The organism is Microvirga solisilvae (genome assembly GCF_022808595.1).
Taxonomy (GTDB): domain Bacteria; phylum Pseudomonadota; class Alphaproteobacteria; order Rhizobiales; family Beijerinckiaceae; genus Microvirga; species Microvirga solisilvae.
The window spans coordinates 1-56,598 of the sequence record NZ_JAKUCN010000008.1; the positions used below are offsets into that span (position 1 = coordinate 1).

Here is a 56,598-nt window from a genome sequence, read left to right on the forward strand (position 1 = left end):
GAAGCCCCCGCAGCGAAAGCAGCGGGGGCTTTTGTGCATCACAGCCCGCCTTACTCGCCGCGAAACGCCCGAGACGACCCATCCAACACAGGCTTGGCCAAATACGACAACACCGAACGATAACCCGTCTTGATCAAACAGGACGCTGGGTTCTACAACCTATCCCTCGTTATCTGAATGAACGAGGGAAGAGGATTGCGGCATGGGATCTGATGAAACTGTTCTTCGCAGCTATCTCCGCCTCGCCCCTGTCATTCCTGTCGTTACCATCAAGGATGCGCGGATCAGCATCGATTTGGCTCAGGCTCTTGTTCGCGCGGGATTGCCTGTCGTCGAAGTGACCTTGCGAACATCGGCAGCCTTGGATGCGATCAATGCGATTGCGAAAGCCGTCCCCGAGGCTGTGATCGCCGCCGGGACCGTGCTTACGAAAAGCCAGATCCGCGAAGTGGTGGATGCGGGAGCAAAGTTCATCGTCACACCCGGAACTCCGCTGAAGCTGGCTGAAGCCTTGAGCGAAGCGACGATTCCGGTGATGCCGGGCTGCTCGACCATTTCCGAGGCGATGACGCTGGCCGAGATGGGCTTTCATTATCTGAAGTTCTTCCCGGCGGCCGCTTCCGGTGGGACGGCTTGGCTGAAATCGATCCACGGGCCCTTGCCTAACCTTACCTTTTGCCCGACCGGAGGGATCGATCGTGCGAGCGCAGGCTCATATCTGTCGCTTCCCAATGTAGCTTGCGTGGGTGGTACATGGGTCACGCCGGCCGAGGCTATGCGCAATGCAGACTTGGCGCAGATCGAACGGCTTGCCGCTGATGCGGCTTCGTTGCGCAGTCAAACCTGAACCATTCTCCGGCGCCTCCGTTGTGTTCTTGCTGTGGCATTGAACCGGGAGGATGCAATGGTCGATTACAGAAAGCTGTTGGACACTTTCGTCGGCGCGATCGGCCGTGCCGATCAATCGCAGGGTCGGCAGGGGTCCTCTCAAACTCCTCAGCCCGGTGCGGCTCAACAGGGATTGGGTCAGCAGCTCGAAAAAAGCGTGACGCACCTTGCGGGCCAATCTCCCGAGCAATTGTTGCAGAAGGCGAAGGATCTCGCGACACAGCATCCCGGCGTGACGCAGGCGGCCCTTCTCGGTTTGGCGGGACTTATGTTCGGACGCCGCAAGAAGGGCAAGCTCACGGGTAATCTGGTAAAACTCGGGGGATTGGCGGTGATCGGAGGACTGGCCTATCGCGCTTACCAGAAGCAGCAGGCAGGGGCCTCTTCCCAGGGGCTATCGGCTATCGAGCCCGGCAACCAGAGGCGCGACGAGGACGCTATTGCCCAGGCTGCATTCGATGTACCCGAGACATCCCGCTTCCATCCGGTTTCGCAGACCGAGGATGATGCGCTGCTTTTCCTGAGAACCATGGTGGCTGCTGCTGCCTGCGATGGACACATCGATCAGACCGAGCGGTCGCGTATCGTCAGTGGATTGACTGAAGCAGGGATCGATCCCCAGGCGAGCCGTTGGCTGGAGCGCGAGATGGCCTCGCCTGCGGATGTGGAAGAACTCGCAGGCGCAGTCAACGATCCTGAGAAGGCAGCCCAGGTTTATGCCGCTGCGCGGATCGCCATCGATCCCGATACGATCCAAGAGCGTGAATTCTTGCGCCAGCTTGCCGAGGCGCTTGATCTTGATCCGGCAGCCCGCAACCAGATCGACGAGACTGCGAGTTCTCTGGGCTCAGGTGTCTAGCTGCCGATATCAGAGAGGCTTGATGCTCTGGTATTTCACGAGCGTATGCGCGCCGCCCTTTTCCGGATAGCGCTTGCCGAGAACGAAGCCGAGCACGGGAGAATACAGGTCCGTATGCTCCGACGTGGTCTTACCTTCCGCATTGATGTAGCGGTTGTGAACCGCGAATACCTCATAGGTGCATGACCCGAGCTGAAGCTCCTCCTGTCCGGAGACTGTCAATTCGAGAGAGACCAGAGCTCCGACTTTGCTGGGCGTGGCCGGTGCATAGGTGACCGCGCGGCGGGCTTTCAGGCCAAGGGGAAAGATTGTCCTCAACTCCGAGACGGGAATGGAGATGCTCTGCGTGGTATCGTCGAAGCGGCTGATCGGGAGCAGTCCCTTATAATAGACCACATCCTGCTTCTTCCCGCCGGGATAAACATTCGCCACATGGACGAAGTGATCGGAAGCCTGTCGCACCTCGGCGCGGGTGCCTTGACGCTCAAGGACGAAGCCCTGCTTGGCCGTTCGCGCATCGGGACAGGATTGGGCCATGGCGGGAGCGATAGGGAGAAAAGCGAAGAGCAGGAAAATGGCTTGTCTGAACATGCTGGCAGGCTGGTTGTTGGAGTGCTCCTAGAGCATAGCTGCCTCTTTATGATGTAACAACATAGCTGTTTAATTTGTATGATTTAATCGAAAGTCGCCTTGCATCGGGAGCTTTTTCGATTTCGAGTGCTTGCCGAAGAACAGACAGGGCAAAGGGCGGATTTTTCATTCATGCCGGTGTCTCGGCACCCGCTTCGCCCCACATAAGGCCAACGCGCCTGAAAGAATTGAAGAGGATCCAAGAATGGCTGACAGGCCCCACCGCCGCACCCCCGATCAGCTTCGCTCTCGCCTTTGGTTCGACAACCCCGACAATCCCGGCATGACGGCGCTCTATCTCGAGCGCTACCTGAATTTCGGCCTGACAGGCAAAGAACTGCAGGGCAAGAAGCCGATCATCGGCATTGCACAGACCGGCTCCGACCTCTCTCCATGCAACCGCCACCATCTCGAACTCGCCAAGCGCGTGCGTGACGGCATCACGGCCGCCGGTGGCGTGGCCTTCGAGTTTCCGTGCCACCCGATTCAGGAGACGGGCAAGCGCCCGACCGCCTGCCTCGACCGTAACTTGGCCTATCTTTCCCTCGTCGAGGTGCTTTACGGCTATCCGCTCGATGGCGTCGTTCTGCTCACCGGCTGCGACAAGACCATGCCTGCCTGTCTCATGGCGGCGGCAACCGTGAACATTCCGGCGATCTCGCTCAATGTCGGGCCCATGCTCAATGGCTGGCACCACGGCGAGCGTACGGGCTCGGGCACCATCGTATGGAAGGCCCGCGAGCGTCATGCGGCGGGCGACATCGATTACCAGCAATTCATCGACATCGTCGGTTCCTCCGCCCCGTCTGTTGGCCACTGCAACACCATGGGTACGGCTTCGACTATGAACGCGTTGGCAGAGGCGCTCGGCATGTCGTTGCCAGGTTCAGCTGCGGTGCCTGCGCCTTACCGCGAGCGCGGACAGATGGCCTATGAGACCGGCAAGCGTATCGTCGACATGGTGTGGGAGGATTTGAAGCCTTCCGACATCATGACCAGGGAAGCCTTCGAGAACGTGATCGTCGCGAATGCGGCCATCGGCGGTTCGACCAATGCGCCGATCCATATCAACGCCATCGCGAAGCATATCGGCGTGCCGCTCACCAATGATGATTGGGAGCGCATCGGCTTCGAGATTCCGCTTCTCGTAAACGTGCAGCCTGCGGGCGAATATCTTGGTGAGGAATATTTCCGCGCCGGCGGCCTGCCAGCAGTGATGGCCGAGCTGATCGGGGCTGGCAAGATCCACGAGAGCGCGATCACCTGCACGGGCACGACGATGGGTGAGAACTGCAAGGGCAAGTTTACCTGGGATCATGATGTGATCCGCTCCTACGACAATCCGCTGAAGGAGAAAGCCGGCTTCCTCAATTTGAAAGGAACGCTGTTCGATTCTGCGATCATGAAGACCAGCGTGATCAGCCAGGAATTCCAGGAGCGCTATCTTAACAATCCGAATGACCCGAACGCGTTCGAGGGACGCGTCGTGGTGTTCGATGGTCCGGAGGATTATCACCATCGCATCGACGATCCATCCCTCAACATCGACGAGCACACGATCCTGATCATGCGCGGTGCTGGCCCCATCGGTTATCCAGGCGCGGCGGAAGTGGTGAACATGCAGCCGCCGGGTTCGCTCATCAAGCGCGGCGTTCTCTCGCTGCCCTGCATCGGCGATGGACGTCAATCAGGCACGTCGGGCACGCCGTCGATCCTCAATGCCTCGCCCGAAGCTGCTGCCGGTGGCGGCCTCGCATTGCTGCAGACGGGCGATCGTGTTCGCATCGATCTCAACAAGCGCACGGCGGATATCCTGCTCTCTAAGGAAGAGCTGGAGAAGCGTCGCGCCGATCTCGAAGCGCGTGGCGGCTATGCCTATCCGGCGAGCCAGACCCCGTGGCAGGAGATCCAGCGCTCGATGGTCGACCAGCTGTCCGAAGGCATGACGCTAAAACCTGCGGTGAAATACCAGAAGGTGGCACAGACCTTCGGTGTTCCGCGCGACAATCACTGACACGCAAGAAACCCGGAGGCGTCATGACGGATCGGCTGAAGAACAAAACCGCTCTCGTCACGGCGGCCGGCCAGGGGATCGGACGCGCCATCGCGGAGGCTTTCTTTCGCGAAGGCGCACATGTCTGGGCGACTGATCTCGACGAGGCCAAGCTTGCGGGACTTGAAGGGGCAACGCGACGCAGCCTCGATGTCCGTTCGAATTCATCCATCGAGGTTCTCGTCGCCGAGGCGGGAGCCTTCGATATTCTCGTGAACGCGGCCGGCTTCGTGCATCACGGCAACGTGCTCGAATGTTCGGATGAGGATTGGGATTTCTCGTTCGACCTGAACGTGAAATCCATGCATCGTACGATCAAAGCCGCGCTGCCTGGCATGATGGAGAGGGGTAGAGGCTCCATCGTCAATATCGCCTCCGGCGCATCCTCCGTGCGGGGCATCCCGAACCGCTATGTGTATGGCGCGACGAAGGCGGCAGTGATCGGGCTCACGAAAGCGGTCGCCGCCGATTTCATCAAGCACGGCATTCGTGCCAATGCAATTTGTCCTGGCACTGTGCAATCGCCGTCGCTCGATGAGCGTATCGCGTCACTGGCTGCGAGTGCAGGTCAGAGCATCGAGATGGTGCGCCAGGCCTTCATCGACAGGCAGCCGATGGGACGTCTCGGCACGCCGGAAGAAGTGGCGGCGCTTGCCGTCTATCTCGCATCCGACGAGTCGAGCTACACGACGGGCCACATCCATATGGTCGATGGCGGTTTCGCGCTCTAAGTCTTCGTGTAAGGCGTCTCGGTCACGGGCGTCAGCGGGCCCTTGCCCTCGAACCACGCAATCAGATTGTCGGCAACGAGCTGTCCCATGGCGTTGCGGGTGTGAACGGAGCCGGAGGCGATATGAGGCAGGAGCACCACGTGCTCCATGTCGATCAGCTCTTGCGGCACGCGCGGCTCGTCATCATACACGTCGAGACCGGCGCTCAGGATCGTGCCGGATTTCAACGCCTCGATCAGCGCCTGCTCATCCACCACGCTGCCGCGCGCGACATTGATGAGAACGCCATTGGGGCCGAGGGCCTTCAGCACATCAGCATTGATCAGATGCCGCGTGCCTGCGCCGCCGGGTGTGATGACGATCAGCACGTCGCAGGCTTCGGCCATTCCGATCAGTGTCGGGTAATAGGTATAAGACACATCCTCCTGCCGGGTGCGGCCGTGATAGGCAATGCTCACATCGAAGCCCTCGAGCCGCCGCGCGATGGCCTTGCCGATGCGCCCGAGGCCGACGATGCCGACCTTTCGCGTACGCAAGGTTGCCGAAAGCGGAAAGGAGGCCTTCAGCCACTTCCCGTCACGCAGATAACGGTCGGCCTGCGGGATCTTGCGCAGGGTCGCGAGAAGAAGTCCGAGGGTAAGGTCGGCGACCTCGTCGTTGAGAACGTCCGGCGTGTTGGTGACGATCACGCCGCGCTTGGCGGCCTCTGTCACGTCCACATTGTCGTAGCCGACACCGAAGCTGGAGACGATTTCGAGATTGGGCAGCGGCTCGAACAGGTTCGCATCCATGCGCCCGAAAAGCGTGCTGGTGGCCACGCCACGAATGCGTGGGCCGACTTCGCTGAGGAAGCTCGCGCGGTCCGCCTGCTCCCAGAGACGGTGCAGGGTGAAAGCCTTGTCGAGCGCCTCGATCACCACGGGCATCATCGGGGCAGTCATCAGGATTTCAGGCTTGCTCATGAGGCTCTCTTATCAATCTTCAGCACGTGGCGCAGCGGGTGACAGGGCCGCGGCGGAAGGCTTCGTCGATGGCGCGCGCCTCCTGCTGCAGGGCCGTTTTCACATCCTGGGGCAAATCGAGCCAATGGCAACCGCGCAAAGCGGCTTCCAAAGCATAGAGGGCATTGAGGCTGACCTGACGAGGGAACGTGAACTTGAGACGGCGATAGGCCTCGACGGACCCCATAGCCCTCAATTCCAAAATCGTGCCGATGCCGGCCTCTTCAAGCCTGCCCTGCGTGACGGCGCCAATTCCGGGAAGGGTGCTGATGGGCGCATCGCTCATGGCAATCGGTCCGGCTCCTGCTGCTTCGTACGGATCACGATAGAGCAAGTTGGCGCCGGGCGCGATGGAGCGCGCAGAAGGTCTTGGATGATTTAAGCGGTTGCGGCGAGTTCGGGCTCGTCGAGGCTCATATCTTCAAGATCGTCATCTGCCTCGAAGCCGCTTTGATCGGCGCCGGTGACGCCGGCGAGGTTCTTCGCGGCCTTGCGCAGGAGCTTGCGGAGGCGCTTGCGGTCCTTGTTGTCGAAGCCTGCCAGGAGTTCGGCCTCCACCTCGTCCCAGATAGCATCGATAGCGGCGGCCTTGCGCTTGCCTTCCTTGGTGAGCTTCACACGCACCACGCGGGCATCGCCCGGCTCCGTGTGCCGCTCGACCAGCTTCAGGGTGGACAGGCGGGAAACAGTCTTGGAGGCTGTAGGCGGACGCACGCGCAGGATGGCGGCAAGATCGCCCATGGTCATGGGGCCTGAGCTCGCAAGAGCCTGCAGCACCTGCTCCTGTCCCGCGAAAAGACCGAGCTCGGAGAGCTTGTCGCCGGTGCGGCTGCGATGAAGGCGGGAGGCCTGGACCAGGGCCCAGCCGACGCTCTTCACGCCCGGATGAATGATGTCCTTGTCCGCGCCCATGTCATGTTCCTCTCGAGCCGTCATGATACCACCATGACCAGGAAGTCGTGACGGTTCGATGACAGATTGATGTCTCGTCAACAGAATGCATCATGCATCCTGGGGTAGGGCGCTCTCATGCCAATGCCGCAGCAGGAAGCGGGTCAGAAGGCTCAAGATAAGAAATAGAGTAACGCCGGTAATTGCCAATAGGACCAAAGCCGCAAAGAGCCGGGGAATGTTGAGGCGGTATTGGCTTTCGATGATGCGATAGGCCAGCCCCGAACCCGCCCCTGCCGAACCGGCCGCCATTTCGGCGACGACGGCACCGATCAGGGAGAGCCCGCCGGCAATGCGCAGGCCCGTCAGGAAAGCGGGCAGGACAGAGGGGCGGCGCAGATGCCAGAGAGCCTTCACCTGCGCTTTCAATCGGGACATGCGGCTCGGATCGGAAGGCACGCCATAGAGCCGGAACAACTCCAGCAGATTCCTGTCGATGGATTGCAGACCCAGCATCGTGTTCGACAGGATCGGGAAGAAGGCGACGAGCCAGGCGCAGGTGAGCACCGCCGCATCCTGCGGCATGTAGATGAGAAGCAGCGGCGCGATGGCAATGATCGGCGTAACCTGCAGCACGACGGCGAAAGGATAGAGCGAATATTCGACGATGCGCGAGAGGCTTAAAATGCAGGCCAGGCCTACGCCGCCGATGACAGCAAGCACGAGTGCCGTGAGCGTTGTCTTCAGCGTCACCAGGAGTGAGGCGGCAAGCAGCGGCCAGTCGGCGATCATCGTCGTCGCAATCAGGCTCGGCGCGGGCAGGATGTAGGCGGGCACGGCGGCGGTGCGCACATAGATTTCCCACGCCGCGATGGCGGCGCAGAATATGGCGAGCGGCATGATGAATTTGAGAGGATTGCGGATCATCACAGTCTCTCGTCCTTCAAGGTGCTCGTCAGTCTCTGCGACACATGTCGGCACAGATCCGCATAAGCAAGGCTCGTGCGGAAGTCGGCGCCCCTCTCTGCCGAAGAAATGCCTTCGATCTGCGTCAGCACGCGGCTGGGGCGTGGTGATAGAATGGCGATGCGTGTCGAGAGATAGGCGCTCTCATAGACCGAGTGCGTGACGAACACGATGGTGCAGCCGAGATCGTGCTGCAGCTTGAGAAGATCATCGTTCAATCTGAAGCGTGTGATCTCGTCGAGCGCCGCGAAGGGCTCGTCCATGAGAAGCAGTCGCGGCTTGACGCTGAGCGCACGTGCGATGGAGACGCGCATTCTCATGCCGCCAGAGAGTTCGCGCGGATAGGCTTTCGCGAAATCCTGCAAGCCGACCAACGCGAGACTCTCCGCGATGCGATCCTTCGCCTCATGACGAGACACGCCGCGCAGGCGCAGGGGCAGCCAAACATTGTCCGCCACATTGGCCCAGGGCATTAGCGTCGGATCCTGGAACACGAAGCCGATCTCGCTGCGGTGATCCTTCGCCAGCGAGCTCGGCCATGTGATGCTGCCGGATGTGGGATCGGCGAGCCCCGCGATGAGGCGCAGTACCGTCGACTTGCCGCAACCCGATGGGCCGAGCAGGGAGAGAAAGTCGCCCTCGCGGATGTCGAGATCGAAACAATCGAGAGCCGCCACGCCGTTGGCGAAAACCTTGCTCACCTGTTTGAGCGAAACGAGCGTGGATGCGTTCATGGAAACAGCGATGCCGATTGCCGTTACTTCTTCAGCTCAAGCCCGACGCCCTTGTTCACGAACTGGAGCGTGTAGGCCTTCTTGTAATCGAGGTCGGATTTAAAAAGACCGGCCTTCACCATCTTGTCGAAGAAGTCTTTCACGCGTGCATCCGACATGGCGCCGATGCCGAGCTCTTGCGCGTCGCCGGAATCGACGATGCCGTGTTCCTTCATCTTCGCGACGGAATAGGCGAGAAGCTCGTCCGTCATCTCCGGGTTCTCGCGCTTGATCAGCGCGTTCGCCTTGCTGTTGTCGCCGTAGAGATAATTGTACCAGCCGATGGTGGAGGCATCGACGAAGCGCTGCACGAGGTCGGCGTCCTTCTCCACGATCTCGCGGCGCGTCTCGATGGTGGTCGAATAAGTGCTGAAGCCCTGATCGGCGAGAAGGAACACGTTGGGCTTGAAGCCCGCCACCTTCTCGATCGCGAGCGGATCGGACGCCACATAGCCCTGCTGCACAGATTGCTTGTTGGCGATGAAGGGAGCCGGATTGAAGCCGTAGGGCTTCACCTGCTCGTCCTTGAATCCGAACTCCGCCTTCATCCATTGGAAGAAGGTAGCGGCGCCGCTTTTCGAGAGCAGGATGTCGTTCGATTTCTTCAGATCCGCGAAGCTGTCGAAGCCCTGGCCCGGATGGGTCATGAGGGCCTGCGGCTCCTTCTGGAAATGTGCCGCGACGATTACCGTCGGAATATCCTTCTCGACTGCCGAGAAGGCCTGGATCAGGCTGCCGCCCATGTAGAAGTCGAGCTTGCCGACGCTCATGAGCATGCGGTTATCCGCACGCGGGCCGCCGGGCACGATGGTAACCTTCAGGCCGTACTTTTCATAAGTGCCGTCGGCGAGCGCCTGGTAGTAGCCGCCGTGTTCGCCTTGAGCGAGCCAGTTGGTGCCGAAGGTCACCTCGCGCAAAGGCTGCTGTGCCATCGCGGTGCCCGAGATGAGGCCTGCCAGAAGCATCAGCGATCCTGCGATCCAAGCGTTTCGTTTCATCGTGTCGGCCTCATGCGATGGCGCAAGACATGCCTCGCGCTCGATGGCCCGGTTCTGCGCGGTTCCAGCGCGCTTGGCAAGGTCACCTGCATGGTTCTCAAGCTTGGAGAGGGAAGCGGAATGAGAAGGGTACAGATGTCAAAGAGCATGGGGGCAAAGGCATGGGGGAATGACCTCGCGAGCCTGTTGCTCCGAGGATATGAATCGAGGGAGGCGCGAGGAGGCGTCCGGCTCGTTCTAGAGTGAGTGAAGAACCAAACGGCTCCTCGCGCACGGTTCTTTTAGGCGTTCATCGTGTCTTTCAACGATGGGCCTCCTGGGCCGGCTTGCGAGACCGAACCAGGACCGTTCCCGGCTCCATCATTCACGACGCCTCGCGAGCGCGCCCCTCATCGAGCCAGGACACCAACACATATAGCCAAGGTTAGGACCATAGTCAAGAACAAAAAGAGAACACGCCTCATAGGGCGTCATCCCGGACGGCGAAAGCCGAGCCGGGATCGCGGGCAGGATCAAGCGCTGGCTCACCTCTCCCGGGCGGGAGAGGTCGACGCGCTTCAGCGCGGCGGGTGAGGGCATGCCCTTTCCGGATATGGCATTCCCTCACCCCAGCCCTCTCCCTCAGGGAGAGGGAGAACCCGCGCCATTCTCGTCCAACGATCCCAGGTTCTGCTCCGCAGCCCCGGGAGGACGCCATGCAGCACAGGAGAGTGGCTGCGTGTGAGCGACCGCAATCTCACTCCACCGCCCAGGGATAGGTCCAGGTCTCCGTCAGTGTCCGGTTCCCGGCCTTCAGGAAGGCGCGCAGGTCCGTGGACTGGCCGGGCTCCAGCTTCACGTCGATGGCGGCGCGGAAGCCGTCGATGTGGTTGTTGGGCATGATGAAGGTGTGGGTGATCTGTCCTGCGGACGTCGAGGGGACCAGATGCACCTGCTCGGGAGAGGCAAAGTAATAGGCAAGGTCGCCGCCCGCGAAATCGATGATGAAGCGGCGATGGGTGCGGTCGCTCGGCGCGTTCGATCCGCTGGCGCGGGCGGGAGCCTGGAGCGTGTTGATGACCTTGCCGCCCGGATGCATGGCGCCGATGGCGGAAACCGCGCGCAGGCGATAGGCGAACGTGACCTCCTGGCCGGGCTCGTAGGGCTTGGCCGGCTGCCAATAGGCGACGATGTTGTCGTGCGTCTCGTCGGGGGTCGGGATCTCGGCAAGCTCCACCCAGCCCTCGCCCCATTCGCCCACAGGCTCCACCCAATAGCCGGGACGCTGATGATAGAAGGCTTCCAGATCCTGATAGTTCTCGAACACGCGGTCGCGCTGCATCAGGCCGAAGCCGCGCGGATTCCTGTCGGAGAAGGATGAGATTGTCTTGGAGTTCGGATTGCGCAGCGGACGCCAGATCCACTCGCCTGCGCCCGATTGCATGAGAAGGCCGTCCGAATCATGGATCTCGAGGCGGTAATCGTCCGTCGGCTTCCGGTCGTTCTCGCCTTCGAAATACATGGAGGTGAGGGGAGCCAGGCCCACATTCTCGATGCGCTGGCGCGGGAAGAGCGTGGCGGTGACGTCGAGGGTGGTCTCCTTCGACGGATAGACCTCGAAGCGATAGGCGCCTGTCACGGAAGGGCTGTCGAGCAATGCGAAGATGGTTGCCCGGTCACTATCGGGCTTGGGTATGTCGATCCAAAACTCGCGGAAATGCGGGAACTCCTCCCGCTCGCCGCCTTCCACGTTGATGGCGAGGCCACGGGCCGAAAGGCCGTATTTATGGTCGCGGCCGAGGAAGCGGAAATAGCTCGCGCCGAGGAAGGCGATCAGCTCGTCGAACACCTTCGGATTGTTGAGCGGGTGGTGCAGGCGGAAACCGGCGAAGCCGAGATTGACCGGCAGCGGCTTCTCGATCTTGTTGCGGCCGTAATCGAACAGCTCGCGCTGGTAGGGCACCGGCGTCGGCACGCCGTCGCGGATGACGTTCACCGTCACGGGGCGCTGATAGAGGAAGCCGAGATGGAACAGCTGCATCCGGAACGGGCTGTTGCCGGAAGCGAGCAGCGCGCGGTCGGGACGGAAACGGATGTCGCGGTAATCGTCGAAGCTCAGGCGGTTGAGAGGCTCCGGCAGCTGGGCCGGCTGCGCCTCGAACGGAGCCGTGGACAGCTCGCGCGCGCGGCGCACCACATCCTCGAATCGGAACGGGTTCGGCGCGGGCACGCCGTTCTGCTGCTGCGCTTGCGCGAGACCATCACTGCTCCAGGCGGACAGGGCCGTGGCGGCGAGCAGGCTTTGCAGAAGGGCGCGGCGGGAGAGATGCGTCATGGCAGCGGGACTGTTCTTCCTGAATGGGAAAAGGGAGCGGCGGCTTCGAGCAGGGAAGCGCCACAATGTCATTTAGGTGAGCTTGAGCGGCTTAATAGGGCCTGAACGGAAGCGTTGCCATTCCCCCTGCGGCGCCAGGGTTAAAAAATTTAAGGAAAGCCCCGAAAAACTCTTGTGAAGGGGGGCGAATATGCTTATTTCACTCCTGCCCAATTTCGCACGTGCCTGTGGTCGTGTGTCGGTTGGTGGGCATCCGGACAAGAGGCCGGACAGCCGCCCGAGAGCATCCTAGCTCTCGACTACCCCTAACCGGCAGCCGGAGGCGAAAACCGGCGCACCTCGTTCTCAACGGGGGACGCGACTTAAAGCAACGACGAACGGGCTTTTTTGGTCTCGTTGGCCCTCCAAAGGTCAACACCGAAGAGGCTTGTTTATCATTGCCAGGCGTGCGGACGGGAACCCCCATCCAATCCACGGCAGCATCGTCGGGTGAAGAACCCATCCACGCTACTCGTGTCTCCATCGCACGAAGCGGGATGCATCTTCCCTCGCTGACGCCGGACAGCAGACGGTTCTGACTGTCCAGATTTCAATCCGGAGGCTTGAAGACCTCCATTGAACCTGTGGTGGGGAGAGCGCCATGACTGAGCGCATTCGTGAATTCCTGCGTAACCGACGTGAGGACGGCCCGTGCGTCGTCGTCGACCTCGATGTCGTGCGCGACAACTACTCCAAGTTTGCCCGTGCGCTTCCCGACACGCGCGTTTTCTACGCCGTGAAGGCGAATCCCGACCCGAAGGTGCTGAAGCTCCTGGCCGATCTCGGCTCGTGCTTCGACACGGCTTCCGTGGTCGAGATCCAGCTCGCGCTCGATGCAGGCGCCACGCCTGAGCGCATCTCCTTCGGCAACACGATCAAGAAGGAGCGCGACATCGCGCGCGCCCTCGAGATCGGCGTGCGCCTCTATGCGGTGGATTGCGAAGCCGAGGTCGAGAAGATCGCGCGCGCTGCTGAAACCGCTGGCGTCGATGCGTCCGAGGTGAAGGTGTTCTGCCGCATCCTGTGCGACGGCGCCGGCGCCGAGTGGCCGCTCTCCCGCAAGTTCGGCTGCGTGCCGGAAATGGCGGTGGACGTGCTCGAGCATGGCGTTCGCCTCGGCCTGGAAGCCTACGGCGTGTCGTTCCACGTGGGTTCGCAGCAGGGCAACACGGAAGCCTGGGATCAGGCTCTGGGTTCCGCCTCTGCGATCTTCCGTGAATGCGCGGACCGCGGCATTCACCTGTCGATGGTCAACCTCGGCGGCGGCTTCCCGACGAAGTACCTGAAGACGGTGCCTCAGGTGGAGGCTTACGGCGAGTCGATCTTCCGCGCGCTGTCGAAGCATTTCGGCAACCGCATTCCGGAAACGATCATCGAGCCGGGCCGCGGCATGGTCGGCAATGCAGGCATCATCGAGGCCGAGGTCGTTCTCGTCTCGAAGAAGAGCCGCGAGGAGGACGAGGTGCGCTGGGTCTATCTCGACATCGGCAAGTTCGGCGGTCTCGCCGAGACGATGGACGAGTCGATCCGCTATCCGATCCGCAGCGAGCGCGACGGCGACCGCATGGTGCCGTGCGTGCTGGCTGGTCCGACCTGCGACTCCGCCGACGTTCTCTACGAGAAGGAGCCCTACATGCTCCCCGTCTCGCTGGAGATCGGCGACAAGGTGCTGATCGAAGGCACGGGCGCCTACACGACCACCTACTCGGCGGTCGCGTTCAACGGCTTCCCGCCGCTGAAGTCTTACGTGATCTAAAACATTTTCCGCAAAAGTGGTCTTCCGGTTTTGCGAAAGAAAATGCGACTTTAGAAAGTCACGTCCCGCCTGCCTCGCTGAATGAGGCAGGCATCAACCTCAACGAAGTTGTCCCGGACGGCTTGCTCGGTTTGAGCAAGTGCGAGGGCTGTCGCTCACCCCATGAGTTTTGGGAGGCCACGGCCATGATCACGATTCGCGAAGAATCCTTCCACGATGTCGAGGCGCGGGAAGCGCTGCTCGATGCCTGCTTCGGACCGGCGCGGTTCCAGAAGACCTGCGAACGTCTGCGCGAAGGCCGCAAGGCGGCCGACGGCTTGTCGCTTGTCATCGAGCGTGATGGCGAGCTCGTTGGCACGGTGCGTCTGTGGCATGTCTCGGCCGGTCCGAACCGTCCGGCGTTGATGCTCGGCCCCATCGCCATCGATCCCGCGCTGCAGAGCCTCGGCCTCGGCGGAAAGCTGATGCGCGAAGCGTTGACGCGGGCGGCTGATCGCGGCCACAAGGCCGTGCTGCTGGTGGGCGATGCGCCGTATTACGAGCGCTTCGGATTCTCGACGCAGAAGACGAGTTCGCTGTGGCTGCCGGGTCCGTACGAGCGCAACCGCTTCCTCGCGCTCGAACTCGAGAGCGGTTCGCTTAACGGCGCGCGCGGCCTCGTTTCCGCGACGGGCGCATTCGAGAACAAGCCCGATCTCACCGCGCTTGTTGCTGCGGCTGCGCAGGGGCAGCTGCCGGGCGTGCACGCAGCCTTCTAAATTCTGAAAAACCGATCCGAGGGCTTCATGTCGAAGCTCTCGGATTGGGCAACACGAACGTGACGCCCGCCGCCGCGACGAGATAGGCGGCAAAGCCAAGCCCGATGGCGCCGAGCCCAATGCCGGCATCGAACAGCAGGCCGATGGCTCCCGGTGTCGCGGCTGATGCCACCACCATGATCGCGCCGGCGAGCGCGCGAATCTTTCCCAGATGTTGCGTGCCGAACAATTCGGCGAGCACTGCCGCGATGATCACGTTCGTGGCGCCTGCCGACAGGCCGATCAACCCGAAGAAGATCGGCGCGAGGAGAGGGCCGCTGAAGCCTGCAATCGCCACGGATGCAATGGTCAGGCCCAGAAGATAGAAGTGGCTGAGCCGCACCGCGCCGAAACGGTCGACAAGGCTTCCCGTCAGCATCGCAACCGTCACCGATACCAGCGCGAAGACAGTGATGCTCGTCGCCAACAGCTCCAGCGGCCAGCCCTTGATGTCGGCGATGAGACGTTGATGGAAGAAATAGGCGGTGACGATGGCGGGATAGCCGATCATCGTCGGCACGAGCGCGAGAAAACGCCAGTCGCGCAGGACGTCGATCCAGCGTGGCCCTGTTTCTGTTGGGCCGCTGGCGTGAACCGCGCCATCGAGTGCCGGCTCCTTCTTGCCGAGAACAAAACTTAAGCCCCAGCCGAGGCCAAGGCAGACCAGAATGAACAACGCTGCCGTGCGCCATGCATTGGTCCAGCCGAGTGCTGCGATCAGCGCGATGATGATGCCGGGCAGAATGGCTTCGCCCGCCGGGAAGCCCAAGGCCGCTACGCCTGTCGCCCTGCCGCGAATGCCGGATGACAGACGGGCCGTACTCATCACGCCTGCATGGCTCGACATGCCCTGGCCAAAGAGACGAAGGGCGAACAGGCTCAAGCCCAGCATCACAAGGTTGGGTGCGAGCGACAGGCTGAGCGCCGCCGCCGCAAGGCCTGCGAGAGCGATGCTCGCATAAAGGCGGATATTGATGCGGTCGATCACGCCGCCGACCCAGATCATCAGCAGGCCGGAGCACAGCGTGGCCGTGGAATAGATGAGCCCGAAGGCGCCGTTGGTCAGCCCGAAGGTGTCGCGGATGTTCGGTCCCGAGAGCGAGATGAAGAAGGTTTGCCCGAAGGACGACAGAAAGGTGAGGGCAAAGCCGAGGCCGATCACACGCCCATGGCGCATGAGAAGTTCATGAAATTTCATCGGGTTCGATATCAGGTCGCATGTGTCTCGAAAGCGATCATGAGACCTTGTTTCCAGATGTCGAGGCCTAAAACCATGGGAAAGGGGCTTTCATGGTCATTTTGCGGCCGTCATCCGCAGGGAAATCGTCATCAAGGCTTCACAGCAAAGCGTAGGCATTGACCCCAGGGGCTCCGCAATCCTAGATGCGCGCGGAATTGTCCAACCCGGAGACATCTCTGCCAATTGCAGGCTTCCACGAAGGAGAACTATCGATGACCACTTGGCCCATTCACGGCCGTATCACCGGCCCGATCGTCATGATTGGCTTCGGCTCGATCGGCAAAGGCATGCTGCCCCTGATCGAACGGCATTTCGAGTTCGACAAGAACCGCTTCACGGTCATCGATCCCGTCGACACCGACCGCTCCATGCTCGACGTGCGCGGCATCACGCTGGTCAACAAGGCTCTCACCCGCGAGAACTATCGCGAGATCCTCACACCCCTGCTCACCGAGGGCGGTGGCCAGGGCTTCTGCGTGAACCTGTCGGTGGACACCTCCTCGCGCGATATCATGGAACTCTCCCGTGAACTCGGCGCGCTCTACATCGACACCGTGGCCGAGCCCTGGGCCGGTTTCTATTTCGACAAGAATGCAGGCCCCGAGGCGCGCACCAACTACATGCTGCGCGAGAACATTCTCGACGCGCGCCGCCAATCGCCCGGCGGCCCCACGGCCGTGAATTGCTGCGGCGCGAACCCCGGCATGGTGTCCTGGTTCGTGAAGCAGGCGCTGCTCAACGTCGCCAAGGATACGGGCCTCAATGTCGAGGTGCCGAAGTCCCGCGAGGAATGGGCTTCTCTCATGAGCAAGGTCGGCGTGAAGGGAATCCACATCGCCGAGCGCGATACGCAGCGCGCCGAGCATCCGAAGCCCATGGGCGTGTTCGTGAACACCTGGTCCGTGGACGGCTTCGTCTCGGAAGGCCTGCAGCCGGCGGAACTCGGCTGGGGTACGCACGAGACCTGGATGCCCGAGAACGCCCGCACGCACGACAAGGGCTGCGGTGCCGCGATCTATCTGCTCCAGCCCGGCGCGAATACGCGCGTCCGCACCTGGTGCCCGACACCCGGTCCGCAATACGGCTTCCTGGTGACGCACAACGAGGCAATCTCGATCGCGGATTACTTCACGGTGCGCGAAGGCGAGAAGGTCACGTATCGTCCGACCTGCCATTACGCCTATCACCCGGCGAACGATGCCGTGCTGTCGATGCATGAGATGTTCGGCGCCGCCGGAAAATTCCAGGGCAAGCAGCACATCCTCACCGAGAACGAGATCGTCGATGGCATCGATGAACTCGGCGTGCTGCTCTACGGCCATGGCAAGAATGCCTATTGGTACGGCTCGCAGCTCTCCATCGAGGAGACCCGCAAGCTCGCGCCTTACCAGAACGCCACGGGCCTTCAGGTGAGCTCAGCCGTGCTCGCGGGCATGGTGTGGGCGCTGGAAAACCCGAATGCGGGCATCGTGGAAGCAGACGACATCGATTTCCAGCGCTGCCTCGAAGTGCAGATGCCGTATCTCGGCCCGGTGAAGGGATACTACACGGATTGGACGCCGCTCGATGATCGTCCCGGCTTCTTCCCGGAGGACATCGACACCTCCGATCCATGGCAGTTCCGGAACATTCTGGTGCGTTAATTCTCTACACATGGCCGGCCTCAAAGCCGGCCATGTTTCTTGTAAGGTTTGAGCCTGGCGTAAGGGAGTGAACGACATGCCTCATTTCGAGGAGTTCTACGCCGACAAGCTGCGCGGCGGTCTTGGGCTGGTCGATGCCGAAGCCGTGCTCGACCTGCGCGGCGCATCGCGTGAGCAGGCCTCCGCCTCATTGCAGGACATGCTGGAGCGCAGCCGCTTCGGACAGGCGAAATCCGTCGCCGTGCGTCTCGATCCGCCACCGGAAGGCGGTGGAGAAACGCTTTTCCAGCCCATTGGCAAGGCGCTGCTGGAGGCCAAGAAACGCGGCTGGATTGACCGCTTGCAGACGCTGCCCGCGAATGACGGATTGGGCTTTTACGTGGTGCTGGCCGGAAAGCCAGAGCGCGACGCTTAAAGCTGCATTTGATACACTCAGCCTCATCCTGAGGAGCCTGCGCAGCAGGCGTCTCGAAGGAGCATCCAGTGCTCTCTGGAACCTCCTTCGAGACGGTCGCTTATGCGACCTCCTCAGGATGAGGTCAGAGTTCTCTCTTTAAGAGAAATCACGCTTGGATCGCCCGACGCGGTCGCCTGAACAGACTGCGCAGAAATCCCGCGAACAGCAGGAACCCGCCCCATACGGCAACGAAGCCGATGGCGGTAGAGAGAAGGCCTTCTTCGGTCACAGGCACGGCCGGCTCGAAATCGCGGAAGGCTGCTTCCATCACATCCTTGTCGCCATCGCGCAGCATCAGGGCGACGCGCGCGAAGGGGCCCGCTTGCATCATAGCGTCGCGATGCGTTTGCAATCTGCCGAGACGTTCCACATTGCCCTGCATCGCTACGCCCTGTCGGCTGACGAGATCGTCGGGATTGGAACGCAGGCGCGCGATGGCGCCTTGTTGCGTCTCGCCATTGGCCTGAGCATCGGCATCGAACTGTGCGATCACGCGCTGCAACTCGTCGATCGCGCCGCCGAGGCGCTGGCGGTATTGCTGGGAATATTCGGGGGCCTGCGAAGCGGTGATGCCGCCGAGAATCCCCAATCCGAAAGCGATGATGCGAAAGACGCGTGACAAGGCTCAACCTCCTGCGCGCATCGTGCGGAAAAGTGGATCCGGTTTTCCGCACAAAACGATGCGCAATTTTATAAAGCCAGCATCGGACTTAAAAGTGCATTCCACTTTTGGGTCCGATGCTTAAGCGTCAAGCGCGGCGCGGATATCTTGTTCCGTTACTTCATCCAGGGTCTTCTGAACCTTCAGGGCCTTGGTCTTCTGTCCCGGCTCCATCACCAGGATGATTGTTTCGATGCCCGGGCAGCCGGGATCGTTGCAGGCAATCTCGTTCACGGCGAAGGCCGTATCAGGCGAGGATTGCAAGGCTTCCCGCGCCATATCCTTCACACGTTCCACGGCTTCCCGGTCAGGTTTCGGCAAGCCGAACGTGCCTCTTAAAAAAGCGCCGAACAGAGCCACGGGCGATCTCATGTGGGCAGGGTCAGGATGCCGCCCTGGCCGTCCTCGCAGCCGAAGGCCAAATGCTTGCCGCCTTTGTCCCAAGCCATGGCGGTGACGCCGCTGCCTTTTACGGCGGGACGCACGAAAAGCTCAGAGGCATCGGCGAGACGGATGAGCAGGATGCAGCCGTCCTCATAGGCGACCGCCAGCACATAGGTGTTGGGATGAAACGCCACGCGGCTCACCTTGGCGGGCCGCACGCCGCATTCGCGCGGGGCCTTGCCCATGGGGCCTTCCTTCGACTCGAAGGGCCAGATGATCGCCGCTTCCGCGCCGGAGGTGGCAAGCCACTTGCCGTCATGCGACCATGTGAGCGAGCGCGTTTTCGACGGATAGCCGCTCATGCGCATATGGCCCTTATCGGGAATGAGCCGCCAGCCATGCAGCGCGTTCTCTTGCATGGAGGTGACGATGAAGCGCGCATCGGGCGACCAGGTCACATCGAGATGCGAGCCCTTCCAGTCGAGCACTTCGGGCTTCGCCTCGGTATTCGGGAACCAGAGCGTCGCGCCGTTGTAATGCGCAATCGCGAGGCGGTAGCCCTTGGGCGCGAAGGCGAGGCCGCGCGCGGTCGTGGGCACTTCCAGGGTCTTTTCCTTGCCCCTGTCGTCGCGGGCGAAGACGCGCTTGCCGGCGGCATAGGCAAACGCGCCGCCGGCGCTGAGCGCCAATGAATCGATCCAGGCGCCCTTGGTTTCCGCAAGCGTCTTCGTGGAGCCGTCCTGGCCTGTCACGGCTACGCGCCCGTCGTCGCCGCCGGTCACGAAACGCTCGCCGTCGCTCGCTCCCACCAGCACGCCCGCATCGGGATGCGCTTCCACGCGATGGCTCTCGCCATTCTTCACCAGCAGCACGCCACCATCGCCGAGGCCGAAGGCGGCGGTGCCCTTCATCCAGCCGATGGCGGTCACATGCGCGCCCGCGGCAACCGGAGCCACGCTTTGGGTCAAGGACGGGGCAGTTCCAGCACTCATCGAAGCAATCCCTTTGGACGGATGTCCCTTAGCATGGTTGCGGGGATGGAAGGCAAGGCGGGTTTAGGGCGTCAGCGGCCTCGGTTCCACTTTGGCGGTAAGCCTTATGAAAGATGGCGGTCATCCGGCCGCGCTTTCATCATAGGGTGTTCGATGAATGGGAGCGCAGCATGAAGATTTGGAGCGTGATCGCCTTCGTCATGACGGCGCTCGGGTCCCTGGGTGCTTCGGCGCAGACCATGAGTGGACTTCCGGTCCAGCCCGACCCCGGTGCTGTTTCGGCCCAAAAGGCGGCGCAGAAGGCGTCCTGCGAGAGAGATGCGCGTCTGATCTATCGCAATGGCAGGACCGATCTTTCCGAGCAATGGCGGGAGCAAGTGAGGGTCACCCGCCGGGCCTATGTTCAGGATTGCATGGCGAAGGCCGGCTTCACGCCTTGAGCCGGTTTCAGGGGCGGTTTCCCGCCCCTGAAAGATTTCAGGCCGCGCAGGCGAGGAAGCCTTCGCGGATCGCCTTCTCGTTCAGATCGCGGCCGATGAAGACAACCTTGGAGGTGTGCTTCTCGCCGGGCTTCCACTCGCCCTGCACGTCGCCGTCGAGGATCATGTGCACGCCCTGGAACACGAAGCGCTTCGGCTCGTTCGGGAACGCCACGATGCCCTTGCAGCGCAGGATGTTCGGGCCCTCGACTTGGGTGAGGTTCGAGATCCACGGCATGAACTTCTCAGGATCCACTTCACCGTCGATCTTCACGGCGACGGATTGCATCTCCTCGTCGTGATGATGGTGATGGCCTTCCTCAAGGAAATCGGGCTCGAGCTCGATGATGCGGTCGAGATCGAAGGCCTTGCGGTCGAGCACTTCGGAGATCGGAATGGCCGCGTTCTGCGTGCGGTGGATCTTGGCGTAAGGGTTGATGGCGCGGATGCGGGCCTCGACCTCGTTCAGTTCGGCCTCATTCACGAGATCGATCTTGTTGAGGATGATCACATCGGCGAAGGCGATCTGGTTCTTGGCCTCGGGGGCATCTTTCAAGCGGTCGGATAGCCACTTAGCGTCGGCCACCGTCACCACCGCGTCGAGCCGCGCGGCGTCGGACACATCCTGGTCCATGAAGAAGGTCTGCGCGACGGGGGCAGGGTCGGCGAGGCCCGTGGTCTCGACGATGATCGCGTCGAACTTGCCTTTGCGCTTCATCAGGCCGTCGAGAATGCGGATCAGGTCGCCACGCACGGTGCAGCAGATGCAGCCGTTGTTCATCTCGAACACTTCCTCATCGGCGCCGACGACGAGCTCGTTGTCGATGCCGATCTCACCGAACTCGTTGACGATCACGGCATATTTCTTGCCGTGCGGCTCGGTGAGGATGCGGTTGAGCAGGGTGGTCTTGCCGGCGCCGAGATAGCCTGTGAGGACGGTAACGGGGATCTTGTCGGTCATCGGATAATCCGCAACGTTCATCCTCCCCTTGAGGGGGAGGATCGGCCGAGAGGCCGAGGTGGGGTGGAAACACCAACTCGGGTGAGGTCGCGCTGCCACCCCACCCCGAAGCGCTTACGCGCTTCGACCCTCCCCCTCAAGGGGAGGGTGGGTTTCAGCTCGACATGGCCGCGCTGAAAGCCCTTATATTGTGTCTCATCATGTCAATGTAAGTACCAGCGGGGCCGTTCGGCTCCGAGAGGGCGTCGGAATAGACCTTCTCGCCGACCTTGGCTCCGGTCTCCTGGGCGATCCGCTCCATGAGACGGACGTCGGAGACGTTCTCCACGAAGACCGCGGAGACCTTCTCGCGCTTGATCTGCTGGATGATGCGGGCCACGTCCTTGGCGGAGGCCTCAGATTCCGTCGAGACGCCCTGCGGGGAGACGAACTCGATGCCGTAGGCATCCTCGAAATAGCGGAAGGCGTCGTGTGACGTGATGATCTTGCGGCGATCATTGGGAATGCCCGCGACGAGGCTCTTCATCTCGGCTTCGAGGGCGTCGAGCTTGGCGAGATAGGAGGCAGCATTGGCCTCATAGGCGGCCTTGCCCTCGGCATCCGCCGCGATCAGGGCATCGCGGATATTGGCCACGTAGACCTTCGCGTTGCCGACGCTCTGCCAGGCATGGGGATCGGTGCCGCCATGACCGTGATCGTGGCCATGGCCGTGCCCTTCCTCTTTCAGGGTCTTGATGCCCTTGGAGGCTTCGATTCTCGCGGCCTTGGTGCCGGAGGACTTCACGAGACGGTCGATCCAGCCCTCGAATTTCAGGCCGTTGGTAAAGACGACCTTTGCTTCCGTCAGGCGGCGGGCATCGGCGGGGGTGGGGGCATAGACATGAGCATCGCCGTTCGGGCCGACGAGCGTGGTCAGCTCCACGCGGTCACCGCCCACATTGCGCACGAGATCGCCGAGGATCGAGAAGGTGGCGACGACCTTGAGCTTCTCCGGCGCTTGTGCGCTTGCGGGCATGAGTGAACAGGTGAGCGCGAGCGAGCCTGCGAGCAGCGACAGAGCGGTTCTTCTCGTCAGCATGAGGGAATCCTTATTGGTTTTAAGCTTCGAGATGCTTGCCGGGCCAGGCGAGCCACAGCACGCCGCCTTCGCGGCCGATCAGCAGCGACGCCACATAGACGATGCCGGCAGACAGAATGATCGCGGGGCCTGCGGGCAATTCCAGATGGAACGAGAGCAAAAGGCCCGCGATCCCGGAGACGATGCCGATGATGATGGAGACGATCATCATCATGGTGATGTCGCTGGTCCAGAAACGCGCGGCTGTCGCGGGCAGCATCATCATGCCGACAGCGAGCAGCGTGCCGAGCGCGTGGAAGCCGCCGACGAGATTCATCACGACGAGGCCGAGGAAGATCAGATGCGTCGGCGTGCCGGCGCCGCTCACGGAGCGCAGGAAGATCGGGTCCACGCATTCGAGAACGAGCGGGCGGTAAAGCACGGCTAATGCCAGCACCGTCAGCGTCGAGATGGAGGCGAGCAACAACATCGTGTTGTCGTCGAGCGCGAGCACGGTGCCGAAGAGCACGTGCAGCAGGTCCACGTTCGAGCCGCGCAAGGACACGATAGTGACGCCGAGCGCCAGCGACAGCAGATAGAAGGCCGCGAGCGACGCATCCTCCTTCAGTGCCGTGAAGCGCGAGACGAGGCCCGCCGCCATGGCGACGATGACGCCTGCCGCCAGTCCGCCGAAGGTCATGGCGGGCAGCGATAATCCTGCGAGAAGATAGCCCACGGCCGCACCGGGCAGGATGGCATGGGCCATCGCATCGCCCGTGAGGCTCATGCGCCGCAGCATCAGGAATACGCCGACAGGTCCGCCGCCAAGCGCAATCGCGATCACGCCCACGAGCGCGCGCTGCATGAACTCGAATTCGGAAAAGGGAGTGAGGAAGAGATCGAGCACGGGAAGCTACTTTTAAGCGGCGCCGCGCTGGCAGACATGCGCATGCGGATCATGCGCCTCGACCATGCGGCGGGCCTTGAGGAGATTGTCGGCGCTCAACACGTCGAGCGTCTCGCCCCAGGCGACAGGCTCGCGGGCGATGAGAAGCGTCTTCGGAAACACGCGCTTCACCATGTCGAGATCGTGCAGCACCGCGACGACGGTGCGCGCTTCGGTGTGCCATCGGCGCACGAGATCGAGCAGGTCGGCGGTGGTCTTGGCGTCGATGGCGGTGAAGGGCTCGTCGAGCAGGATCACCGGCGCGTTCTGCAGGAGCAGACGCGCGAAGAGCGCACGCTGCATCTGGCCGCCCGACAGCGTAGAGATGGGGCGACGCTCGAAGCCGATGAGGCCTACGGCCGAAAGCGCTTCCTCGATCCTCGTGCGGTCCTTCGCCGAGATGCCGCCGAAGAGCCCGGACCGGGACCAGAGGCCCATGGCGACGAGATCGTAGACGGAAAGCGGGAAGCTCCGGTCGATCTCGGCGGCCTGCGGCAGGTAGGCGATTTCGGAGGAGGGCCCGTCGAGACGGATGCGGCCCTCGAGCGGCTTGAGGGTGCCGACGATGCCCTTCAACAGAGTCGACTTGCCGGCCCCATTGGGGCCGACCACGGCGATCAGGCTGCCTGAGGGGATTTCTCCGTGAAGGTGATGCACGGCGGGCCTGCGGCCATAGCCGAGGGTCACTTCATCGAAACGGATGGCGGTGGAAGGCTTGTGCATGGCTTACCCCATGACCCCGAGCACCATCAGCCAAAGGCCGACCAGCAGCGCGGCCGCACCCGTCAGGCGCTGCCAGACCGAGAGGCGAAGCAGCGAAAAGGTGGGGGCAGCGGCCAAGGCCCTGTGTTCATGGCCCCTGTGTTCATGGTCCCGGTGCTCGTGACCGGAATGCTCATGACCATGGTGCTCATGCCCATGGTGGTGATGGCCGTGATGGTGGTGGCTGTGCGACATGCCTTCACACATAGACCGGATCGGTCGCCTTTTCCAGGGGCGTACAGTATTTTATACGCCCCTGTTAATATCTTATGGGATAAGGAAAATATCAGAAGGCCGGATGGTACTGGTAGAGCCAGGTCTCGCTCAGCACCTCGTCCCCGTTGCGTAGGTAGCAGCGCATCTCGACCGGCTCGGTGCCGGTGACCGTCAGGTCGAACTGGGTCCGCCAATGGCCGGGCACATCATTTGGCACGGCCTCGGTGAGAATGTTCGTGAACTCGCCGCGCGAGGCGGAGAGAACCGGCTTGGGGATCACGCCGGCCGGCAGCTTGGTGAGCGGCGCGCCGATGAATTCCACCATGAACTTGCGCACGCCCTTGGGCCGGTTGGTACCGGCCTGGCCACCATTGCCGAAGCGGGTGGCGACGACGCGGGCGAGCGGGGTCGGGTAGGGCTCTTCCGCCGACCAATGCATGCGGTAGCGCAGGTTCAGGGCCTGGCCCGCGCGGGCGGGCTCGGCGGGCACCCACATAGCCACGATGTTGTCGTGGATCTCGTCGTCGGTGGGGATTTCCACGAGCTGGATGGAGCCCTTGCCCCAGCTGCCCTGCGGCTCGATCCAGAGCGAGGGGCGGCGGTCGTAATAGACGCCGTCGAGATAGTGGTCGAAATTGCGGTCGCGTTGGAGCAGGCCGAACCCGCGCGGGTTCTCGTCGCCGAAGGCCGAGGTGATGATGCGCGGCGGGTTGTTGAGCGGTCGCCAGATGCGCTCGCCGGTGCCGGTCCACAGGGCAAGGCCGTCGGAATCGTGGATTTCCGGACGCCAGTCGATTGCGGTGGCCTTAGACTTCTCCGAGTACCAATACATGGAGGTGAGCGGGGCGAGGCCCAGGCGCTCCACGTCCTTGCGCAGATAAAGCGCGGTGTCGATGTCCATGATGACCGCAGCGGCGCGCTTCATCACGAACTTGTAGGCCCCCGCCACGCTCGGCCCATCGAGCAGCGCATAGATTGTGACCGTGTCCGAGCCTGCCTGTGGCGTCTCGAAATAGACATGGGTGAAATCGGGGAATTCCTCGTTCCTCCCATGCACGGCCACGTCGACGGCGAGGCCTCGGGCCGAGAGGCCATACTGATAGAGCTCACCGATGGCGCGGAAATAGGAGGCGCCGAGGAAGGCGACCCAGTCGTTCTTCTTCCAGTCGAGCTTGCCGTTGCGCGCCTCCTGGAAGCGGAACCCCGCAAAGCCCGTGTTGTCGGGGAGCTTCCGGGCAGGCGAATCCGCCGGCATGTCGAAATAGGCGGTGTCGTAGATGATCTCGCGGGCCTGGCCGTTTTCCACCACATGCATGCGCACCGGCTTCTGGAAGAAGCGGCCCATATGGAAGAAGGTGACCGGGAACTCGCTGGGGCCGTTGGCCCAAAGGGCGAGATCGGTCTTGAACTTGATCTTGCCGTGGGCGTCGTAATCGATCTGATAGAGGATCTCCGGCGAGGGGCTAGGCGGAGCCGCATAGGCCGAACGGGCCATGCTCTCGGCCTGCTTCTTCAGATCATCGAACGAGAACGGGGCCGGTGCTCCCATGTTCAGGCCTTGCTGCGCCATGGCTCGGCTTGAAAAGCCCTGAGCTGCCAGGGTGGCCGTGGCGGTTGCGGTTTGCAGAAACTGGCGTCGATTGAGCATGGGCAACGAACTTGTGATCGGAGAGACTGACCCCTACCGACCAAGGTGGCAGGATTAAGTCCCTCTTAGCCTCTTGAGAAAACTTCGTCAGCAGCCAAAACTAGGCTCACACACAGGCAGTGCAACAATGCTGCCGAAAATATAGGGAGTACGCTTAATGAAAAGATCCATCATGCGCCGTCTCGTAGGCGCCGCGACCGCTCTGGCTCTGGCAGGGGCGAGCATGCCGGCCCAGGCGCAGCAGGATTTCATCAACGTCCTGACCGGCGGCACTTCGGGGGTCTATTACCCGCTGGGTGTGGCGCTCTCCAAGGTATTCACGGAAAAAGTCCAGGGCTCGCGTCCCTCCGTCCAGGCCACCAAGGCCTCCGTTGAGAACCTCACGCTTCTCCAGCAGGGCAAGGGCGAGATCGGCTTCACCCTCGGCGACAGCCTGGCCATGGCCTGGGCGGGCGATGAGGAGGCCGGGTTCAAGGCCAAGCAAGACAAGCTGCGCGGCGTCACCGCCATCTATCCCAACTACATCCAGATCGTGGCCACCAAGGAATCCGGCATCAAGTCGCTGGCCGACCTGAAGGGCAAGCGTCTCTCCGTCGGTGCTCCGAAATCCGGCACCGAGCTCAACGCCCGCGCGATCCTGCAGGGCGCAGGCCTCACCTACAAGGATCTCGGCAAGGTCGAGTATCTGCCCTTCGGCGAATCCGTCGAGCTCATGAAGAACCGCCAGCTCGACGCCACGCTGCAATCGGCAGGCCTCGGCGTGTCCTCGATCCGCGATCTCGCCACCTCCGTTCCGATCGTCGTGGTGGAGATCCCCGCTGCCGTCGTGGACAAGGTCGGCACGCCCTATGTGAAGGTCACGATTCCGGCGAACACTTATGATGGCCAGACCGCGCCGGTGCAGACCGCCGCCGTCGTGAACTATCTCGTCACCCATTCCGGCGTGAAGGATGAGACCGTCTATCAGATGACGAAGGCGATCTACGAGAGCCTGCCCGATCTTGCGGCCGCGCACGCCGCCGCGAAGGACATCAAGCTCGACAGCGCTCTCTCCGGCATGCCGGTGCCGATGCATCCCGGTGCACAGCGCTATTTCGACGAGAAGGGCGTGAAGAAGGGCTCCTAATCCCTTCGAACGATTTACATTCCAGCCGGGGCAGGTGAACTGCTCCGGCTTTTTAATGACAAGAACAATAAATTTTTCAGGAGACGCGGCGCGATGAGCCAGAGTGCAAACACATCCGAACTCGCCCAGATGGAGGCTCCCTCCGAGAGCGTGAATCCGGAGCATGGCTTGCCGGAGAATTTCGGTGAAGGGCTCTGGGGTCGGCTTCTTTTCTGGATCGCGGTGTCGTTTTCCACCTTCCAGATCATCACGTCCTTCGGCATCCCGCTCGATCAGCCCTTCATTGCAGGCGTGAGCCTGTTCCAGATTCTCGGCGTCGTCATGGTAGCCTGGGCCGCATGGCTGGTCGCGCTGGCCGTGCGTCGGCGCAGCATTGTCGACGGCTTACTCGGATGGCTGGCGATTGCGGTCGCTTTTGGCCTCGTTCTCTGGTTCGGCGGCAGCGTGCCGAGCCAGGTCGTGCGCGCGCTCCATGTAGGCTTCCTGTGTCTCGTTGCAGCAGCGATGGTCGCCAATCACCGCTCCGGATCTCCGGCCATGCGTCTGGTCGGATGGCTCGTGGGCGTCGTGGCTTTCGCGGTCGGCCTCTATCAATGGTATTTGTACAACGATCTCGTGATCCGCGCCGGTGATATGACGACGGGCGATCTCATCTCCGGCATCGCCGCGCTCGTGGTTCTCTTCTATCTGGTCTGGCGCGTGATGGGCATTGCGCTTCCCATCGTGGCAGGCCTCTTCCTCGCCTATTGCTTGTTCGGCAATTACCTGCCTGCGCCGCTCGATCATCGCGGCTATTCGCTCGAACAGGTGATCGAGCACATGGCCTTCGGTACGGAAGGCATCTACGGCACGCCGACTCTGGTGTCCGCGACCTACATCTTCCTCTTCATCCTGTTCGGCGCCTTCATGGAGAAGGCGGGTGTCATCGATTTCTTCAACGACATTTCGATGGCCGTGTTCGGCGACAAGCAGGGCGGACCGGGCAAGGTCTGCGTGGCGTCGTCAGCGCTCATGGGCACCGTCTCAGGTTCGGGCGTCGCCAATGTGGTGGCCTCGGGCCAATTCACGATTCCGCTGATGAAGCGCTTCGGTTTCCCCTCGGCCTTCGCAGGCGGCGTCGAGGCAACGTCGTCCATGGGCGGCCAGATCATGCCGCCGGTCATGGGTGCGGTCGCCTTCATCATGGCCGAGACCATCGACGTGCCGTATTCGGAGATCGTGAAAGCTGCGATCATTCCGGCGCTCCTCTACTTCGCATCCTGCTATCTCGCGGTGCATCTGGAGGCCGGTAAGCGCAACCTGCGCGGCCTGCCGAAATCCGAGTTGCCGAATGCGTGGACGGAGCTGAAGACGAAGTGGTTTCTCATCGCGCCGCTCGGCGTTCTCGTCTACCTGCTCTTTGCCGGATACACGCCGCTCTTTGCCGGCGCGGTCGGCCTGTCGCTGACCGTGGCGCTCATTCTCGGTACGGCCATCGTGATGGGCCTCGGCACGCCTGCCCTGCGCGTCGCGTTCTGGATCGGCCTCGCGCTCGTCTCGGCGTATTCGCTTGCATCGAGCGTCACGCTGGTCGTTGCCGTCGTCGCAGCTCTGTCCCTATGGAACGCTTTCTCGGGACGCGGGCGTACGACGCTTCAGGCCTGCGTCGATGCCATGGCGGATGGTGCGCGTCAGGCGCTGCCGGTCGGCCTTGCCTGCGCCGTCGTCGGCATCGTGATCGGCACGATGACGCTGACAGGTCTCGGCACCATCGTCGGCACCTGGATGATCTCCATCGGCAAGGACAACATTTTTGCTGCCCTCGTGCTCACGATGATCTTCAGCCTGATCCTCGGCATGGGCATTCCGACGATTCCGAACTACATCATCACCTCGTCGCTGGCCGCGCCCATTCTGCTGCAGCTCGATGTGCCGCTCATCGTCTCGCACATGTTCGTGTTCTATTTCGGCATTATGGCGGATCTCACGCCGCCTGTGGCGCTCGCGGCCTTCGCTGCGGCTCCGATGGCGAAGGAATCGGGCCTCAAGATCGGCGTGCAGGCGGTGAAGATCGCGCTGCCGGGCTTCGTCGTGCCCTACATGGCCGTGTACGATCCGAACCTGATGCTGCAGCCCGTGCCGGGGCTCGAGGGCGCGGGCTATTGGATGGCGGTGGTCTACATCGTGCTCAAGGCGACGCTCGCCATGGCGCTGTGGGGAATGGCGGCCATCGGCTTCTTCCTGAAGCCTCTGGCATGGTGGGAGCGTCTCTGGGCGACGGCCGCTGCGGCCTTGCTCGTCGCCGCGCTTCCGATCACCGACGAGATCGGCTTCGTGCTGTCGGCGCTCTTCGTCGGGTACCATGTCTGGAAAACCCGCAAGGCTGCGGCGCCGCTCACGCCCGCGCATTCATGATCTGCCTCGTCGCAGGCAAGGTCGTCGCGCCGCTGATGGTGAGCGCGATGACCCTTGCCTGGACTCACTCGGTCGAAAAGATCGCGTGGGAGGAGGATTGGCGCGCGACGCCTGCGGGCCTCGAACTCGTCGAGGCGAGGGTGAAGGGCTCGGGCGCAGGCATGGAGCCGCCGCCGGAGGCGCGGCTCGTCAACGGCGTCTACGTTTGGAGACCGAAGGTGCCGCCGCAATTCGAGGTGGTCATGCGCCGCTCGGGCGCGACGGCGGATTGGCGGATCTGCATGTCAGGCCAATGCCGCCCCATGGAGGCCTATGTGCCGCCTGATGCGGACCCGGTCGTGATGCGGATGTGTAAGGCGAGCCCTTAGACTTATTCGGCCAGGGGCTCGACGGCGACGCAGCGGCGCCAGAGGTTCACGAGGAAATAGATGGCGAGCAGGCTGAACAGGCCCATGAGCACATAGCCCACGATGTGGCCGAGTTCGAACAGGCCGGCGATGGCCCAGCCGGCGGAGATCGCCACGCCGAACACTTCCGCGCCCACCAGGATCATGATGCTGATGATGGTGATGAGGTTGCGCCAGTTGGTGCTTTTCGCCTGAGCCACAGTCTCGTACTCCTTGATCGATGCCGGAAGGGACTACCCTAAACGCCCCCTCCGGTGCAAGTTTCCCTTGAACCTCCATTCTGTCGCGTCCTTAAAAAAGCATGCCTGAGACCCCCGTTTTCTCGACCGCCGCCGTCGCGGCCCCCCATTGGCAGGCCGCCGAGACCGGCCAGACGATCCTGGCTTCGGGCGGCAATGCCGTGGAGGCCATGGTCGCCATGGCGGCCACCATTGCCGTGGTCTATCCGCACATGAACGGGCTTGGCGGCGACGGCTTCTGGCTGGTGCGGGAGCCCAAGGGCCGGGTCCATGCCCTCGACGCCTCGGGGCCTGCCGGGTCGCTCGCCACCATCAAGCGCTACCGGAACAAAGAGTATGAGAGCATCCCGCCGCGTGGACCCGATGCGGCGCTGACCGTCGCCGGCGCGGTGAGCGGTTGGGGCCTGGCGCTCGAACTCGCCAAGGCGCTCGGCGGGCAATTGCCGCGCGACATGCTGCTTTCCGATTCCATTCGCCTTGCCCGCGAAGGCTACAGGATCGGCGCGTCCGAGGGGCGCTATGGCCTGCTGGAGCGGGAAGCGCTCTTCGCTGCTCCCGGCTTCGCTGACGCTTTCCTGATCGACGGCAAGTTGCAGGCGGCAGGCGAGACGCGTCGCGCTCCCAAGCTCGCGGAGACGCTGGAGCAGCTGGCCCATGCGGGGTTGGCCGATTTCTATCGCGGCGATGTGGGGCGCGAGATCGCCGCCGATCTTGAGCGCATCGGAAGCCCCATCACGCGAAAAGATATCGAGACCTATCAGGCGCGCGTGGTGAAGCCGCTCTCCGTGGAGTTGAAGCACTCGACCGTTTACAACATGCCGCCCCCGAGCCAGGGCTTGGCTACGCTTCTCATGCTCGGCCTGTTTCATCGCCTCGACGTGAAGCATGGCGAGACGCCCGAGCATCATCACGGGCTGATCGAAGCTGCGAAGCGAGCCTTTGCGATCCGCGACAAGGTGATTGTCGATCCGAGTGATTTGACGCTCGATCCCGCATCGTTCCTCACACGTGAGGTGTTCGAGAAGGAAGCGGCGATGATCGAGATGCGTCGTGCTGCGCCGTATCCGCCGCGCCCCGCCGATGGCGACACGATCTGGATGGGCTGCATCGACAAGGATGGGTTGGCGGTGTCCTACATTCAGTCGGTCTATTGGTCGTTTGGATCAGGCTGCGTGCTGCCATCGACCGGCATTCACTGGCATAACAGGGGCTTTGCCTTCTCGCTCGATCCGAAAAGCATGCGCGCGCTGGAGCCAGGCAAGAAACCGTTCCACACGCTCAATCCGGGACTCGCGGTGTTCAACGACGGGCGTGTGCTCTCCTACGGAACCATGGGTGGCGAGCCGCAGCCGCAAATCCTCGGCCAGATTTTTACGCGGTACGCGGATTTCGGCATGAGCCTCGCGGATGCGGTCGATGCGCCGCGTTGGACGTTCGGCAAGAGCTGGAAGGCGCCGTCAGTGACGTTGAAGGTGGAGGACCGCTTCGACCCGAGCCTGCTGCGTGCACTATCGAGCTACGGTCATCCGGTGGAGGAGATCGGCAAGTCCTACGCGGATGCCATGGGCCATGCGGGCATGTTGGTCAAACATCCGCGCAACGGCCGTGTCGAGGCCGTGCACGATCCGCGCTCGGATGGTGGATCGCTGGGGCTTTAGCTGACACCCGTGTAACGTCCTGGCCGATGGTTCGTCGCGAGGATCAGGTTGAGCACGGCGGTGCCGACGAGCGAGAGCGCGACCTTGTCGACATCGATCACGAAGAGCGACGAGAGCAGGATCACCGCATCGATGGCGAGCTGCACATAGCCCGCGCGGATGCCGTAGCGCTCCTGCGCGTAGAGCGCGAGGATGTTGACGCCGCCGAGACTCGTACGGTGGCGGAAGAGAACGAGCAGGCCCACGCCCATCAGTACGCCGCCCGCCACCGCCGCATAGATCGGGTTGAGATTCTCGATGCCGATCCAGCCCGGCGTGAGCTTCGCGAGATAGGACACCAGCAGAACGGCGAGGAAGGTGCGCACCGTGAGCTTCCAGCCCATCCGCAGGATCGAGAGCGCGTAGAAGGGCAGGTTGATGGCGAAGAACAGCGTGCCGAAATCGAGCTGCGTCGCGTATTGCAGGAGCAGCGCGAGCCCCGCCGTGCCGCCTGTGAGCAAGGTGACTTTCGTGTAGAGGGTCACGCCCAATGCCACCATCAGCGTGCCGGTGAATCCGGCGAAGATGTCTTCGTAAAGACGATGCGCGCTCGCTGACGACGAATTGGGCACCTGTTGCTCCCTGTCCTGACGGCGGAGCTATAGCGGGGCGCTCTCCAGGTCACAACGCATGCAAATGAAGGGTTGCGCGGCGAGCTTTGCGCTTCATGCAACCCTTCAGAGGCCCTGGCTCCAGAGTCCGATGAGCAGGCTTGCGCCGAGTACGAGGACAAAGGCAGCGGCCAGAAGCTCGAGAGCCGCAACCGCGATGGCGCCCGTCGCGCCGCGCCCGCCCGCAAGCCGCAGGGCGAGGGTCTTGGCGAAAACGGCCACGGCCGCGATGGCGCTGGTGGTCAGCGCCGTGCCGAGCGCCATGACGAAGGTGGCGGCGATGCCTGCCGCGAACAGGCCCTGCGCCAGGGAGAAGACGAGCACGATCAGCGCGCCCGCGCAGGGGCGAATGCCGGCAGCGATCGCCACGCCCGCCATGTCGCGCCAGCGGGTGAGGCGGTCGATCTCTTCGGGCGGCGGCAGGTGCACGTGATCGCAGCTTGCTTCAGGCACATTGGCCAAGGGGTTCTTCGCGAGTGCCAGCACACCCAGAACCTTGCCGCTCTTGCGCCACGTGATCGCAAGGCCCAGCAGAGCGACAGCGATGAAGCTGAACAACTCCACGTTCAGGGCAAGCTTGTTCATGGTGGAGGCGGTGGCGCGCAGCACCACGCTCACCGTGCCGACGATGAGGATGGCAACCAATGCCTGCACGAAGGCTGCGGCAAAACTCAGGATGAAGCCTTTGCGCAAGGCCTTCTCGTCGGCCACCAGATAGGCCGAGATCACGCCCTTGCCGTGTCCGGGGCCTGCGGCGTGGAAGACACCGTAGGCGAATCCGACGAAGAGAAGAGAACCCCAAGCCGCGCCGCTCTCCTTCAAGGCCCGCACGCTTCCCTGAAGGCTCGCATAGAAGCCGGATTGGATGGAGAGAATCCATGCGCCGAAATCGCCGGAGGGCGCGGCCTCGCGCACGCCCATGCCGAAGGGACTGCGCGGCGGCGGTGCGCCGATGGGACCGATCCACAGGGCGAGCAGGCTCATGGCAGCGGCAATGACGGCGACTGCGGCCAGCATCAATCCAAGCCGCTGCCAGAGCCGCGACCGGGAGGAAGCCGGAGAGCTTAAGGGAGCAGACGTCACGGACATGCGATGATGGCCTTGTTGGAATATTCCACGCCGAAGCTCGTGTTCGGGTTCGCTTGGATCGCGCCCTCATCCTGCAAGATCTTTTGCATGGCGGCATCCAGGGGCTTCGCCTTGGCGATGCTGGTGATGCAGCCCTGCGGCGCGCTGGCGAGGGTCACGGAAGATTGATCGGCGAGGCTGAAATAGACGAAGAGGGTCGGGTCGTCGATTTCGATGGCGAGGGTGCCGCCCGCAGGCGCAGTGGATTTCAGCGGCAGCAGGAACGACATAGCCACTTGCTTGCCCTCCATGACCATCCGGGCCTCCCGGGGTTCGTCGAAGACCTGCGCCTTGCCCTTCACCTTCAGGGTCGTGAAATACTCGAACTCGTTGAGGGAGGCGGCGTTCTCGGTCGCCAGGTCCTGCAGCTCCTCCGGGGAGAACTGACCGTCGTTGTTCTTGTCCAACCCTTGGGTGACATAGGCCGTATAGGCCTCGTCGAAGACCCAATGGTGGCGGATGCCTGTCACCTTGCCGTCAGTGAAGACCACCTCCGCCTTGGCGGTGATCCAGACATGAGGATGCGCGAAGGCCGGGAGGCTGAAGGCGGTCAGCAGGGCGGCAAGGCAGAGGGTGAGACCAAGGCGGTGTTTCATGCGTTGTCTTTAACAGCAGCGCTTCCGGGGACGGGCGGAAGCCTCAGGAACCATGACCTAGACGCATCATGGTTAATGGAGGCGAAACGAAGGCTCGTACTTTAGAATCGCTTGATTGACGCGATCCGGCGATTATGTCAGCATTACTGACATAAATCCAAAAACCAACGAGAACCGGAAAACCGGCGCGCGGGGCTAAGAGGGCTCCAAGGAGGAACGGCATGGCCGAAGGTCATGTGGCGCTTCGTAGCGTTACGCTCGACGACAAGTACGATCTCACCAAGGATCACGTGTTCATCACCGGCACCCAGGCCGTCATCCGCATGCTGCTCATGCAGCGCGAGCGGGACAGGCTGGCGGGCCTCAACACGGCCGGCTTCGTCTCCGGCTATCGCGGCTCGCCCATCGGCGGCCTGGACCAGAATCTCTGGCGGGCGCGGAAGTGGCTTGAGCAATCCAACATCGTCTTCCAGCCGGGCCTCAACGAGGAACTGGCGGCGACCGCCGTCTGGGGCTCGCAGCAGGCGGAGATTCGCGGCGACGGCAAATATGACGGCGTGTTCGGCCTCTGGTACGGCAAGGGCCCCGGCGTCGACCGCTCCGGCGACGTGTTCCGCCACGCCAACATGGCGGGCTCCTCGCAGCATGGCGGTGTGCTCGCGCTCATGGGCGACGACCACACGGCTGAGTCATCGACCGTCGCGCACCAATCCGAATTCCACTTTGTCGACGTGATGATCCCGATCCTGAACCCCGCCGGCGTTCAGGAGATTCTCGATTACGGCCTCTACGGCTACGCCATGAGCCGCTTCTGCGGCACCTGGGTGGCGTTCAAATGCGTGAAGGACAACATCGAATCCACCGCCTCGGTGGATGGTTCGCTTGATCGCGTGAAGATCGTCATGCCCGATGACTTCATCATGCCGCCGGGCGGGCTCAACATCCGCAACCGCGACGGCGTGCTCGATCAGGAAGCGCGCCTTCAGGACTACAAGCGCGACGCCATGCTGGCCTTCGTGCGCGCCAACAACCTCAACCGCATCGTTCTCTCCGGCGGGCGCAACCCAAAGATCGGCATCATCACCGTCGGCAAGTCCTATCTCGACGTGCGCCAAGCCATGGACGAGCTCGGCCTCGACGAGGTGAAGGCCAACGACATGGGCCTTCGCCTCTACAAGGTCGCTTGCCCCTGGCCGCTCTCGCAGCGCGAGCTTCTGGAATTCGCGCAAGGCCTCGACAAGGTCATCGTCGTCGAGGAGAAGCGCTCCCTCATCGAAGTGCAGCTGCGCGAGGAGCTTTATGGCACCGCCAATCAGCCGCTCTGCATCGGCAAGAAGGACGAGGGCGGCAACTGGCTCTTCCCCGTCAAGGGCGCGCTCGATCCCAACGACATCGCCATCGTCATCGGCGAGCGTCTTCTGCAATACCACAACAACGATGATCTGCGCGGTCGCGTGGCACGGTTGCGTAATGCGCAGGAAGTGCTGAAGATTACGAACGACGTGGCGACCCGAGTGCCGCATTTCTGCTCGGGCTGCCCGCACAATTCGTCCACCAAGGTGCCTGAGGGCATGCGTGCTTATGCGGGCATCGGCTGCCATTACATGGTGCAGTGGATGGACCGCTCCACCGACGGCTTCACGCAGATGGGCGGCGAGGGCGCGAACTGGATCGGCGAGTCGCCATTCTCTCAACGCGGCCACGTCTTCCAGAATCTCGGTGACGGCACCTACAACCATTCCGGCATTCTGGCGCTGCGCTGGTCGGTCGATACCAAGACCAACGTCACCTACAAGATCCTCTTCAACGATGCGGTCGCCATGACCGGTGGTCAGCCACACGAGGGCAAGCTCACCGTCGACATGATCGCCCGTCAGGTGCGGGAAGAAGGCGTGGAGCGGATCGCCCTTGTCACCGACGAGCCGCACAAATATCCGAAATCGATCCGCTGGCCGTCCGGCATGACAATCCATCATCGCGATGAGCTCGATGCCGTGCAGCGCGATCTGGCGCAGATCCCCGGCGTCACGGTGATGATCTACGACCAGACCTGCGCCTCCGAGAAGCGCCGCCGCCGCAAGCGCGGCGAGTTCCCGGATCCGGACAAGCGCGTCATCATCAACGATCTTGTCTGCGAGGCCTGCGGCGATTGCTCCGTGCAGTCGAATTGCGTGGCCGTGCAGCCGGTGCAGACCGAGTTCGGCCGTAAGCGCCAGATCGACCAGTCGAACTGCAACAAGGACTTCTCCTGCGTGAAGGGCTTCTGCCCGTCCTTCGTCACGGTGCATGGCGCCAAGGTGAAGAAGGCAGTGCCGGAGACTGCATCGACGGATGGCATGACGTTCAAGCCGCTGCCCGATCCGGTGATTCCCGCCATTGACCGCACGTTCAACGTGATCGTGACGGGCGTGGGCGGCACGGGCGTTGTCACCATCGGTGCGATCCTCGGCATGGCGGCGCATCTCGAAGGCAAGGGTATGGGCATGATCGACATGGCCGGCCTCGCCCAGAAGGGTGGCGCGGTCTACAGCCATGTGCGTCTCGCCAACCGCCAGGAAGACATCCACGCCATCCGTGTGAGCGCGGAATCGGCGCATCTCGTGCTCGGCTGCGACCTCGTGGTGACGGGTACCAAGAAGGTGCTTGCTTCCGTGAAGCAGGGACAGACAGCGCTCGTGGTGAACACGGCGGAAGTCATGCCCGGCGAGTTCACGCGCAATGCCGATTTCTCGCTGCCCACCGAGCGCCTGAAGCGCGCGATCAAGGGCGCTGCGGGCGAACAGGGTGTTGCATTCGTCGATGCGACGGCAATCGCCACCGCTCTTCTCGGCAATTCGATTGCCGCCAACATGTTCATGCTGGGCTATGCCTATCAGAACGGGAATGTGCCGCTCTCGGGTGCTGCCATCGAGAAGGCCATCGAGCTCAACGGCGAAGCGGTGAAGATGAATCTCTCCGCCTTCACCTGGGGACGCCGCGCGGCGGCGGAGCCGGAGCTGCTTGCCGGCATGATGAGCGAGTTGAAAGCGCCGAACGACGAGCTGAAAATCTCCGAGACCCTTGATGAGGTGATCGAGCGTCGCGTGGCGTTCCTCTCCGCTTATCAAAACAAGCGCTACGGCAAGCGTTATCGCACGCAAGTGCAGCGCGTGCGCGAGGCGGAATCCAAGGTTGTTCCGGGTTCGACCGCGCTCACGGATGCGGTGGCGCGCTCGCTCTTCAAGCTCATGGCCTACAAGGACGAGTACGAGGTGGCCCGTCTCTACACGGACGGACATTTCGAGCGTCAGGTCGCCTCGACCTTCGAGGGCGAGAACCTGCGCTACGAGTTCCATATGGCTCCGCCGATTCTCGCCAAGAAGGACCCTGTCACCGGCGTTCCGAAGAAGATGAGCTTCGGCCCGTGGATGCTGAAAGCCATGCGGGTTCTGGCGAAGTTCAAGGCCGTTCGCGGCACACCGCTCGATGTGTTCGGCTACACACACGAGCGCCGCACGGAGCGCGAACTCATCCGTGAGTTCGAAGGGCGGATCGAAGAGATTTTGGCGAAGCTCAACGCCGACAATCACGCGGTTGCGGTGGGCCTCGCCAACATTCCGCAAAAGATCCGCGGTTACGGCCACATCAAGGAACGGAACCTGGAGATCGCCAAGAAGGAAGAGGCGGACCTCCTCGCCAAGTTCCGCACCGAGCAGCAGCCGACGCTGCCGATTGCGGCGGAGTAAGTCTTTAAAAAGCGTCATCCCGGGGCCGCGTAGCGGAACCCGGGATCGCACGACGAGTATGGCGCTTCATTCTTCATGCGATCCCGGATCGGCTTTCGCCGTCCGGGATGACTGCTAGCCTTTTAGGCTTGGCTCGCGTTCACGAAGCTCTTCGCCACCTTCGCGGCGTTCTCCTCGTTCAGACCCGCCACGCACATGCGGCCCGATTCCACGAGATAGACGCCGTCGCGCTCGCGCATAGCGCGCACCTGCTGCGCGGTCAGGCCCGTATAGCTGAACATGCCGCGCTGGCTGGTGAGGAAGCTCACGTCGATCTCGTTCGAGATTTTACGGATCTCCTCGGCGAGAAGCTTGCGCACGGAATCCATGCGCACGCGCATCTCGTCGACCTCGCGGGCCCATTGGGCGCGAAGATCGTCGCTGCCGAGAACGGTAGCGACGAGAAGACCGCCGGTCATCGGCGGGCTCGAATAGCTGCGGCGCACGGCGAGTTTCAGCTGGCCGAGCACGCGCTCGGCCTCGTCCGCATCGCGGCACACGACGCTCAGGCCGCCGACGCGCTCGCCGTAGAGCGAGAAATTCTTGGAGAAGGAATTCGCCACGAGGCAGCTCGCGCGTTCCGCGTAACGGCGCACGAAGGAGGCATCTTCCTCCAGGCTCGTGCCGAAGCCCTGATAGGCCATGTCGAACACGACGATGTGGCGCTTGGCGACGAGCACATCCGTCAATGCTGCCTGCTGCTTTGCATCGAGATCGACGCCGGTCGGGTTATGGCAGACGGGCTGCAGCACGATGATGGAGCCGGCTGCCGCCGCCTCGATCGCCTTCACCATGCCATCGAAATCGACCGAGCGGTTCTTGGCGTCCCAATAAGGATAGGTCGTGGTCTTGAAGCCCGCGCGCTGGAATAGGCCGTGATGGTTCTCCCAGGTCGGATCGCTGACGAGAACCGCGCGGCCCGGCGCGTGCTTGGCGAGGAAGTCGGCCGCGATGCCGACGGCGCCCGTGCCGCCGATGGTCTGGATCGTGGCGATGCGCTTTTCCGCGCGGGCCGGATGCTTGTCTCCGAAGACCAGCTTCTGCACGCCCTCGCGATAGCCGGGATGGCCATCCATGGGCAGGTAGGGCCGCTCGGCAAAGCCGACACGCTCGTAAGCGGCGCGGACGGAGCCCAGGGCCGGAAGGCGGCCCTTCTCATCCGTATAGACGCCGATGCTGAGATTGACCTTCTCGCTACGGGGATCAGCCTTGAAGCTGTCGTTGAGGGACAGGATCGGATCGCCCGCGAAGGCTTCGACTTGTCCGAACAGGGATTCCGTCATTCTGATCTCCAAACGTGTCAGGTCATTGGCTGCGAGAGACCTACTCCCGGGCAGGTTTCTCGGCAAGGATGTTCAGGTATCGAGCCGCCAGTCGATGGGCTTCAGCCCTTTCCCGACGAGCCAGGCATTGGCGCGGCTGAAGGGCTTCGTGCCCTTGAAGTCGTTGAGCCGGTTGAGCGGGGAGGGGTGGCCCGACTCGATCACGAGATGCTTGGCGGAATCGACGAGCGCCGCCCGCTTGCGGGCAGGCCCGCCCCAGAGCAGAAAGACCACGGCAGGCTGCTGCGCAGAGATGGCCGCGATGGCCTGATCCACGAGATCGGACCAGCCGAATTTCATATGCGCGCCGGATTTGCCCGCTTCCACCGTCAGCGCCGTGTTGATGAGCAGCACGCCCTGTTTTGCCCATTTCGAGAGGTCGCCGGATTTAGGCATGGGCGCATCGAGATCCGCCGCCATCTCGGCAAGAATCGTGCGGAGCGATGCGGGCAGGCGCCGCGCGCCGCGATAGGAGAAGGCGAGGCCGTGGGAATCGCCGGGGGTCGGGTAGGGATCCTGGCCGAGGATCACGACCTTGACCTTGTCGAGAGGCGTCAGGGTGATGCTCGTGAAGACGGCCTCCGGCGGGGGCAGAACATGGCCGCCCGCCGCGATCACCGCATCCACCTTCTCCGCGACCCGTTCCGCGCTGCCGTCCTGGAAGAATGGGAGCTGAAGCCAGGAGGTCGTCTGCTTGTTCCTGCGGAACGCGGCGAGGGCTTGGACGATGGGGCCAGTCATGGAGCGTGCCTCTTGAGGATGCCTGCCCGGTCTCTAGCCCATATGGTTCAAAATGACATCATTCTCTGCCGGGGATCTGGGCGCTGAAGTGATCGACAGGCTGTTACTTCTGTGACACGTTTCGGCCTTAAGGCTCCCAGGAGTGTGATGGGCGCCGCCCGAAATCGAGGACCTTTGACGATGTTGACCAGCCGACCCTCCGCTGCCCTGCGCGCCGGTTTCCTTGGATTCTCCCTGCTTCTGTCCGGCACGGCGCTGGCGCAGGAAGCCGTGACCATCCGTTTCGTCCAGACCAACGACATCGACCGGATGTCGCCTGAGAAGGGCCGCGGCGGTTTTGCCAAGCTCGCAACCGTCGTCAAGGAAGAGAAGGCGAAGGGCAATGCCTTCTTCGTTCATGCGGGCGACACCATCTCGCCCTCGCTGCTTTCGGGCTTCGACAAGGGCGCGCACGTCATCGATATCCTGAACCGCATGGGCGTCGATGCCATGACGCCGGGTAACCATGAATTCGATCTTGGCGACGCGGTGTTCCGCGCCCGCCTGGCCGATGCCAAATTCGATATCCTCACCTCCAACATCGTCGATGGTGACGGCGCACCCGCCAACACCAAGCCCGAGAAGATCGTGGACGTGCAGGGCGTGAAGGTCGGCTTCTTCGGCCTCACCACCGAGGACACGCCGATCGCGTCGAGCCCCGGCACCATCAAGTTCTCGTCCACCATCGATGCGGCCCGCGCCAAGGCGAAGGATCTGCGCGCGAAGGGCGTCGACATCGTGGTCGCCGTTGCGCACACGCCGCTCGAAGTCGACATGATCATCGCCCGCTCCGCCGGCGTGGACGTGATCATCGGCGGCCATGACGAGCACCTGCTCGCCTTCTATGACGGCAAGGTCACGCTCACCGAATCCGAGTCGCAGGCCAATTACGTGGTCGTCACGGAGCTTTCCGTGACCAAGGCCACCAAGGACGGCAAGACCACGGTGAGCTGGTCGCCGAATTTCCGCATCGTCGACACCGCCTCCGTGAAGGCCGATCCCGAGATCGAGGCCGTGGTGAAGGGCTATGAGGACAAGCTCTCCAAGGAGCTGGACGTTGAAATCGGCGTGACGGAAACGCCGCTCGACAGCCGCCGCGCCACCGTGCGCGGAGGCGAGGCCGCCATGGGCAACCTCGTGGCCGATGCCCTGAAAGCCGCAGTCGGCGCCGACGTGGCCGTGACCAATGGCGGCGGCCTGCGTGCCGACAAGGAATATCCGGCAGGCACCAAGCTGACACGCCGCCACTTCCAGGCCGAAATGCCCTTCGGCAACACCACCGTTCTCATGGAGATCACCGGCGCCAAGCTGAAGGCCGGCCTCGAGAACGGCGTGAGCCAGGTACGCGAGCTCGGCGGCCGCTTCCCGCAGGTTTCCGGCCTCACCTTCGAGGTCGACATGAAGGAGCCCCCGGGCAGCCGCATCAAGGCTGTTAAGGTCAACGGCCAGGATCTCGATCCCGCCAAGACCTACAAGCTCGCCACCAACGACTTCATGGCGCGCGGCGGCGACGGCTACAGCGCGTTCGCCGGCAACAAGAACCTGATCGATCCTTCCGCCAGCCAGCTCATGGCAAGCCAGGTGATCGAGTATGTGGCCAAGGCCGGCAAGGTCGCGCCGAAGGTCGAGGGCCGCGTCGTTCTGCGCTGATTTCTCAGCCTTCCGATCCTGCGCCGGGGCCTGTTTCAGGGCCCCGGCGTTGTCTTTTCAGGGGAGGAGGGTGATATTTACCCCTCCATGTCTCGCCTCCACTGTGCCATCTTGGGCGCCCATTGAGGCGAATCGCATCATCAGCCGACGTTTTCATTTTGCAGCTTTCAGTTCGCACCGATCAGTCCCGCTCATCCTTCAAACGCCGCAGGCAATTGCTGGCGAGAGGCCGCCTGACCCTGATCATGGGTCTATTCGGCGTGATCTTCATTCTCCTCACCTTCGGCTATATCGCCTGGGAACAGCGCAATCGCCTGATCGAGCGCAATGTGGAGGATATTGCCGGAAACGCCTATTTCCTGGCGGATCACACCGCCCGCCTTCTCGAGGTCTCGGACCTTACTCTCAAGCAAGTGGCGACCCTCATTGAAGGCGATGACTGGAGCCTGATCGAGGGCTCGCGTCCGCATTGGCAGCATCTCGTCACGATCAGGGAAACGCTGCCCTATTTCGAGAATCTCTGGCTCAACGATTCCACGGGCCGCCTGCGTCTCACCTCTTTGGCCTTCCCCGCGCCGTCATCGAGCGCCGCAGACCGGGATGCCTTCAGGGCTCAGGTGAGAGCGGATGTCGGGCTATTCATCGGCGAGCCGATCATCGGACGCATGACGAAGCGCCCGACCTTCATCATCAGCCGCCGGCTCAATGGCCTGACAGGCTCTTTCGACGGCATCGTCTCGGCCACGGTGGCCCTGTCCTATTTCGAATCCTACTGGAGCAAGCTGCGCCTGCCGAAGGGCAGCCGCGTGACGCTGGTTCGGGCGGATGACGGGAAGGTGATTGCACAACTGCCGAGGCCCCAGGACGGCCTGTCTTTCGCGCCGATCGACAAGTCGGCTCTCGACCAAGCCATCAAGAAAAATCTTGTGGCTGGAGTGTATCCCTTCACCGTCAATGGAGAGGACCGCACCGGGGCCTATCGTCGGGTGGACGAGCTGCCGCTCTACATCAACATCAGCATCCCTGATAACGCCTATTGGGGCCCTTGGACCGTCCAGATGCGGCTCTATGGAGCCTTCGCGCTGATCGCGCTTCTGGCGCTCGCCGCGCTGACGGCCCTGGCAAGCCAGCAATTCCGCGAGCAGGCCGCCAACGAGGCCTTCCTGCAGAAGGAGGTGGCGCTGCGCACCAGCGAATTGCAGGCGGAAACGGCGGCGCTCGAAGTGCTGAACCGGACGGGCCGCGCGCTTGCCGCCGAACTCGATGTGGACCGCTTGATCGAGAGCGTGGTCGAGGCGGCGGTGCTGCTCACCGGGGCGCAGGCAGGAGCCTATTTCTCCAATCGCGGCGATGCGGACAATGCGGGCGCGCGCGCCGAGGAATATGGCCTCTACAATTCCGGCGGCGCGCGGACTGCTTTTGCGAAACTTCCCATCGGCGCCATCTGCGCGGCCGTGTTCGAACAGGATCGGGTGCTTCGCTTCGACGATATCGCGGAGGATCCTGAGTTCGGAGCATCCTCGGAGGAGAACCACGCCCAGGATCGGGCCAGGATCCGCAGCGTGATGGCGATCCCCGTCTCCTCCCGCAATGGCCAGATCCAGGGCCTTTTGCTCTTTGCTCATGAGCGGGCGGGAGCCTTCGCGGAGAGGGCTGAGCGCCTCGTGACGGGCCTTGCCGCGCAGGCCGCCATCGCTCTCGAGAACGGGCGCCTCTACAGCGAGGCCCAGCACGAGATCACGGAGCGCAGACAGGCGCAGAGCCAGCAATCCTTCCTCATCCGCGAGCTGCATCACCGGGTGAAGAACACGCTTGCCACCGTGCAGGCCGTGGTGGGCGCGACCGCCCGCTCGGCCTCGAGCATCGACGAATTCTACAAGGCTTTCGTGGGCCGCATCGTCTCGCTGGCCAACACCCATTCCTTGCTCACCGAAGCGCTGTGGCAGATGGCGCCCCTGCGTGAGATCCTGGAGAAGGAACTCAAACCCTACAACGACGTCCGGGGTGAGCGGATCACGCTCGACGGCCCTGCCGTGGAGTTGCCCTCCGAGATCGCGGTTCCCATCGGCATGGCCATTCACGAGCTGACGACGAATGCCGCGAAATACGGCGCGCTGTCGGTGCGCAACGGCAAGGTTGCCGTGACCTGGGACGTGCATGGCGAGGGCGATGAGAAGCGGCTGACCATGGCCTGGGAGGAGAGGGGCGGCCCCAGCGTCTCCCAGCCCGACCGGCAAGGCTTCGGCTCGCGCCTGCTGCACCGGGTGCTGACGACCCAGCTCAATGCCAAGGTCGAGGTCGATTACGATCCGGGAGGCCTGCGGGTTGCCATCGATGCGCCGCTGAAAGCCACGGCGAACCTGAGCCCGCCGATCTGAGGTTTGGCTTACATCAATGTGAAACAGGAACACATTGGCGTAACAGGTGAAAAGTCACTATCTAGAACGCCATCAATGAGTGGTCTCCGTCTCGGGGCCTGCGTCTCAAGGGCTTTAAGTCGATGAACGAACATGTGAGCGTTGCCGGAACGGGTCAGATCGTGCGCCCCGTGGACCACCCGCCTGCGAAGTCGGGCCGAATCGGCGTGCTTCTGATGAATCTCGGAACGCCCGAAGGCACCACCTACTGGCCCATGCGGCGCTACCTGAAGGAGTTCCTCTCCGACCGCCGCGTGATCGAGACGCCGCGCCTGCTCTGGTGGCCGATCCTCAACCTGATCATTCTCACCAAGCGCCCCGCGCCCAAGGGCCGCGACTACGCGACGATCTGGAACAACGAGCTCGACGAGGGTCCGCTCAAGACCATCACCCGCAATCAGGCGGAGAGGGTCGCGGCGCATATCAAGAGCATCGCCGGCGACAAGGTGAGCGTCGATTGGGCCATGCGCTACGGCAAGCCGGAAGTTCGCGAGCGCATTCAGGCGCTGCTCGATCAGGGTTGCGACCGCATTCTTCTGGTGCCGCTCTATCCGCAATACGCGGCGGCAACGTCCGCTACCGCCTGCGACCAGGCATTCCGCGCGCTCATGGACATGCGCTGGCAGCCTTCCGTGCGTGTCTCGCCGCCCTATCACGACGATCCGGTCTATATCGACTCCGTCGTCGCCTCCATGAAGCAGGAACTCGCCAAGCTCACCTTCGAGCCGGAGGTGATCCTCGTCTCCTTCCACGGCGTGCCGAAGGAATATCTCCTGAAGGGCGATCCCTACCATTGCCAATGCGTGAAGACCTGGCGCCTGATGCGTGAGGCTTTCGGCTGGCCGGCGGACAAGTTCCGCATGAGCTTCCAGTCGCGTTTCGGCAAGGCGGAATGGCTTCAACCGTACACGGACAAGACCGTGGAGGCTCTGGCGAAAAGCGGCGTGAAGCGCATGGCGATCGTTGCTCCCGGTTTCTCCGCGGATTGCCTTGAGACGCTGGAAGAACTCGACGGCGAGAACCGCGAGATCTTCATGCATAACGGGGGCGAGGAATTCGCCTATCTGCCGTGCCTCAACGATTCTCCGGAAGGCATGCGCGTGATCAACCACATCGTGGAGCGCGAGCTTCAGGGCTGGATTTGACGATCAATCAGCGAAGCCGACGCGGATGCGTCGGTTTCGCTTGCCCTTGTTGTCCACTTTCAGAATGCGGACGGGACGCGCTTGGCCGGTCGAGGCCAGATGCGTTCCGCCGCAGGCCTGCCGATCGAGGCCTGTGATTTCGACGATGCGCACCGTTCCATCCTCCTGCGGCGGAGGCGAGACGGATTTGCTGCGGAACATGCCGGGGATCGCTTCAGCCTCCGTCCAAGGCATGGAGAAGGTGCGGATCGGCAGATCCTGGCGGATGACGTCGTTCATGGGACCGTCCAAGCTGCGCAGCCAGTCGGGATAAACGCCCGGCATGTCGAAATCGACGCGGAAGGTTCCGTCCTCCGCCAATTGCGCGCCCGTCAGAAGCGCGCCGCCGAAATCCCGATAGACGATGCTGTTGAGCACATGCGCCATCGTGTGCAGCTCGCACATGAGATGGCGGAATTCCGCATCGACCTTGGCGCGCACGGTGCCTTGAACGGTCACCGGTTCCGCGAGCACATGCCATAAGCCTTCGCCGGCGGGCTCCAGCCTCTCAACTCCCACGATGCCACCTGACCACGCGATTGTGCCCCTGTCGGCCAGCTGTCCGCCTCCGCCGGGAAAGAAGGGCGATTGGGCGAGAAGGACTGCTCCAGGGCGTGCATCGACAACCTCTGCTTCGAGTTCAAGTTGGTCAGGGTGATCCTGGCAGAAATATCGCGGCATGGTGGAGCCTCCGGGAGGTAGAATAGCAGCTTGTAAGAGCCACTAGGAGTTTTTGCCCCTATCGGATAGCTTGTGTGTACGCAATTCCGTTGCCTTGAGGGTTCCATGCTGGGTGGTTTCGATATTTTCGTGATTGTTCTTGTTCTCGTGGTCGTCGTGACGATCGCGATGGGGGTGAGGACGGTGCCGCAGGGCTATGCCTATACGGTCGAGCGCTTCGGGCGCTATTCGCGCACGCTGACGCCGGGCCTCGGCCTCATCGTTCCGTATATCGACCAGATCGGGAAGCGCGTGAATGTCATGGAGCAGGTGCTCGACATTCCGCGCCAGGAAGCCTTCACCCGGGACAATGCGGGCGTCACCATCGACGCGGCGGCGTTCTATCAGGTGCTCGATCCGGCTCGCGCTTCTTACGAAGTCTCTGACCTCAATCAGGCGCTTCTGGTCTTGACCATGACCAACATCCGCACGGTGGTCGGCTCCATGGATCTCGACCAGCTTCTCTCGCATCGCGACGAGATCAACGAGCGCCTCTTGCGCGTCATGGATGCCGCAGCCTCGCCCTGGGGCGCAAAGGTCACCCGCGTCGAGATCAAGGACATTCTCCCGCCGCAGGATCTCGCCGGCGCCATGGCGCGGCAGATGAAGGCCGAGCGCGAGAAGCGCGCCGCCGTTCTCGAAGCCGAAGGCTTGCGGCAGGCGGAAATCCTGCGCGCCGAAGGTGAAAAGCAGTCGCAGATTCTTTCGGCCGAAGGCCGCAAGGAAGCGGCTTTCCGGGACGCTGAAGCACGCGAGCGCCTGGCGGAAGCCGAAGCGAAGGCCACGTCCATGGTGAGCAATGCGATCACAAGCGGCGATCTCGCGGCGGCCAACTTCATCGTGGCGGAAAAATACATCGACGCCATTCGCAGCATCGCGACGGCACCGAACCAGAAGGTGGTGATCGTGCCCATCGAAGCGGCGGGCCTCGCGGGCACGCTCGGCGGCATCGCGGAACTGACGAAATCCGTGTTCGGTGGCGATGGCGGCCCTGCTTCGCCGAGGCCTGCGCGCAGCGTGCCTGCCGTCACGAAGGGAGCCGAGCGCTCATGATCCGCGATGCCTTCATCAGTCTCGGCGCCTGGAGCTGGATCATCCTCGGCCTCGTGCTGATCGGCATCGAGTTGCTCGCGCCCGGCATCTTCTTCCTCTGGCTCGGGCTTGCCGCCGTCGTAACCGGCTTGCTCGATGCCGCGCTCGATTTGTCTTGGCAGAGCGCTGCCATCATCTTTGCGCTGCTCTCAGTGGCGGCGGTTGTGATCGGCCGCTTCGTCACGCGCTCGAAGGATCAGGCGGAAGCATCTGCCGCTCATCTCAATCAGCGTGGCCAAGCGTTGGTGGGGCGCGTGTTCACGCTGGACGCGCCGATCAAGGACGGGGAAGGGCGCATCCGTGTCGATGACAGCTCTTGGCGCGTCACCGGTGCCGATCGCCTCAAAGGTGCGCGGGTTCGCGTCGTGCGCGTGGAAGGGTCGACCCTGGTAGTGGACGACCCCTGAAAATTCAGGAGCAGTAAGAATGGCCTTGAAGCTCTATGCGCATCCCTTCTCGTCCTACTGCCAGAAGGTTCTGATCGCGCTCTACGAGAATGACATCTCGTTCGAATACCGAACGCTCGGCGACGAGCCGGCGCATGCGGAACTCGCGTCTCTCTGGCCGATCAAAAAGTTTCCCGTTCTCGTCGACGATGAGCGCACGGTTGTCGAGGCGAGCATCATCATCGAACATCTGGGTTTGTATCATCCCGGCCCCGTGAAGCTCGTTCCCGACGATCCGCGTGCGGCTCTCGACGTGCGGATGATGGATCGCTTCTTCGACAATTACGTCATGACGCCGATGCAGAAGATCGTGGCCGACCGCATCCGCGCGGAATCGGATCGCGATTCTCATGGTGTCGTCGAGGCAAGGAGAATGCTCGATACGGCCTATGCGTGGCTCGATTACACGATGGCAAATCGGGAATGGGCAGCGGGAGACGGCTTCAGCATGGCCGATTGCGCGGCGGCTCCGTCACTGTTCTATGCGGATTGGGCGCACCCAATCGACGCAGAGCACACCAATGTTCTCAGCTATCGCAAGCGTTTGCTCGCACGTCCGTCATTCGCGCGCGCAGTGGACGAGGCGCGTCCCTATCGCTCGTTCTTTCCGCTCGGGGCTCCCGACCGGGATTGACGGTCAGTTATTTTCGATTCCCAACAAAGCGTGGACCTCATCCTGAGGAGGCGCGTAAGCGCCGTCTCGAAGGAGGTTCCAGTGCTTTCTGGAAACGCCTCGCCCTTCGAGACGCTTCGCACCTCAGGGTGAGGCTACGTTGTGATCAGGCAGCGCCTGCACGCAGCAGGTCGAGGTAATGCACGAGGCCCACGGGCTTGTCGTTCTCGACCACGATCAGCGCGGTGATGCGTGCGGTTTCCTCGATCTCGAGCGCGGTTGCCACCAGCGTATCCGGCGCGATGGTGCGCGGCGTCTTGGTCATGATGGCGGTCACCGGCAGCGTGCCGAGATCGGGGCGGAGATTCCGGCGCAGGTCGCCGTCCGTGACGATGCCCGCGAGCGTGCCGTCCGGATTCGTCACGATCACGCAGCCGAAACCCTTGCGGCCGATTTCCTCGATGGCCTCGTCCATGCGCGCATCGACGCCGACACGCGGCAGGCGCTCGTCCTTGTGCATGATGTCGCGCACGAGCTTGAGGCGCGCGCCTAGCTTGCCGCCCGGATGGAACACGCGGAAATGCTCCGCCGTGAAGCCGCGTCGCTCGAGAAGCGCGATGGCGAGCGCATCACCCAGTGCGAGCTGAATCGTGGTGGAGGTGGTGGGAGCCAAGCCGTTCGGGCAGGCCTCCTTCGCTTTGGGCAGGGTCAGGCAAATGTCGGCGGCGTGGCCCAGGGTCGACCCCGCGTTGGAGGTAAACGCGATCAGCGGCACCCGGAAGCGGCGCGAATAGCCGATGATGTCAGCCAACTCCGCCGTTTCGCCGGACCAGGAGAGCGCGACGATCACGTCCTCCGGCTGCACCATGCCGAGATCGCCGTGGCTGGCTTCCGCCGGGTGGACGTAATGGGCGGGCGTACCGGTGGAGGCCAGCGTCGCCACGATCTTGCGGCCGATATGGCCGGACTTGCCCATGCCGGTCACAATCACGCGGCCCTTGGCGGCGGCGATGGTCTCGACGGCGGCGGTGAAGAGGGGGCCGAGCCCGTTGCCGATGGCGTCCATCAGGATGCTTAGGCCCTCGCGCTCGGTTTCGAGCGTGCGGAGGGCAGAGGCGACGGCCTGGTCGGCGGAGGATTTTGTCTGTGCAAGTGCCATGGCCGCCCTTTACCATAAGCGGGCGGCCATGAGGAACCCTGAAACCCGGTTACTTTTGGCGCAGGAAGGCTTCCAGCTCCTGGCGGAAGCCGGCGCCGAGGTCCTCGCGCTCCAGGGCATAGGCGACGTTCGCCATCAGGAAGCCGATCTTCGAGCCCGTATCGTAGGTGCGGCCCTCGTACTTCATGCCGAAGAACTTCTGTTCCTTCATGAGGCGGATCATCGAGTCGGTGAGCTGGATCTCGTTGCCCGCACCGCGCTCTTGGGTTGAGAGCAGGTCGAAGATTTCGGGCTGGAGGATGTAGCGGCCGGAGATGATGTAGTTCGAGGGGGCGGTGCCCTTCGGCGGCTTTTCCACCATGCCGGTGATCTCGAAGGTCTGGCCGAATTCCTGGCCGACCGAGACGATGCCGTATTGGTGCGTCTGGTCTTCCGGCACTTCCTCCACGGCGATGATGTTGCCGCCATGCTTGTCGTAGGCCGCGATCATCTGCTCCATGGAGCCACGGCTGAGCATGTCGGGCAGCAGCACCGCGAAGGGCTCGTCGCCCACGAGCTCACGGGCGCACCACACCGCATGGCCGAGGCCCAAGGGCTCCTGCTGGCGCGTGAAGCTCGTCTGGCCGGCCTTGGGCTGGTCCTTGGCGAGGATCTCCAGCTCCTTGGTCTTGCCGCGGGCTTCCAGAGTCTTGTTCAGCTCATAGGCGATGTCGAAATGGTCCTCGATCACGGCCTTACCGCGACCGGTGACGAAAATGAAATGCTCGATTCCCGCAGCCCGAGCTTCATCGACCACGTGCTGCACCACGGGCCGGTCGACCACGCACAGCATTTCCTTCGGCACCGCCTTGGTGGCGGGAAGGAAACGGGTGCCGAGGCCGGCAACGGGAAGGACTGCTTTGCGAATGCGCTTCATTGATTGAGCCATGGTTAGCAGGGGAGAGGGAGGACAAACTAAGGCAGGAGTGGCAAAAGGAAACCGCTTACCGTTAAGCTTAAGTTCCCATAGCACCGGATGCTCGCCTTATGCATCGGTGTTTCATCCTTATGGGCCTGGACCTGAATTGAAGCTGAAGCGTTTTGGTAAACCGCCGCAGCATGCGGCTTCAGGGAGAAGCGGGAATGACGGTTCTGGTCACGGGCGGCGCGGGCTATATCGGCAGCCACATGGTGCTCGAGCTATTGGATGCGGGCGAGCAGGTAGTGGTCCTCGACAACCTGTCGACCGGGTTCCGCTGGGCCATCCCCGAGGCCGCAACCCTCGTCGTGGGTGATGTGGGCGACCAGGATCTCGTGGCTAAGGTCATCGAGGAGCACGGGATCGACAGCATCCTGCATTTCGCCGCCCGCATCGTGGTGCCCGAATCCGTTACCGAGCCGCTGGGCTATTACTTCAACAACACCGTGAAGACGCGGGCACTCATCGAGACGGCCGTGAAGACGGGCATCAAGAACTTCGTGTTCTCCTCGACCGCCGCCGTATACGGCAATGGCGAGGCCGGCCTGCTATCCGAGGACGTGCCGCTCGCGCCAATCAATCCTTATGGGCGCAGCAAGCTCATGAGCGAATGGATGCTCCAGGATGCCCATGTCGCCCATGGCCTGCGCTATGCGATCCTGCGCTATTTCAACGTGGCGGGCGCTGATCCCAAGGGCCGCTCGGGCCAGTCGACGCCTCAGGCCACGCACCTCATCAAAGTGGCGGCCCAGGCGGCTCTCGGCCAGCGGCCCCATCTCGACGTGTTCGGCACGGATTATGCCACGTCCGATGGCACCTGCGTACGCGATTACATCCAGGTCAACGATCTCGCCCGCGCCCATCTCGTGGCGCTGAAATCCCTGCGCGAGGGCGGCGATTGCGCAGTTCTGAATTGCGGCTACGGTCACGGAGCCTCGGTGCTGGAAGTTGTTGATGTGGTCAAACGGGTCTCGGGCGTCGATTTCGAAGTACGCCTCTCTCCCCGGCGGCCGGGCGATCCGGCCCAGCTCGTGGCCAAGGTCGACCGCATCCGAAGCCTTGGATGGCAGCCGCAGCATGACAATCTTGAGGAAATCGTCGATCAGGCGCTGCGCTGGGAGCGGACCCTGATGGGACGCAAAGCCGCATAGCCCCTCCCTATAAGGCTAGGTGTCAACCGGCTGTTAACTCTCTTAGTGTCGCATTGGCAGGGCAATTTCTGCCCTGTTCTCGTGAGCGACATTCATGCGCCAGCCGTCTTTCTCGAGCATCGGACCCAAAAGTGGAATGCACTTTTGGGATCAATCCGATGCCCTTTTCAATAAAGAGCGCATCGTTCGACGCGGAAAACCGGGGCCACTTTTCCGCACGATGCGCTCGGTTCGCCGCTTCTGCGGTGCTCTCCTTCTCGGCCTGAGTTTCACCTTCGGCATGGAGAGCCTTGTGCATTCGGCCAAGGCGCAGCAGGTGTCCGATGCTGGGTTCCAGCGCTTCGTGCAGGGCCTGTGGCCGGCGGCCAAGGCCAGGGGCGTCTCACGCGCCACGTTCGACGAGGCCTTCCGCGGCGTTCAGCCCGATCCGAAGATCATCGCGCTCACCAAGAAGCAATCCGAGTTCGTCCGCCCGATCTGGGAATACATCAACGGCTCCATCTCGGCCGAGCGCCTGCGGCGCGGGCAGCAGATGGGCACGGAATGGTCTCAGACGCTGACCGCCATCGAGAAGACCTATGGCGTGCCTCGCTCCGTGGTGCTCGGCGTGTGGGGAATGGAAACCAATTTCGGCAGCTTCACCGGCTCGATCTATGTGGTCCGGGCGCTCTCGACCCTGGCCTATACGGGCTATCGCGGCGATTTCTTCAAGGAAGAGCTTCTGATCGCCCTTCAGATCCTGGAGCAGGATCATATCAGCCGCGACAAGATGCTGGGCTCCTGGGCGGGCGCCATGGGCCAGACCCAGTTCATGCCCTCAAGCTTCATGCAATATGCGGTCGACGGCAACCGGGACGGGGTGCGCGATATCTGGTCGTCCGTGCCGGACGCGATGGCCTCCACCGCCAATTACCTGCGCCAGAAGGGCTGGGAGCCGGGTCTGCCCTGGGGCTTCGAGGTCCGTCTGCCGCAGGGCTTTGATTTCGGCTATCTGAGCGGGACGTTTCCTCAATGGCAGCATGTGGGCGTGCGCCGCGTCGATGGTAAGCCCATGCCGCAGGCAGGCGAGGCGACCCTGTTCCTGCCCGGCGGAGCGAATGGCCCGGCCTTCCTGGTCACGAAGAACTACGACGTGATCAAGGCCTATAACTCCTCCGATGCCTATGCCATGGGCGTGGCTCATCTCGGCGATCGGGTCATGGGCGGGCAGCCCATCCAGGGCGCGTGGCCCAAGGACCAGCCCATGCTCGCCAAGGAGGAGCGCCAGGAACTGCAGCAGCGCCTGGCGCGGCTCGGCTTCTACGAGGGCGAGACGGACGGCAAGTTCGGCTCCAAGACCCGGGATGCCGTGCGGAACTTCCAGCTCCGCCGTGGCTTGGTTCCCGACGGTTATGCCGATTACGCGGTCCTGCGCGAATTGCGCACGACCCGCTGACAGGTCCGGAGAAAGCCCTATAACAGGAGTGGTCCGGACTTTTCGTGGAACCACTCATGCGGCTGTTGACGATCCTTAGCCTTATCGGTCTGAGCCTGCTTCTCACCGTGGGAAGCAGCCCATCCGTCATGGCGCAGGGCTATTACTACCCGCAGCAGCAACAGCAGCCCCAGCAGCGCGGCTACCGTCCCGATCCACGAAATTATCCGCCGGGATATTATCCCGGAAAGCTCGTTCAGCCAGCTCAGCCTCAGCCGCAGCAGGGCTTCAGCCTGCGCCGCTTCTTCGGCGTGCCCGATGAACCGCCGCCGCCGACGCAGGCGCCCGCCGCCAGGCCGCGCAAGGCGCCTGCGCCGGCTGTCGCAGCAAAGCCCGAGAAGCCCAAGGTCGATCCCACCACGCATGTGGTGGTCTTCGGCGACTCGCTTGCCGAGTTCGCGCGCCAAGGTCTCGATGCGGTCTATGCCGAGGATCAGGATGTGGCCGTCGTGGGCAAGATCCGGGGCGGCAGCAATCTCGTGCGCAGCGATCCTGCCGAATGGCCGAACTTCATCAAGGCGACCTTCGATTCCGGGCAGAAAGCCACGGTCGCCGTCGTCATGTTGGGCCTGAGTGACCGCCAGGCCTTGCAGGAGGGCGAGGAGCGGATCGAGCTGCTCACCGATCGCTGGAAGGACATCTACACGAAGCGCGTCGACGCGGTGATGGCGAGCTTCAAGGAACGCAACATCCCCGTGGTGTGGATCAGCCTGCCGCCTATGAAGAGCAGCAGGCTCTCCGAAGAGCTCATGGCGATGAACGAGGTCTATCGCGAGAGCGTGCAGCGGAACGGCGGCGCGTATGTGGATATCTTCCCCGGCTTCGTGGACGACGAAAACCGCTACACTTCCTTCGGCCCCGACGTGGATGGCGAGCCCGCGCGTCTGCGCACGGAGGATGGCGTGTCCTTCACCAAGGCGGGCGCGCGCAAGGTCGCTCACTTCGCCGATGTGGAGATCAAGAAGATCCTCGAGTCCGTTCGCACCGGCGCGCCTGTCGCTGCAACTCCGACGGATGGACAGCCGGTCGCAAATATCGATGCTGCTCTTCCCACGCCGCCCGATGCGGCGACGCCGATCGCACTTCCCGTGAAGCCGCTTGTCGGACCCGTGCTGCCGTTGACCCGTCAGGACGTGACGCCTGGCGGCACCCTCGTCACCGCTCCGCCGAAACTGAACGGTGACAGTGCCTATTCCGTGCAGCGCGCGCTGCGCACGGGCATCGCGCCGAGTTCCCGCCCTGGCCGCGCAGACGATTACCGCTGGCCGCGGAGTTGATATCCGAAACAAAAAAGACGGCCGATCCTTCTGGATCGGCCGTCTTTTTCTTTTCGATGACCTGATCGATCAAACCGGCAGGTTGCTCTCGCCCATGAGATAGGTGTCGATGGCGCGCGCGGCCTGGCGGCCTTCGCGGATCGCCCACACCACGAGGGACTGACCACGGCGCATGTCGCCGGCCACGAAGACCTTGTCGTTGGAGGTCTTGTAGCTCTTGTCGTCGGCGACCACATTGCCACGGCGATCCATGGCAACGCCGGACTGCTCCAGCAGACCTTCCTTCACCGATCCTGCAAAGCCGATGGCGAGGAAGACGAGGTCGGCCTTGAGAACGAATTCGGTTCCCGCAATCGGCTGGCGCTTCTCGTCGACGCGGGCGCATTGCACGCCGACAGCCTTGCCGTTCTTTCCGACGATGCCGAGCGTCGCCGCCTGGAACTCGCGCTCTGCGCCTTCAGCCTGCGAGGATGAGGTGCGCATCTTTGTCGGCCAATAGGGCCACACGGTGAGCTTGTCCTCGCGCTCCGGGGGCTTGGGGCGAATGTCGAGCTGCGTGACGGAAAGCGCGCCCTGGCGGAACGCCGTGCCGACGCAATCAGACGCCGTATCGCCGCCGCCGATGACGACGACGTGCTTGCCGCCCGCGATGATCGGCTCCATCGTCACCTCTTCACCACCGACGCGCTGGTTCGACTGGGTGAGATAGGGCATCGCGTAATGCACGCCCTTGAGATCCTGGCCCGGCAGGTTCGGATTGCGCGGATCTTCCGCGCCGCCCGCGAAGAGCACCGCGTCGTACTCGTTGTGGAGCGACGCGAAGCTGCGGTCCACGCCGATATTGACGCCGCAATGGAAGGTGACGCCTTCGGCCTCCATCTGCTTCACGCGACGGTCGATGTGATACTTCTCCATCTTGAAGTCGGGGATGCCGTAACGCAGCAATCCGCCGGGACGTGCCTGACGCTCGAACACATGCACGTCATGACCGGCACGCGCGAGCTGCTGCGCGGCTGCAAGACCAGCAGGGCCGGAGCCGATGACGGCGACGCGCTTGCCGGTGGAGAAGCCTGCGGGTTCCGGCTTGATGAAGCCCATCTCCCACGCCTTGTCGGCGATGGCCTGCTCGATGGTCTTGATGGTGACCGGCTGGTTTTCGAGGTTGAGCGTGCACGCTTCCTCGCACGGAGCGGGGCAGACGCGTCCCGTGAATTCCGGGAAGTTGTTAGTGGTGTGGAGGTTGGCGGCAGCCTCCTCCCAATCGTTCTGCCAGACCAGATCGTTCCAATCCGGAATCTGGTTATGCACCGGACAGCCCGTCGGTCCGTGGCAGAACGGGATGCCGCAATCCATGCAGCGTCCCGCCTGCTTCTTCAGATCGTTGTCGTCGAGCGGCAGCGTGAATTCGCGGAAGTGGCGCACGCGCTCACCGGCGAGCTGATATTTCTGCTCCTGCCGGTCGTATTCGAGAAAGCCTGTGACCTTGCCCATCGTTGTGCCCCTTTAATCCTTATTCCGCTGCCTGCAGGTTCCGGAGACGATCCATCTCCTGGAGCGCGCGACGGTATTCAACCGGCATCACCTTCACGAACTTGGTGCGGAAGGTCGACCAATTGTCGAGGATCTCCTTCGCGCGGGCCGAGCCCGTATAGGTGTGGTGATTGGTGATGAGCTGCATCAGGCGCTCTTCGTCAGGGCCGGACATATTGGCCATGATGTCGATGCGGCCCTTGGTCTCCAGATCGCCGCCGTGATGGTGGAGACGACGCATGAGGTCCTCCTCCTCCTCGACGGGTTCGAGATCGACCATGGAGAGATTGCAGCGCTTCGAGAACGTGCCGTCCTCATCGAGCACATAAGCAATGCCGCCCGACATGCCCGCCGCGAAGTTGCGTCCGGTCTGACCGAGAACGACCACGAGACCGCCGGTCATATATTCGCAGCCATGATCGCCGGTTCCTTCGACAACCGCGATGGCGCCGGAATTGCGCACGGCGAAGCGTTCGCCTGCAACACCGCGGAAATACGCCTCGCCTGCAATCGCGCCGTACATCACCGTGTTGCCGGCGATGATCGAATGCTCAGGGATAGCCCTGGTGTTGGGCGACGGCTTGACGATGAGCTTACCGCCGGACAGGCCCTTGCCGACATAGTCGTTCGCGACGCCTTCGAGTTCGACGGTCACGCCTGCGGCAAGCCACGCGCCGAAGCTCTGGCCTGCTGTGCCTTTCAGCTTCACCGTGATCGTGTC

General features: G+C 62.7%; 51 protein-coding genes (1 of these 51 only partly in view). 23 read left to right on the plus strand and 28 right to left on the minus strand.

The genetic code is table 11. The features are described from left to right. Positions 1 to 202 precede the first annotated feature (202 nt). Together eda and MJ639_RS15055 are read left to right on the plus strand one after the other, a co-directional pair. The gene (gene eda, locus MJ639_RS15050; RefSeq protein WP_243374510.1) at positions 203 to 847 is read left to right on the plus strand and encodes a bifunctional 4-hydroxy-2-oxoglutarate aldolase/2-dehydro-3-deoxy-phosphogluconate aldolase; all 645 of its coding nucleotides are present in this window, start codon (positions 203 to 205) and stop codon (positions 845 to 847) included. 57 nt (positions 848 to 904) lie between these two features. After that, positions 905 to 1,747, plus strand: a complete 843-nt coding sequence (locus MJ639_RS15055) for a tellurite resistance TerB family protein (RefSeq protein WP_243374511.1) — start codon at positions 905 to 907, stop codon at positions 1,745 to 1,747. A gap of 9 nt (positions 1,748 to 1,756) precedes the next feature. On the opposite strand, the gene MJ639_RS15060 is transcribed toward MJ639_RS15055, so the two are convergent. Next, positions 1,757 to 2,338, minus strand: coding sequence for a hypothetical protein (locus MJ639_RS15060; RefSeq protein WP_243374512.1), 582 nt, complete (start codon positions 2,336 to 2,338; stop codon positions 1,757 to 1,759). Between the two features lie 244 nt (positions 2,339 to 2,582). Here MJ639_RS15060 and MJ639_RS15065 point away from each other — a divergent pair, with 244 nt between their 5' ends. Continuing rightward, complete coding sequence (locus tag MJ639_RS15065) at positions 2,583 to 4,391, plus strand: IlvD/Edd family dehydratase (RefSeq protein ID WP_243374513.1); 1,809 nt, start codon at positions 2,583 to 2,585, stop codon at positions 4,389 to 4,391. A gap of 23 nt (positions 4,392 to 4,414) precedes the next feature. After that, positions 4,415 to 5,161, plus strand: a complete 747-nt coding sequence (locus MJ639_RS15070) for an SDR family oxidoreductase (protein WP_243374515.1) — start codon at positions 4,415 to 4,417, stop codon at positions 5,159 to 5,161. Here MJ639_RS15070 and MJ639_RS15075 read toward each other — a convergent pair. The 7 genes from MJ639_RS15075 to MJ639_RS15105 form a co-directional block, all read right to left on the minus strand. Then, the gene (locus tag MJ639_RS15075; RefSeq protein ID WP_243374517.1) at positions 5,158 to 6,123 is read right to left on the minus strand and encodes a 2-hydroxyacid dehydrogenase; all 966 of its coding nucleotides are present in this window, start codon (positions 6,121 to 6,123) and stop codon (positions 5,158 to 5,160) included. The genes MJ639_RS15070 and MJ639_RS15075 overlap by 4 nt on opposite strands. A 19-nt stretch (positions 6,124 to 6,142) precedes the next feature. Further along, positions 6,143 to 6,448: a TfoX/Sxy family protein gene (locus tag MJ639_RS15080; RefSeq protein ID WP_243374519.1), complete on the minus strand. Its 306-nt coding sequence runs from the start codon at positions 6,446 to 6,448 to the stop codon at positions 6,143 to 6,145. 92 nt (positions 6,449 to 6,540) lie between these two features. Further along, entirely contained in the window at positions 6,541 to 7,074 is a 534-nt protein-coding gene (locus MJ639_RS15085) for a MarR family winged helix-turn-helix transcriptional regulator (protein ID WP_243374521.1), read from the minus strand. 90 nt (positions 7,075 to 7,164) lie between these two features. Next, positions 7,165 to 7,980, minus strand: a complete 816-nt coding sequence (locus MJ639_RS15090) for an ABC transporter permease (protein WP_243374524.1) — start codon at positions 7,978 to 7,980, stop codon at positions 7,165 to 7,167. After that, complete coding sequence (locus MJ639_RS15095; RefSeq protein WP_243374526.1) at positions 7,980 to 8,753, minus strand: ABC transporter ATP-binding protein; 774 nt, start codon at positions 8,751 to 8,753, stop codon at positions 7,980 to 7,982. Before MJ639_RS15095 ends, MJ639_RS15090 begins: the two co-directional genes overlap by 1 nt. Before the next feature lie 23 nt (positions 8,754 to 8,776). After that, positions 8,777 to 9,790, minus strand: a complete 1,014-nt coding sequence (locus MJ639_RS15100) for an ABC transporter substrate-binding protein (protein ID WP_423790805.1) — start codon at positions 9,788 to 9,790, stop codon at positions 8,777 to 8,779. Positions 9,791 to 10,526: 736 nt separating this feature from the next. Then, positions 10,527 to 12,104, minus strand: coding sequence for an OpgD/OpgG family glucan biosynthesis protein (locus MJ639_RS15105; protein WP_243374528.1), 1,578 nt, complete (start codon positions 12,102 to 12,104; stop codon positions 10,527 to 10,529). A gap of 640 nt (positions 12,105 to 12,744) precedes the next feature. Here MJ639_RS15105 and MJ639_RS15110 point away from each other — a divergent pair. Together MJ639_RS15110 and MJ639_RS15115 are read left to right on the plus strand one after the other, a co-directional pair. Next, on the plus strand, positions 12,745 to 13,899 hold the full coding sequence (locus tag MJ639_RS15110; protein ID WP_243374530.1) for a type III PLP-dependent enzyme: 1,155 nt from the start codon (positions 12,745 to 12,747) through the stop codon (positions 13,897 to 13,899). Positions 13,900 to 14,084: 185 nt separating this feature from the next. Then, the gene (locus MJ639_RS15115) at positions 14,085 to 14,657 is read left to right on the plus strand and encodes a GNAT family N-acetyltransferase (protein WP_243374533.1); all 573 of its coding nucleotides are present in this window, start codon (positions 14,085 to 14,087) and stop codon (positions 14,655 to 14,657) included. Between the two features lie 25 nt (positions 14,658 to 14,682). Here MJ639_RS15115 and MJ639_RS15120 read toward each other — a convergent pair whose 3' ends face one another. Then, positions 14,683 to 15,894, minus strand: a complete 1,212-nt coding sequence (locus MJ639_RS15120) for an MFS transporter (protein ID WP_243374535.1) — start codon at positions 15,892 to 15,894, stop codon at positions 14,683 to 14,685. Positions 15,895 to 16,148: 254 nt separating this feature from the next. Between MJ639_RS15120 and MJ639_RS15125 the strand changes: the two genes are divergently transcribed. Together MJ639_RS15125 and MJ639_RS15130 are read left to right on the plus strand one after the other, a co-directional pair. Then, positions 16,149 to 17,579: a homospermidine synthase gene (locus MJ639_RS15125; protein WP_243374537.1), complete on the plus strand. Its 1,431-nt coding sequence runs from the start codon at positions 16,149 to 16,151 to the stop codon at positions 17,577 to 17,579. A gap of 76 nt (positions 17,580 to 17,655) precedes the next feature. Further along, positions 17,656 to 17,994, plus strand: a complete 339-nt coding sequence (locus tag MJ639_RS15130; protein WP_243374539.1) for a hypothetical protein — start codon at positions 17,656 to 17,658, stop codon at positions 17,992 to 17,994. A gap of 148 nt (positions 17,995 to 18,142) precedes the next feature. Here MJ639_RS15130 and MJ639_RS15135 read toward each other — a convergent pair whose 3' ends face one another. The 3 genes from MJ639_RS15135 to MJ639_RS15145 form a co-directional block, all read right to left on the minus strand. Further along, entirely contained in the window at positions 18,143 to 18,658 is a 516-nt protein-coding gene (locus tag MJ639_RS15135; RefSeq protein WP_243374541.1) for a DUF2937 family protein, read from the minus strand. Between the two features lie 120 nt (positions 18,659 to 18,778). Then, a complete protein-coding gene (locus tag MJ639_RS15140; protein ID WP_243374543.1) occupies positions 18,779 to 19,018 on the minus strand; it encodes a hypothetical protein in 240 nt (79 codons plus the stop codon). A gap of 47 nt (positions 19,019 to 19,065) precedes the next feature. After that, positions 19,066 to 20,073, minus strand: coding sequence for a WD40 repeat domain-containing protein (locus tag MJ639_RS15145; protein ID WP_243374545.1), 1,008 nt, complete (start codon positions 20,071 to 20,073; stop codon positions 19,066 to 19,068). Between the two features lie 170 nt (positions 20,074 to 20,243). On the opposite strand from MJ639_RS15145, the gene MJ639_RS15150 reads away from it, so the two are divergent. Next, complete coding sequence (locus MJ639_RS15150) at positions 20,244 to 20,513, plus strand: hypothetical protein (RefSeq protein WP_243374547.1); 270 nt, start codon at positions 20,244 to 20,246, stop codon at positions 20,511 to 20,513. A gap of 37 nt (positions 20,514 to 20,550) precedes the next feature. On the opposite strand, the gene MJ639_RS15155 is transcribed toward MJ639_RS15150, so the two are convergent. The 5 genes from MJ639_RS15155 to MJ639_RS15175 form a co-directional block, all read right to left on the minus strand. Next, on the minus strand, positions 20,551 to 21,513 hold the full coding sequence (locus tag MJ639_RS15155; protein ID WP_243374549.1) for a CobW family GTP-binding protein: 963 nt from the start codon (positions 21,511 to 21,513) through the stop codon (positions 20,551 to 20,553). Positions 21,514 to 21,667: 154 nt separating this feature from the next. Beyond that, positions 21,668 to 22,591, minus strand: a complete 924-nt coding sequence (locus tag MJ639_RS15160) for a metal ABC transporter substrate-binding protein (RefSeq protein WP_243374551.1) — start codon at positions 22,589 to 22,591, stop codon at positions 21,668 to 21,670. A gap of 19 nt (positions 22,592 to 22,610) precedes the next feature. After that, positions 22,611 to 23,435, minus strand: a complete 825-nt coding sequence (locus tag MJ639_RS15165; RefSeq protein ID WP_243374924.1) for a metal ABC transporter permease — start codon at positions 23,433 to 23,435, stop codon at positions 22,611 to 22,613. Between the two features lie 54 nt (positions 23,436 to 23,489). After that, entirely contained in the window at positions 23,490 to 24,239 is a 750-nt protein-coding gene (aztA, locus tag MJ639_RS15170; protein WP_243374553.1) for a zinc ABC transporter ATP-binding protein AztA, read from the minus strand. A 325-nt stretch (positions 24,240 to 24,564) separates the two neighbouring features. Beyond that, complete coding sequence (locus MJ639_RS15175; RefSeq protein WP_243374555.1) at positions 24,565 to 26,142, minus strand: OpgD/OpgG family glucan biosynthesis protein; 1,578 nt, start codon at positions 26,140 to 26,142, stop codon at positions 24,565 to 24,567. 172 nt (positions 26,143 to 26,314) lie between these two features. Here MJ639_RS15175 and MJ639_RS15180 point away from each other — a divergent pair, with 172 nt between their 5' ends. The 3 genes from MJ639_RS15180 to MJ639_RS15190 all read left to right on the plus strand — a co-directional run bounded on the left by MJ639_RS15180 (position 26,315) and on the right by MJ639_RS15190 (position 30,030). Further along, a complete protein-coding gene (locus MJ639_RS15180) occupies positions 26,315 to 27,268 on the plus strand; it encodes a TAXI family TRAP transporter solute-binding subunit (RefSeq protein WP_423790806.1) in 954 nt (317 codons plus the stop codon). Positions 27,269 to 27,361: 93 nt separating this feature from the next. Beyond that, a complete protein-coding gene (locus tag MJ639_RS15185) occupies positions 27,362 to 29,662 on the plus strand; it encodes a TRAP transporter permease (protein ID WP_243374559.1) in 2,301 nt (766 codons plus the stop codon). Next, positions 29,659 to 30,030: a DUF1850 domain-containing protein gene (locus MJ639_RS15190; protein ID WP_243374561.1), complete on the plus strand. Its 372-nt coding sequence runs from the start codon at positions 29,659 to 29,661 to the stop codon at positions 30,028 to 30,030. Before MJ639_RS15185 ends, MJ639_RS15190 begins: the two co-directional genes overlap by 4 nt. A gap of 2 nt (positions 30,031 to 30,032) precedes the next feature. Here the strand turns inward: MJ639_RS15190 and MJ639_RS15195 are convergent, their stop codons facing one another. Continuing rightward, positions 30,033 to 30,269, minus strand: coding sequence for a hypothetical protein (locus MJ639_RS15195; RefSeq protein WP_423790807.1), 237 nt, complete (start codon positions 30,267 to 30,269; stop codon positions 30,033 to 30,035). Positions 30,270 to 30,370: 101 nt separating this feature from the next. On the opposite strand from MJ639_RS15195, the gene MJ639_RS15200 reads away from it, so the two are divergent. Next, on the plus strand, positions 30,371 to 31,966 hold the full coding sequence (locus MJ639_RS15200) for a gamma-glutamyltransferase family protein (RefSeq protein ID WP_243374563.1): 1,596 nt from the start codon (positions 30,371 to 30,373) through the stop codon (positions 31,964 to 31,966). Here MJ639_RS15200 and MJ639_RS15205 read toward each other — a convergent pair. From MJ639_RS15205 to MJ639_RS15215, 3 genes are all read right to left on the minus strand, one after another. After that, positions 31,963 to 32,577, minus strand: coding sequence for a YitT family protein (locus MJ639_RS15205; RefSeq protein WP_243374565.1), 615 nt, complete (start codon positions 32,575 to 32,577; stop codon positions 31,963 to 31,965). The two genes, MJ639_RS15200 and MJ639_RS15205, sit on opposite strands and share 4 nt — an antisense overlap. Before the next feature lie 105 nt (positions 32,578 to 32,682). Next, entirely contained in the window at positions 32,683 to 33,705 is a 1,023-nt protein-coding gene (locus MJ639_RS15210; RefSeq protein ID WP_243374567.1) for a nickel/cobalt transporter, read from the minus strand. Next, positions 33,696 to 34,340: a DUF1007 family protein gene (locus tag MJ639_RS15215; RefSeq protein ID WP_243374569.1), complete on the minus strand. Its 645-nt coding sequence runs from the start codon at positions 34,338 to 34,340 to the stop codon at positions 33,696 to 33,698. The genes MJ639_RS15210 and MJ639_RS15215 overlap by 10 nt, the downstream gene beginning before the upstream one ends. A 221-nt stretch (positions 34,341 to 34,561) precedes the next feature. Here MJ639_RS15215 and MJ639_RS15220 point away from each other — a divergent pair, with 221 nt between their 5' ends. Beyond that, on the plus strand, positions 34,562 to 38,065 hold the full coding sequence (locus MJ639_RS15220; protein ID WP_243374571.1) for an indolepyruvate ferredoxin oxidoreductase family protein: 3,504 nt from the start codon (positions 34,562 to 34,564) through the stop codon (positions 38,063 to 38,065). A gap of 122 nt (positions 38,066 to 38,187) precedes the next feature. On the opposite strand, the gene MJ639_RS15225 is transcribed toward MJ639_RS15220, so the two are convergent. Further along, complete coding sequence (locus MJ639_RS15225) at positions 38,188 to 39,387, minus strand: amino acid aminotransferase (RefSeq protein ID WP_243374573.1); 1,200 nt, start codon at positions 39,385 to 39,387, stop codon at positions 38,188 to 38,190. A 72-nt stretch (positions 39,388 to 39,459) separates the two neighbouring features. Beyond that, positions 39,460 to 40,167: a uracil-DNA glycosylase gene (gene ung / locus MJ639_RS15230; protein ID WP_243374575.1), complete on the minus strand. Its 708-nt coding sequence runs from the start codon at positions 40,165 to 40,167 to the stop codon at positions 39,460 to 39,462. Positions 40,168 to 40,347: 180 nt separating this feature from the next. Between ung and MJ639_RS15235 the strand changes: the two genes are divergently transcribed. The 3 genes from MJ639_RS15235 to hemH all read left to right on the plus strand — a co-directional run bounded on the left by MJ639_RS15235 (position 40,348) and on the right by hemH (position 45,418). Next, a complete protein-coding gene (locus MJ639_RS15235; protein ID WP_243374577.1) occupies positions 40,348 to 41,856 on the plus strand; it encodes a bifunctional metallophosphatase/5'-nucleotidase in 1,509 nt (502 codons plus the stop codon). Positions 41,857 to 42,014: 158 nt separating this feature from the next. Continuing rightward, the gene (locus tag MJ639_RS15240; protein ID WP_243374579.1) at positions 42,015 to 44,234 is read left to right on the plus strand and encodes an HWE histidine kinase domain-containing protein; all 2,220 of its coding nucleotides are present in this window, start codon (positions 42,015 to 42,017) and stop codon (positions 44,232 to 44,234) included. A gap of 122 nt (positions 44,235 to 44,356) precedes the next feature. After that, positions 44,357 to 45,418, plus strand: coding sequence for a ferrochelatase (gene hemH, locus MJ639_RS15245; RefSeq protein ID WP_243374589.1), 1,062 nt, complete (start codon positions 44,357 to 44,359; stop codon positions 45,416 to 45,418). 3 nt (positions 45,419 to 45,421) lie between these two features. On the opposite strand, the gene MJ639_RS15250 is transcribed toward hemH, so the two are convergent. Beyond that, positions 45,422 to 46,138, minus strand: a complete 717-nt coding sequence (locus tag MJ639_RS15250) for an alanyl-tRNA editing protein (protein WP_243374591.1) — start codon at positions 46,136 to 46,138, stop codon at positions 45,422 to 45,424. A gap of 105 nt (positions 46,139 to 46,243) precedes the next feature. On the opposite strand from MJ639_RS15250, the gene MJ639_RS15255 reads away from it, so the two are divergent. From MJ639_RS15255 to MJ639_RS15265, 3 genes are read left to right on the plus strand one after another with little or no spacing between them, the layout of a single operon-like run. Continuing rightward, complete coding sequence (locus tag MJ639_RS15255) at positions 46,244 to 47,230, plus strand: SPFH domain-containing protein (RefSeq protein ID WP_243374593.1); 987 nt, start codon at positions 46,244 to 46,246, stop codon at positions 47,228 to 47,230. Beyond that, positions 47,227 to 47,676 (plus strand): NfeD family protein, encoded by a 450-nt coding sequence (locus MJ639_RS15260; RefSeq protein WP_243374594.1) that lies wholly within the window; start codon positions 47,227 to 47,229, stop codon positions 47,674 to 47,676. Before MJ639_RS15255 ends, MJ639_RS15260 begins: the two co-directional genes overlap by 4 nt. A 19-nt stretch (positions 47,677 to 47,695) precedes the next feature. After that, entirely contained in the window at positions 47,696 to 48,349 is a 654-nt protein-coding gene (locus MJ639_RS15265) for a glutathione S-transferase family protein (protein ID WP_243374604.1), read from the plus strand. Between the two features lie 145 nt (positions 48,350 to 48,494). Here MJ639_RS15265 and MJ639_RS15270 read toward each other — a convergent pair whose 3' ends face one another. Then, positions 48,495 to 49,487, minus strand: a complete 993-nt coding sequence (locus MJ639_RS15270) for a KpsF/GutQ family sugar-phosphate isomerase (RefSeq protein ID WP_243374606.1) — start codon at positions 49,485 to 49,487, stop codon at positions 48,495 to 48,497. A 49-nt stretch (positions 49,488 to 49,536) separates the two neighbouring features. Further along, positions 49,537 to 50,403, minus strand: coding sequence for a UTP--glucose-1-phosphate uridylyltransferase GalU (gene galU / locus MJ639_RS15275; protein ID WP_243374609.1), 867 nt, complete (start codon positions 50,401 to 50,403; stop codon positions 49,537 to 49,539). 206 nt (positions 50,404 to 50,609) lie between these two features. Here galU and galE point away from each other — a divergent pair, with 206 nt between their 5' ends. From galE to MJ639_RS15290, 3 genes are all read left to right on the plus strand, one after another. Continuing rightward, the gene (gene galE / locus MJ639_RS15280; RefSeq protein ID WP_243374611.1) at positions 50,610 to 51,596 is read left to right on the plus strand and encodes a UDP-glucose 4-epimerase GalE; all 987 of its coding nucleotides are present in this window, start codon (positions 50,610 to 50,612) and stop codon (positions 51,594 to 51,596) included. Positions 51,597 to 51,816: 220 nt separating this feature from the next. After that, complete coding sequence (locus MJ639_RS15285) at positions 51,817 to 53,031, plus strand: lytic murein transglycosylase (RefSeq protein WP_243374612.1); 1,215 nt, start codon at positions 51,817 to 51,819, stop codon at positions 53,029 to 53,031. Positions 53,032 to 53,087: 56 nt separating this feature from the next. Further along, positions 53,088 to 54,347: an SGNH/GDSL hydrolase family protein gene (locus MJ639_RS15290; protein ID WP_243374613.1), complete on the plus strand. Its 1,260-nt coding sequence runs from the start codon at positions 53,088 to 53,090 to the stop codon at positions 54,345 to 54,347. 69 nt (positions 54,348 to 54,416) lie between these two features. Here the strand turns inward: MJ639_RS15290 and MJ639_RS15295 are convergent, their stop codons facing one another. Beyond that, complete coding sequence (locus MJ639_RS15295) at positions 54,417 to 55,838, minus strand: glutamate synthase subunit beta (protein WP_243374614.1); 1,422 nt, start codon at positions 55,836 to 55,838, stop codon at positions 54,417 to 54,419. 19 nt (positions 55,839 to 55,857) lie between these two features. Continuing rightward, positions 55,858 to 56,598, minus strand: partial view of a glutamate synthase large subunit gene (gene gltB / locus MJ639_RS15300; RefSeq protein ID WP_423790808.1) — the 3' end only. Its footprint extends 3,975 nt past the window's final position; only the last 741 of its 4,716 coding nucleotides appear in the window; its start codon lies beyond the right edge, outside the window; it ends in the stop codon at positions 55,858 to 55,860.

Coding starts and splice junctions, on each gene's coding strand:
- eda (WP_243374510.1), top strand. CDS start 203: ATGGGATCTGATGAAACTGTTCTTCGCAGCTATCTCCGCCTCGCCCCT.
- MJ639_RS15055 (WP_243374511.1), top strand. CDS start 905: ATGGTCGATTACAGAAAGCTGTTGGACACTTTCGTCGGCGCGATCGGC.
- MJ639_RS15060 (WP_243374512.1), bottom strand. CDS start 2,338: ATGTTCAGACAAGCCATTTTCCTGCTCTTCGCTTTTCTCCCTATCGCT.
- MJ639_RS15065 (WP_243374513.1), top strand. CDS start 2,583: ATGGCTGACAGGCCCCACCGCCGCACCCCCGATCAGCTTCGCTCTCGC.
- MJ639_RS15070 (WP_243374515.1), top strand. CDS start 4,415: ATGACGGATCGGCTGAAGAACAAAACCGCTCTCGTCACGGCGGCCGGC.
- MJ639_RS15075 (WP_243374517.1), bottom strand. CDS start 6,123: ATGAGCAAGCCTGAAATCCTGATGACTGCCCCGATGATGCCCGTGGTG.
- MJ639_RS15080 (WP_243374519.1), bottom strand. CDS start 6,448: ATGAGCGATGCGCCCATCAGCACCCTTCCCGGAATTGGCGCCGTCACG.
- MJ639_RS15085 (WP_243374521.1), bottom strand. CDS start 7,074: ATGGGCGCGGACAAGGACATCATTCATCCGGGCGTGAAGAGCGTCGGC.
- MJ639_RS15090 (WP_243374524.1), bottom strand. CDS start 7,980: ATGATCCGCAATCCTCTCAAATTCATCATGCCGCTCGCCATATTCTGC.
- MJ639_RS15095 (WP_243374526.1), bottom strand. CDS start 8,753: ATGAACGCATCCACGCTCGTTTCGCTCAAACAGGTGAGCAAGGTTTTC.
- MJ639_RS15100 (WP_423790805.1), bottom strand. CDS start 9,790: ATGAAACGAAACGCTTGGATCGCAGGATCGCTGATGCTTCTGGCAGGC.
- MJ639_RS15105 (WP_243374528.1), bottom strand. CDS start 12,104: ATGACGCATCTCTCCCGCCGCGCCCTTCTGCAAAGCCTGCTCGCCGCC.
- MJ639_RS15110 (WP_243374530.1), top strand. CDS start 12,745: ATGACTGAGCGCATTCGTGAATTCCTGCGTAACCGACGTGAGGACGGC.
- MJ639_RS15115 (WP_243374533.1), top strand. CDS start 14,085: ATGATCACGATTCGCGAAGAATCCTTCCACGATGTCGAGGCGCGGGAA.
- MJ639_RS15120 (WP_243374535.1), bottom strand. CDS start 15,894: ATGAAATTTCATGAACTTCTCATGCGCCATGGGCGTGTGATCGGCCTC.
- MJ639_RS15125 (WP_243374537.1), top strand. CDS start 16,149: ATGACCACTTGGCCCATTCACGGCCGTATCACCGGCCCGATCGTCATG.
- MJ639_RS15130 (WP_243374539.1), top strand. CDS start 17,656: ATGCCTCATTTCGAGGAGTTCTACGCCGACAAGCTGCGCGGCGGTCTT.
- MJ639_RS15145 (WP_243374545.1), bottom strand. CDS start 20,073: ATGAGTGCTGGAACTGCCCCGTCCTTGACCCAAAGCGTGGCTCCGGTT.
- MJ639_RS15150 (WP_243374547.1), top strand. CDS start 20,244: ATGAAGATTTGGAGCGTGATCGCCTTCGTCATGACGGCGCTCGGGTCC.
- MJ639_RS15155 (WP_243374549.1), bottom strand. CDS start 21,513: ATGACCGACAAGATCCCCGTTACCGTCCTCACAGGCTATCTCGGCGCC.
- MJ639_RS15160 (WP_243374551.1), bottom strand. CDS start 22,591: ATGCTGACGAGAAGAACCGCTCTGTCGCTGCTCGCAGGCTCGCTCGCG.
- MJ639_RS15165 (WP_243374924.1), bottom strand. CDS start 23,435: ATGCAGCGCGCGCTCGTGGGCGTGATCGCGATTGCGCTTGGCGGCGGA.
- aztA (WP_243374553.1), bottom strand. CDS start 24,239: ATGCACAAGCCTTCCACCGCCATCCGTTTCGATGAAGTGACCCTCGGC.
- MJ639_RS15175 (WP_243374555.1), bottom strand. CDS start 26,142: ATGCTCAATCGACGCCAGTTTCTGCAAACCGCAACCGCCACGGCCACC.
- MJ639_RS15180 (WP_423790806.1), top strand. CDS start 26,315: ATGCGCCGTCTCGTAGGCGCCGCGACCGCTCTGGCTCTGGCAGGGGCG.
- MJ639_RS15185 (WP_243374559.1), top strand. CDS start 27,362: ATGAGCCAGAGTGCAAACACATCCGAACTCGCCCAGATGGAGGCTCCC.
- MJ639_RS15190 (WP_243374561.1), top strand. CDS start 29,659: ATGATCTGCCTCGTCGCAGGCAAGGTCGTCGCGCCGCTGATGGTGAGC.
- MJ639_RS15200 (WP_243374563.1), top strand. CDS start 30,371: ATGCCTGAGACCCCCGTTTTCTCGACCGCCGCCGTCGCGGCCCCCCAT.
- MJ639_RS15210 (WP_243374567.1), bottom strand. CDS start 33,705: ATGTCCGTGACGTCTGCTCCCTTAAGCTCTCCGGCTTCCTCCCGGTCG.
- MJ639_RS15215 (WP_243374569.1), bottom strand. CDS start 34,340: ATGAAACACCGCCTTGGTCTCACCCTCTGCCTTGCCGCCCTGCTGACC.
- MJ639_RS15220 (WP_243374571.1), top strand. CDS start 34,562: ATGGCCGAAGGTCATGTGGCGCTTCGTAGCGTTACGCTCGACGACAAG.
- MJ639_RS15225 (WP_243374573.1), bottom strand. CDS start 39,387: ATGACGGAATCCCTGTTCGGACAAGTCGAAGCCTTCGCGGGCGATCCG.
- ung (WP_243374575.1), bottom strand. CDS start 40,167: ATGACTGGCCCCATCGTCCAAGCCCTCGCCGCGTTCCGCAGGAACAAG.
- MJ639_RS15235 (WP_243374577.1), top strand. CDS start 40,348: ATGTTGACCAGCCGACCCTCCGCTGCCCTGCGCGCCGGTTTCCTTGGA.
- hemH (WP_243374589.1), top strand. CDS start 44,357: ATGAACGAACATGTGAGCGTTGCCGGAACGGGTCAGATCGTGCGCCCC.
- MJ639_RS15250 (WP_243374591.1), bottom strand. CDS start 46,138: ATGCCGCGATATTTCTGCCAGGATCACCCTGACCAACTTGAACTCGAA.
- MJ639_RS15255 (WP_243374593.1), top strand. CDS start 46,244: ATGCTGGGTGGTTTCGATATTTTCGTGATTGTTCTTGTTCTCGTGGTC.
- MJ639_RS15260 (WP_243374594.1), top strand. CDS start 47,227: ATGATCCGCGATGCCTTCATCAGTCTCGGCGCCTGGAGCTGGATCATC.
- MJ639_RS15265 (WP_243374604.1), top strand. CDS start 47,696: ATGGCCTTGAAGCTCTATGCGCATCCCTTCTCGTCCTACTGCCAGAAG.
- MJ639_RS15270 (WP_243374606.1), bottom strand. CDS start 49,487: ATGGCACTTGCACAGACAAAATCCTCCGCCGACCAGGCCGTCGCCTCT.
- galU (WP_243374609.1), bottom strand. CDS start 50,403: ATGAAGCGCATTCGCAAAGCAGTCCTTCCCGTTGCCGGCCTCGGCACC.
- galE (WP_243374611.1), top strand. CDS start 50,610: ATGACGGTTCTGGTCACGGGCGGCGCGGGCTATATCGGCAGCCACATG.
- MJ639_RS15285 (WP_243374612.1), top strand. CDS start 51,817: ATGCGCTCGGTTCGCCGCTTCTGCGGTGCTCTCCTTCTCGGCCTGAGT.
- MJ639_RS15290 (WP_243374613.1), top strand. CDS start 53,088: ATGCGGCTGTTGACGATCCTTAGCCTTATCGGTCTGAGCCTGCTTCTC.
- MJ639_RS15295 (WP_243374614.1), bottom strand. CDS start 55,838: ATGGGCAAGGTCACAGGCTTTCTCGAATACGACCGGCAGGAGCAGAAA.